Origin of the sequence: Pseudotamlana haliotis, from assembly GCF_008806375.1 — a bacterium.
Lineage (GTDB): Bacteria > Bacteroidota > Bacteroidia > Flavobacteriales > Flavobacteriaceae > Pseudotamlana > Pseudotamlana haliotis.
Genome location: NZ_WAAT01000046.1, coordinates 1 through 57,447 on the forward strand (window position 1 = coordinate 1; position 57,447 = coordinate 57,447).

Annotated in this window: 65 protein-coding genes (1 of these 65 only partly in view); 19 read left to right on the forward strand and 46 right to left on the reverse strand. The window is 34.7% G+C overall.

Annotated elements, in window-relative coordinates:
• Positions 1-40: 40 nt before the first annotated feature.
• The 5 genes from F6U93_RS10220 to F6U93_RS10240 all read left to right on the forward strand — a co-directional run bounded on the left by F6U93_RS10220 (position 41) and on the right by F6U93_RS10240 (position 5,148).
• On the forward strand, positions 41-469 hold the full coding sequence (locus tag F6U93_RS10220) for a hypothetical protein (RefSeq protein WP_150939465.1): 429 nt from the start codon (positions 41-43) through the stop codon (positions 467-469).
• Positions 470-618: 149 nt separating this feature from the next.
• Positions 619-1,077, forward strand: a complete 459-nt coding sequence (locus tag F6U93_RS10225; protein ID WP_150939467.1) for a hypothetical protein — start codon at positions 619-621, stop codon at positions 1,075-1,077.
• A gap of 316 nt (positions 1,078-1,393) precedes the next feature.
• Complete coding sequence (locus F6U93_RS10230) at positions 1,394-1,639, forward strand: hypothetical protein (RefSeq protein WP_150939468.1); 246 nt, start codon at positions 1,394-1,396, stop codon at positions 1,637-1,639.
• An 893-nt stretch (positions 1,640-2,532) separates the two neighbouring features.
• Positions 2,533-4,227, forward strand: coding sequence for a hypothetical protein (locus F6U93_RS10235; protein WP_150939470.1), 1,695 nt, complete (start codon positions 2,533-2,535; stop codon positions 4,225-4,227).
• Positions 4,228-4,620: 393 nt separating this feature from the next.
• Positions 4,621-5,148, forward strand: coding sequence for a YtxH domain-containing protein (locus F6U93_RS10240; RefSeq protein ID WP_150939472.1), 528 nt, complete (start codon positions 4,621-4,623; stop codon positions 5,146-5,148).
• A 137-nt stretch (positions 5,149-5,285) separates the two neighbouring features.
• Here the strand turns inward: F6U93_RS10240 and F6U93_RS10245 are convergent, their stop codons facing one another.
• On the reverse strand, positions 5,286-6,488 hold the full coding sequence (locus tag F6U93_RS10245) for a GAF domain-containing sensor histidine kinase (protein ID WP_150939474.1): 1,203 nt from the start codon (positions 6,486-6,488) through the stop codon (positions 5,286-5,288).
• Positions 6,489-7,428: 940 nt separating this feature from the next.
• Positions 7,429-8,025 carry a hypothetical protein gene (locus F6U93_RS10250; protein ID WP_150939476.1) on the reverse strand — a complete coding sequence of 199 codons (597 nt, stop codon included), beginning with the start codon at positions 8,023-8,025 and terminating at the stop codon, positions 7,429-7,431.
• 235 nt (positions 8,026-8,260) lie between these two features.
• Here F6U93_RS10250 and F6U93_RS10255 point away from each other — a divergent pair, with 235 nt between their 5' ends.
• Together F6U93_RS10255 and F6U93_RS10260 are read left to right on the forward strand one after the other, a co-directional pair.
• Entirely contained in the window at positions 8,261-8,797 is a 537-nt protein-coding gene (locus F6U93_RS10255; protein ID WP_150939478.1) for a DUF2911 domain-containing protein, read from the forward strand.
• Between the two features lie 85 nt (positions 8,798-8,882).
• Positions 8,883-9,557 (forward strand): inorganic diphosphatase, encoded by a 675-nt coding sequence (locus tag F6U93_RS10260; protein WP_150939480.1) that lies wholly within the window; start codon positions 8,883-8,885, stop codon positions 9,555-9,557.
• A gap of 83 nt (positions 9,558-9,640) precedes the next feature.
• Here the strand turns inward: F6U93_RS10260 and F6U93_RS10265 are convergent, their stop codons facing one another.
• Both F6U93_RS10265 and F6U93_RS10270 read right to left on the reverse strand, forming a co-directional pair.
• Positions 9,641-9,949 (reverse strand): DUF202 domain-containing protein, encoded by a 309-nt coding sequence (locus F6U93_RS10265; RefSeq protein WP_150939482.1) that lies wholly within the window; start codon positions 9,947-9,949, stop codon positions 9,641-9,643.
• A gap of 12 nt (positions 9,950-9,961) precedes the next feature.
• A complete protein-coding gene (locus F6U93_RS10270) occupies positions 9,962-10,591 on the reverse strand; it encodes a 7-carboxy-7-deazaguanine synthase QueE (RefSeq protein WP_191963499.1) in 630 nt (209 codons plus the stop codon).
• Between the two features lie 307 nt (positions 10,592-10,898).
• On the opposite strand from F6U93_RS10270, the gene F6U93_RS10275 reads away from it, so the two are divergent.
• From F6U93_RS10275 to F6U93_RS10300, 6 genes are read left to right on the forward strand one after another with little or no spacing between them, the layout of a single operon-like run.
• Positions 10,899-12,440, forward strand: coding sequence for a helicase HerA-like domain-containing protein (locus F6U93_RS10275; RefSeq protein ID WP_150939484.1), 1,542 nt, complete (start codon positions 10,899-10,901; stop codon positions 12,438-12,440).
• Positions 12,441-12,484: 44 nt separating this feature from the next.
• Positions 12,485-13,042, forward strand: coding sequence for a hypothetical protein (locus F6U93_RS10280; RefSeq protein WP_150939486.1), 558 nt, complete (start codon positions 12,485-12,487; stop codon positions 13,040-13,042).
• A 10-nt stretch (positions 13,043-13,052) separates the two neighbouring features.
• Positions 13,053-14,030: a YitT family protein gene (locus F6U93_RS10285; protein ID WP_150939488.1), complete on the forward strand. Its 978-nt coding sequence runs from the start codon at positions 13,053-13,055 to the stop codon at positions 14,028-14,030.
• Between the two features lie 23 nt (positions 14,031-14,053).
• Positions 14,054-14,422 (forward strand): cupin domain-containing protein, encoded by a 369-nt coding sequence (locus F6U93_RS10290; protein WP_150939489.1) that lies wholly within the window; start codon positions 14,054-14,056, stop codon positions 14,420-14,422.
• Positions 14,423-14,425: 3 nt separating this feature from the next.
• On the forward strand, positions 14,426-15,253 hold the full coding sequence (locus F6U93_RS10295) for an alpha/beta hydrolase (RefSeq protein WP_150939491.1): 828 nt from the start codon (positions 14,426-14,428) through the stop codon (positions 15,251-15,253).
• A 19-nt stretch (positions 15,254-15,272) separates the two neighbouring features.
• Positions 15,273-16,043, forward strand: a complete 771-nt coding sequence (locus tag F6U93_RS10300) for a pseudouridine synthase (RefSeq protein ID WP_150939493.1) — start codon at positions 15,273-15,275, stop codon at positions 16,041-16,043.
• A 98-nt stretch (positions 16,044-16,141) separates the two neighbouring features.
• On the opposite strand, the gene folD is transcribed toward F6U93_RS10300, so the two are convergent.
• Together folD and ffh are read right to left on the reverse strand one after the other, a co-directional pair.
• Positions 16,142-17,017, reverse strand: a complete 876-nt coding sequence (folD, locus tag F6U93_RS10305; RefSeq protein WP_150939495.1) for a bifunctional methylenetetrahydrofolate dehydrogenase/methenyltetrahydrofolate cyclohydrolase FolD — start codon at positions 17,015-17,017, stop codon at positions 16,142-16,144.
• A gap of 187 nt (positions 17,018-17,204) precedes the next feature.
• Positions 17,205-18,533: a signal recognition particle protein gene (gene ffh, locus F6U93_RS10310; RefSeq protein ID WP_150939498.1), complete on the reverse strand. Its 1,329-nt coding sequence runs from the start codon at positions 18,531-18,533 to the stop codon at positions 17,205-17,207.
• 311 nt (positions 18,534-18,844) lie between these two features.
• Between ffh and F6U93_RS10315 the strand changes: the two genes are divergently transcribed.
• The 3 genes from F6U93_RS10315 to F6U93_RS10325 are packed head-to-tail and all read left to right on the forward strand — an operon-like array spanning position 18,845 to position 22,899.
• The gene (locus F6U93_RS10315; protein ID WP_150939500.1) at positions 18,845-20,485 is read left to right on the forward strand and encodes a DUF1800 domain-containing protein; all 1,641 of its coding nucleotides are present in this window, start codon (positions 18,845-18,847) and stop codon (positions 20,483-20,485) included.
• A 3-nt stretch (positions 20,486-20,488) separates the two neighbouring features.
• The gene (locus tag F6U93_RS10320) at positions 20,489-22,117 is read left to right on the forward strand and encodes a DUF1501 domain-containing protein (RefSeq protein WP_150939502.1); all 1,629 of its coding nucleotides are present in this window, start codon (positions 20,489-20,491) and stop codon (positions 22,115-22,117) included.
• 23 nt (positions 22,118-22,140) lie between these two features.
• Positions 22,141-22,899: a DUF5050 domain-containing protein gene (locus F6U93_RS10325; protein WP_150939504.1), complete on the forward strand. Its 759-nt coding sequence runs from the start codon at positions 22,141-22,143 to the stop codon at positions 22,897-22,899.
• Positions 22,900-22,911: 12 nt separating this feature from the next.
• On the opposite strand, the gene argS is transcribed toward F6U93_RS10325, so the two are convergent.
• On the reverse strand, positions 22,912-24,690 hold the full coding sequence (argS, locus tag F6U93_RS10330) for an arginine--tRNA ligase (RefSeq protein ID WP_150939506.1): 1,779 nt from the start codon (positions 24,688-24,690) through the stop codon (positions 22,912-22,914).
• A 407-nt stretch (positions 24,691-25,097) separates the two neighbouring features.
• On the opposite strand from argS, the gene F6U93_RS10335 reads away from it, so the two are divergent.
• Complete coding sequence (locus F6U93_RS10335) at positions 25,098-27,161, forward strand: tetratricopeptide repeat-containing sensor histidine kinase (protein WP_191963500.1); 2,064 nt, start codon at positions 25,098-25,100, stop codon at positions 27,159-27,161.
• Between the two features lie 3 nt (positions 27,162-27,164).
• Here the strand turns inward: F6U93_RS10335 and F6U93_RS10340 are convergent, their stop codons facing one another.
• The 39 genes from F6U93_RS10340 to rpsL all read right to left on the reverse strand — a co-directional run bounded on the left by F6U93_RS10340 (position 27,165) and on the right by rpsL (position 52,521).
• On the reverse strand, positions 27,165-27,704 hold the full coding sequence (locus F6U93_RS10340; RefSeq protein WP_150939508.1) for a cupin domain-containing protein: 540 nt from the start codon (positions 27,702-27,704) through the stop codon (positions 27,165-27,167).
• A 93-nt stretch (positions 27,705-27,797) separates the two neighbouring features.
• Positions 27,798-28,601: a helix-turn-helix domain-containing protein gene (locus F6U93_RS10345; RefSeq protein ID WP_150939510.1), complete on the reverse strand. Its 804-nt coding sequence runs from the start codon at positions 28,599-28,601 to the stop codon at positions 27,798-27,800.
• Positions 28,602-28,717: 116 nt separating this feature from the next.
• Positions 28,718-29,653: a citrulline utilization hydrolase CtlX gene (ctlX, locus tag F6U93_RS10350; RefSeq protein WP_150939512.1), complete on the reverse strand. Its 936-nt coding sequence runs from the start codon at positions 29,651-29,653 to the stop codon at positions 28,718-28,720.
• Between the two features lie 15 nt (positions 29,654-29,668).
• Complete coding sequence (locus F6U93_RS10355; RefSeq protein ID WP_150939514.1) at positions 29,669-30,583, reverse strand: dimethylarginine dimethylaminohydrolase family protein; 915 nt, start codon at positions 30,581-30,583, stop codon at positions 29,669-29,671.
• 160 nt (positions 30,584-30,743) lie between these two features.
• On the reverse strand, positions 30,744-32,030 hold the full coding sequence (locus F6U93_RS10360) for a citrate synthase (RefSeq protein ID WP_150939516.1): 1,287 nt from the start codon (positions 32,028-32,030) through the stop codon (positions 30,744-30,746).
• Between the two features lie 179 nt (positions 32,031-32,209).
• Positions 32,210-33,502, reverse strand: a complete 1,293-nt coding sequence (eno, locus tag F6U93_RS10365) for a phosphopyruvate hydratase (RefSeq protein WP_150939518.1) — start codon at positions 33,500-33,502, stop codon at positions 32,210-32,212.
• Positions 33,503-33,659: 157 nt separating this feature from the next.
• A complete protein-coding gene (gene carA / locus F6U93_RS10370; RefSeq protein ID WP_150939520.1) occupies positions 33,660-34,763 on the reverse strand; it encodes a glutamine-hydrolyzing carbamoyl-phosphate synthase small subunit in 1,104 nt (367 codons plus the stop codon).
• A 111-nt stretch (positions 34,764-34,874) separates the two neighbouring features.
• Positions 34,875-35,348: a 50S ribosomal protein L17 gene (gene rplQ, locus F6U93_RS10375; protein ID WP_150939522.1), complete on the reverse strand. Its 474-nt coding sequence runs from the start codon at positions 35,346-35,348 to the stop codon at positions 34,875-34,877.
• A 124-nt stretch (positions 35,349-35,472) separates the two neighbouring features.
• Complete coding sequence (locus F6U93_RS10380; protein WP_150939524.1) at positions 35,473-36,465, reverse strand: DNA-directed RNA polymerase subunit alpha; 993 nt, start codon at positions 36,463-36,465, stop codon at positions 35,473-35,475.
• Positions 36,466-36,562: 97 nt separating this feature from the next.
• Positions 36,563-37,168, reverse strand: a complete 606-nt coding sequence (gene rpsD, locus F6U93_RS10385; protein WP_150939525.1) for a 30S ribosomal protein S4 — start codon at positions 37,166-37,168, stop codon at positions 36,563-36,565.
• A 191-nt stretch (positions 37,169-37,359) separates the two neighbouring features.
• The gene (gene rpsK / locus F6U93_RS10390; protein WP_150939526.1) at positions 37,360-37,743 is read right to left on the reverse strand and encodes a 30S ribosomal protein S11; all 384 of its coding nucleotides are present in this window, start codon (positions 37,741-37,743) and stop codon (positions 37,360-37,362) included.
• 103 nt (positions 37,744-37,846) lie between these two features.
• A complete protein-coding gene (gene rpsM / locus F6U93_RS10395; protein WP_150939528.1) occupies positions 37,847-38,221 on the reverse strand; it encodes a 30S ribosomal protein S13 in 375 nt (124 codons plus the stop codon).
• Positions 38,222-38,223: 2 nt separating this feature from the next.
• Positions 38,224-38,340, reverse strand: a complete 117-nt coding sequence (ykgO, locus tag F6U93_RS10400; RefSeq protein ID WP_013305171.1) for a type B 50S ribosomal protein L36 — start codon at positions 38,338-38,340, stop codon at positions 38,224-38,226.
• 4 nt (positions 38,341-38,344) lie between these two features.
• Positions 38,345-38,560, reverse strand: coding sequence for a translation initiation factor IF-1 (gene infA / locus F6U93_RS10405; protein WP_007094967.1), 216 nt, complete (start codon positions 38,558-38,560; stop codon positions 38,345-38,347).
• A gap of 10 nt (positions 38,561-38,570) precedes the next feature.
• On the reverse strand, positions 38,571-39,926 hold the full coding sequence (gene secY / locus F6U93_RS10410) for a preprotein translocase subunit SecY (RefSeq protein WP_150939530.1): 1,356 nt from the start codon (positions 39,924-39,926) through the stop codon (positions 38,571-38,573).
• A gap of 14 nt (positions 39,927-39,940) precedes the next feature.
• Positions 39,941-40,393, reverse strand: a complete 453-nt coding sequence (rplO, locus tag F6U93_RS10415) for a 50S ribosomal protein L15 (RefSeq protein WP_150939532.1) — start codon at positions 40,391-40,393, stop codon at positions 39,941-39,943.
• A 16-nt stretch (positions 40,394-40,409) separates the two neighbouring features.
• Entirely contained in the window at positions 40,410-40,589 is a 180-nt protein-coding gene (gene rpmD / locus F6U93_RS10420; RefSeq protein ID WP_150939535.1) for a 50S ribosomal protein L30, read from the reverse strand.
• An 11-nt stretch (positions 40,590-40,600) separates the two neighbouring features.
• Entirely contained in the window at positions 40,601-41,125 is a 525-nt protein-coding gene (gene rpsE, locus F6U93_RS10425) for a 30S ribosomal protein S5 (RefSeq protein WP_150939537.1), read from the reverse strand.
• A gap of 6 nt (positions 41,126-41,131) precedes the next feature.
• Entirely contained in the window at positions 41,132-41,488 is a 357-nt protein-coding gene (gene rplR, locus F6U93_RS10430) for a 50S ribosomal protein L18 (protein WP_150939539.1), read from the reverse strand.
• Between the two features lie 10 nt (positions 41,489-41,498).
• Positions 41,499-42,041, reverse strand: a complete 543-nt coding sequence (rplF, locus tag F6U93_RS10435) for a 50S ribosomal protein L6 (protein WP_150939541.1) — start codon at positions 42,039-42,041, stop codon at positions 41,499-41,501.
• Between the two features lie 17 nt (positions 42,042-42,058).
• On the reverse strand, positions 42,059-42,457 hold the full coding sequence (gene rpsH / locus F6U93_RS10440; protein ID WP_150939543.1) for a 30S ribosomal protein S8: 399 nt from the start codon (positions 42,455-42,457) through the stop codon (positions 42,059-42,061).
• A gap of 69 nt (positions 42,458-42,526) precedes the next feature.
• Positions 42,527-42,796 (reverse strand): 30S ribosomal protein S14, encoded by a 270-nt coding sequence (gene rpsN, locus F6U93_RS10445; RefSeq protein WP_150939545.1) that lies wholly within the window; start codon positions 42,794-42,796, stop codon positions 42,527-42,529.
• Positions 42,797-42,799: 3 nt separating this feature from the next.
• Positions 42,800-43,351, reverse strand: a complete 552-nt coding sequence (rplE, locus tag F6U93_RS10450) for a 50S ribosomal protein L5 (RefSeq protein WP_150939548.1) — start codon at positions 43,349-43,351, stop codon at positions 42,800-42,802.
• 2 nt (positions 43,352-43,353) lie between these two features.
• Positions 43,354-43,665, reverse strand: coding sequence for a 50S ribosomal protein L24 (gene rplX / locus F6U93_RS10455; protein WP_150939550.1), 312 nt, complete (start codon positions 43,663-43,665; stop codon positions 43,354-43,356).
• Positions 43,666-43,680: 15 nt separating this feature from the next.
• Complete coding sequence (gene rplN, locus F6U93_RS10460; protein ID WP_069831953.1) at positions 43,681-44,049, reverse strand: 50S ribosomal protein L14; 369 nt, start codon at positions 44,047-44,049, stop codon at positions 43,681-43,683.
• A 2-nt stretch (positions 44,050-44,051) separates the two neighbouring features.
• Positions 44,052-44,309, reverse strand: a complete 258-nt coding sequence (gene rpsQ / locus F6U93_RS10465; protein WP_072399584.1) for a 30S ribosomal protein S17 — start codon at positions 44,307-44,309, stop codon at positions 44,052-44,054.
• A gap of 13 nt (positions 44,310-44,322) precedes the next feature.
• The gene (gene rpmC, locus F6U93_RS10470; protein ID WP_150939552.1) at positions 44,323-44,514 is read right to left on the reverse strand and encodes a 50S ribosomal protein L29; all 192 of its coding nucleotides are present in this window, start codon (positions 44,512-44,514) and stop codon (positions 44,323-44,325) included.
• Between the two features lie 13 nt (positions 44,515-44,527).
• Entirely contained in the window at positions 44,528-44,947 is a 420-nt protein-coding gene (gene rplP, locus F6U93_RS10475) for a 50S ribosomal protein L16 (RefSeq protein ID WP_067147348.1), read from the reverse strand.
• 21 nt (positions 44,948-44,968) lie between these two features.
• On the reverse strand, positions 44,969-45,694 hold the full coding sequence (gene rpsC, locus F6U93_RS10480; protein WP_150939554.1) for a 30S ribosomal protein S3: 726 nt from the start codon (positions 45,692-45,694) through the stop codon (positions 44,969-44,971).
• Positions 45,695-45,703: 9 nt separating this feature from the next.
• A complete protein-coding gene (gene rplV / locus F6U93_RS10485) occupies positions 45,704-46,111 on the reverse strand; it encodes a 50S ribosomal protein L22 (RefSeq protein WP_150939556.1) in 408 nt (135 codons plus the stop codon).
• 6 nt (positions 46,112-46,117) lie between these two features.
• On the reverse strand, positions 46,118-46,396 hold the full coding sequence (gene rpsS, locus F6U93_RS10490; protein WP_150939558.1) for a 30S ribosomal protein S19: 279 nt from the start codon (positions 46,394-46,396) through the stop codon (positions 46,118-46,120).
• Between the two features lie 3 nt (positions 46,397-46,399).
• A complete protein-coding gene (rplB, locus tag F6U93_RS10495) occupies positions 46,400-47,227 on the reverse strand; it encodes a 50S ribosomal protein L2 (protein WP_150939560.1) in 828 nt (275 codons plus the stop codon).
• A gap of 10 nt (positions 47,228-47,237) precedes the next feature.
• Entirely contained in the window at positions 47,238-47,528 is a 291-nt protein-coding gene (gene rplW, locus F6U93_RS10500; protein WP_019386269.1) for a 50S ribosomal protein L23, read from the reverse strand.
• A 7-nt stretch (positions 47,529-47,535) separates the two neighbouring features.
• Complete coding sequence (rplD, locus tag F6U93_RS10505) at positions 47,536-48,165, reverse strand: 50S ribosomal protein L4 (RefSeq protein WP_150939562.1); 630 nt, start codon at positions 48,163-48,165, stop codon at positions 47,536-47,538.
• Positions 48,165-48,782 carry a 50S ribosomal protein L3 gene (gene rplC, locus F6U93_RS10510; protein WP_150939564.1) on the reverse strand — a complete coding sequence of 206 codons (618 nt, stop codon included), beginning with the start codon at positions 48,780-48,782 and terminating at the stop codon, positions 48,165-48,167. Before rplC ends, rplD begins: the two co-directional genes overlap by 1 nt.
• Positions 48,783-49,197: 415 nt before the next feature.
• A complete protein-coding gene (rpsJ, locus tag F6U93_RS10515; protein WP_007650482.1) occupies positions 49,198-49,503 on the reverse strand; it encodes a 30S ribosomal protein S10 in 306 nt (101 codons plus the stop codon).
• 18 nt (positions 49,504-49,521) lie between these two features.
• Positions 49,522-51,642 (reverse strand): elongation factor G, encoded by a 2,121-nt coding sequence (gene fusA, locus F6U93_RS10520; protein ID WP_150939567.1) that lies wholly within the window; start codon positions 51,640-51,642, stop codon positions 49,522-49,524.
• A 6-nt stretch (positions 51,643-51,648) separates the two neighbouring features.
• The gene (gene rpsG, locus F6U93_RS10525; protein WP_150939569.1) at positions 51,649-52,125 is read right to left on the reverse strand and encodes a 30S ribosomal protein S7; all 477 of its coding nucleotides are present in this window, start codon (positions 52,123-52,125) and stop codon (positions 51,649-51,651) included.
• Between the two features lie 21 nt (positions 52,126-52,146).
• Positions 52,147-52,521, reverse strand: a complete 375-nt coding sequence (gene rpsL, locus F6U93_RS10530; protein ID WP_019386263.1) for a 30S ribosomal protein S12 — start codon at positions 52,519-52,521, stop codon at positions 52,147-52,149.
• Between the two features lie 178 nt (positions 52,522-52,699).
• Between rpsL and F6U93_RS10535 the strand changes: the two genes are divergently transcribed.
• Entirely contained in the window at positions 52,700-54,391 is a 1,692-nt protein-coding gene (locus tag F6U93_RS10535) for a POTRA domain-containing protein (RefSeq protein WP_150939571.1), read from the forward strand.
• 118 nt (positions 54,392-54,509) lie between these two features.
• Positions 54,510-57,447: the 5' portion of a SusC/RagA family TonB-linked outer membrane protein gene (locus F6U93_RS10540; RefSeq protein WP_150939573.1), read on the forward strand. 224 nt of this gene lie beyond the right edge of the window; the window shows 2,938 of its 3,162 coding nt (coding positions 1-2,938); its start codon is at positions 54,510-54,512; its stop codon lies off the right edge, out of view.

Here is a 57,447-nt window from a genome sequence, read left to right on the forward strand (position 1 = left end):
TCTATTTTAACCTGTAGCCATATTTCAGGACGAGACATTTATGAAACACCTGATATACATAATTTTAATTTGTTTTTGTATTCAACTAAATGGACAAAACGGAAATGATATTAAGGATTTTACAATTAAATTAACCTTAATAGAAAAAAACAGCAATAACTTATTAGCTGGCTCAATTATCGAAATATTTTCTGGACAAACAAGAATTAAAACTGATGTTTCGGATTTTGACGGAATTAGCTTCTTTTATCTTAATCCAAAAAATATAATAGATAACAAAATACTGCTTAAAATTCACGGACTAAAATGTAAAATATTAGAAAAGGAATTTACTATAAATAATGACCTGAATACTAAAATTTATCTTGAATACGGAGAAACTGAATATACTCACCCAAAACAAATATCTGAGATGTATAAAAAACTGAACATAAAACCTGAACCATCTTATTGTGGTTATGAGAAATAAAAAACCACATACAACACCATGTAAAAAAAATTACTTATTTTAGTTAAACCGAAAGGTAATTGCTTTTTTGCCAACTCTGATTTTCCTGCGGAAAATCCTCGCATACAAAACCGCAACGTTCCATTTATTACTCAAATAACCCCAAAATTATGATTGAAAAAAATTCTCAAGAAATTGCAAATGAAATTTTATTAAAAAGAAAAATTGAAAAATCGTTAAACAAGCTGAAAATCGCGCAGCTTATTTTTATAATAATAGGAGCTATAAATATAGTAACCGCTATCGGAATATACCTATACTCGAACAAACTTGACTCACACAACCCTTTACATACAGTTTTGATAGAAAGCTTAATTATGGTAAGCATTGTTTCTTTAATAATAGGAATTATATATTTAGTAAGTAGTGCTTTCATAAAAAAATACCCTCAACCTATAATTTGGACAGGAATTACAATAATACTTGCTAAATTTATTTATAGTCTATATCGTTCTGGATATAGATTTGAAATAGGATCTGAATTTATTTTAAATATTCTTTGCTTAATTGGACTTGGTTATGCTTTATATTCATATTACCAATACAAACAATTAATTGCAGATAAATAAAACAAATAGTAACACCATGTATAATTCATTGCTAGTTCTAGCCTACTTACGAAAGTCCTCGCGGACTTTCTATCCGTGATTTATTTGCTAACTTCAGTGCTTAAACATGCAACGAAATCATACACAATCACGTAGGCAAATAATATGTTTTGTCCTGAAATATGGCTACAGGTTAAAATGGTAAAAAAGCTTCAGATAATCCTGAAGCTTTTTTTGTAGGTATTTTATCGAAAACATTAGAAAATCAACTTACAGAACTTAATGGGGAGTTATATTCGCTTGTTGTACTCAAGCCTCAAACATTATGAAAAATAAATTGACAAAACTATTAATACTGCTACTATTAGGGTTCAGCTTATCTTGTAAAAATGAACCAAAGACTATTCCTTTAGAAAATATTGATGAAATGTTAGAAATGGCAGGTGACAGAACCGTGAAAGACATATTAGATTCATTCGAAAGCCCTTTAAAGTCGAGTTATTTATTAAACAAAGGTTATACAGCTCCTTTGTTACACGGAAGAATGATAAGACAATTTTGGTTATATGATGAATCCTATTGAATGATACCTAATCTTTTAGGTAAAATATCCGACCCTAAGCTATTTAAGATAACTAACAGTGGAGTTATAAAATCACTTAGTTACAAATTAAAATCATCAAAAAAATCAATAAAAGACATTGAACTTAAAATTGACATAAATTTTAAGTACGGTTTAGCTGATTATTATTTATATGTAACATCTTCTGATGGTTTTCTAAATAGAGAGAATGTATTACCTAAAGCACTTAACAAATAAAAGCTTTCGCACATAGCGCTATTCAAAAAAATGGCTAATCTCTTCATCGAAAAATTCGCATGATTTCTCCGCAGACAAGTATTAATTTACTAATTTCTTTAAACACGCCACAAACTATATACATCAAGGTAATCAAATAATATGTTTTGCCCTGAAATATGGCTACAGGTTAAAATGGTAAAAAAGCTTCAGGTAGTTCTGAAGCTTTTTTTGTAGGCCTCTTTCAGAGGTACTGAAATAATTCACTTACAAAAACATTTAATTGCTATATTTACTTGTTGTTTACAATTTATAACTGTCTTGAGTATAATGTGAGACATATAAAAATAGTCAAGTTTAACCAAATACACATATTATGATTTTTCTAAAAAACCAATTACCAATTGTTGTTTGTACCATATCCTTAATGCTAATTAGTTGTCAAAATACAGAACAAAAAAACAATTCTAATTAAGGAAAACATCCAAAGCGGATGAAATAATTTTAAAATGCTTTCGAAATCCCGAATTCGTTTCAGGTGCACAAATAAAATAGTAAAAAAGCTTCAGATAATTCTGAAGCTTTTTTGTTTTTTATCGAAAACATCTGTAAATCAACATACAAAAACCAATAGGATATTATATTCGCTTGGTAACAAATTTTAAAAAGAATAAACTATGAAAAGAAAACTACTTTTATTTACAATTTTGAGCCTAATTTTTATTCTAGGCTGTGATAAGGGTGACGAGGAATTGACAACTAATGAAGAGCCACAAATAGAATTAAACATCGCTGTTGAAAATACTGATGTGAAACCCTTTGAAATAATCAATGTTAAAAGCACCATTTCAAATTTACAAAACACATATAATGGCACATTCGGAAATACTGAACTAGAATTAGTGAAAGTAAACGATAGTATTTTAGTCTTTGTGGTTCCGGATATAGAAACAGGAACATACGAACTAAAAACAGAACTTGGAAATATTGAGTTTAGCGTTTCTAAAACCATGATTTCAAATTCAGAAGAAACAATAACTAATGTATTTACAGCTTTTGATAATGAGGTTAATTCAATGGACAACTCACCTGAATTAGATGAAACCAAAACATTCAAAAACGAAGTGACAGAACTCTACAATTCTTTATCAACAGAGCAGAAAAGAGAAGTCGCAATGTTTTACGAAGCAAATAAAGAAATTTTCCAAGCGTTTAGAAACGACTTATCTACAACTTATGATGCTACCACTACTTTCGCAAAAAGTACAAAACAATCGAATTGCCCAAAAACAGATTTTAAATCATTTTACAGTTGCACAGGAGATAATTTAGGAAGCTCAATAAATGAGCTTGGTGTGAGTTTAAAAAATATAGCTGAACCCATAGCATACGCTGCTGCAATAGGAAAACTTGCTGCTGCAACTTGGTATTTAGGGCCTGCTGTTTGGGGTACAACAGCTGTAGGGGCATCATTATCAATTGGAACAGCAATGTATATTTTGATTACAGAAGTTAGACCTGCATGGATAAATTTCAAATCGAACCTAACACCTTTTTTAGAAGCAAATTGGATCTTGGTTGAAGCCACTTTTGATGTAGTAACAGATGAATTTAATAGTGAAACTGAAACAAATTTAAATATAGACGCTAAGTTTCGAACTATTGAAGAAACAGATAATGATATCTCTTCTGAAACAAGTTTTTTTATTTCTGCATATAGTAAACTAAGCTCCTCATGGAATAATTTCTCTAAACTTTTGGGGGAAATTCCGAGTTTTGCTTTATCTGAAGAGTCAGTTGCAATAGGAACAAATGACATCATTATTTCAAATATTTCGAATTCTAATGTTGAACTTGTCAGTCAAAATGGAACCAGTGCTAAGTTTAAATCTTTATCTGGAAATGAAGAGAATTTCTCTTTTGACATTACTTTAAATAAGGAAGGTTTTACTGAAACAAAAACTATTAATGCAACCGTAAGTGCAAATAAGGGATTTGAATTCGTTGGAGTGTGGCATATGAAACATTACGACGATGAAACAAGAACAACTTCTGAAACCACTCAAATTAGTGAAATTGATTTTCAAAACATTAGAGAGAACGTTAACATATCAGCCGGATATTCTGATTATGTTGGTCTAATTACTAAGCGTTATAATGCAGGATGGTCAACAATTGAGGACCCTTATGAATACGGTGAATTTTGGAAACAAAGTTATGTTGCCAACGGTAATTATATATCATTAACCAATACTTATTGGACTAATATTGAATATCGTTTTTACATAGACGAGAACAATCCTAACATATTAATCGGAGAGTCAATCGGACTAAGCAACAAAGGATTAGCAAAAGAAATGGTAAAACAATAATATTTACTAACATTGTATAAGTGGTATTAAAGCGACCGCTTATACTTTTCGTTATAGACAATCCCTAGTAGAAATCACAACCCCTTAGTAAAAAGGCAATCTTAGAATTTGATAAGTTTAAGTATCTGATGAACAGAATTAATAAGAAACACAAATAACTGATTTGCAAAGAAAAAATTCACATAAGTCTGAGTACTGAAATAACGAGAATTGCCCATGACATATGATTATAATAACGAAACAACCCGGCTACTCATTATGGTAATAATTTATAGTACAACACCTACATAACCATCAATTTAATTTTTAAAAAAAATTTAGTATTACTACATAATATTGTCTAAATTTATGGACATAAAACATCTCAATTTCATTAAAACCAATTAATTAAACATGAAAAACTATTTAAGATCAACCATCGTAATAATGACCATTTTAATGGCTTTTAGCTTTATCTCTTGTAAACAAGAAACTAAAGATAAAATTAAAGATGCTGGTAACGCTGTAGTAGAAGAAACCAAAGAAGGTTCGGAAAAAGTAGTAGATGGCGTAAAGGATGCAGCTGAAGAAGTAGCGGCTGAAGTAAGCGAAATGACTAAACGTATTAAATTTGACTCTGGAGAAAGCAGTACAAGAATAAAAGGTAAAATTACTGGCGAAGAGTATATTGATTATCTAGTAAACGTTGATAAAGGTCAGAATATGAACATAAGCATGGCTACAGATAATTCTGCTAATTATTTCAATATCATGGAACCAGGTGAAGAATATGTTGCCATTTTTAACGGTTCTACCGCTGAAAACCAATTTGAAGGGACTTCTGCAAAAAGTGGTGACTATACTATTCGAGTATACATGATGAGAAGTGCAGGAAGAAGAGGAGAAGTTGCAAATTATACTTTAGAAATTATTGTTGATTAAACAACAGGAACAATAACACACATAGTTAAAAACTCAGGTTAAAATATAGCCTGAGTTTTTTTATTACTAATCTCAATGACATTTAAGTGTATAGCTTTTGTAAGCTCTAAAAGAAACCATCAACTTGAGGATCTGTATTAATTTTTCAAAATAGTAAAAGTAAAAGTTGTACCTACATTTAATTTTGAAGTGACACTTATGCTTCCCCCTAAACTTTCAATAATTTTTTTCACAGTAGCTAGGCCTATACCAGTCCCAATATTCCCGTACTTATCCTTTGTTCCAACCACACTAAAAAGATCAAAAATTTTCTCAATATGAGTTTCAGGAATTCCGTTTCCATTATCTCTTACTACAAATTGATATTCAGAATTATTTTCTGAAAAGGCAATATAAATTTCATTTTTATCCTTTGGATTGTACTTGATAGCGTTGGTTACTAAATTAACTAATACCTGTAGCAACGCCGATTTGTTAGTTATCACACATTCACATGAACCCTCGACACGAAATGCAGCGCTTTGGTCTAAATTGGTAATCAATTTTAATTCATCAATAACATCCTGAACTATAAGTACTTCATTTTCGCCTTCAAGTATATCATCGGTGTCATAAAACTTAAACAACCCATCGATATAATCCTTTAAGGCATTAGAGGATGTTTTAATATATCTTAAATACTGTAGTGATTCTTCATCCAAACCCGTATTATTTTTACTTTCTAGTAACTCCGTTAAGGAGATAATATTGGCCATTGGTGATTTTAAGTCATGAGAAACAATACTTGCAAACTTTTTTAAAGCTTCATAGCGTTCTTGTAATCTACCTTGCATTTGGATCAATTTTATATTCTGAAAGCGTTCTTCAAAAAGGGATACCACTTGTTTTGCCATGACAATAAGCGCATTTTGTTGCTTTTCTGTTAATTGTCGTGGTTTGGTATCATAAACACAAAGTGTTCCTAATTTATAACCATCAGAATTTATTAAGGGCACACCCGCATAAAAAACAGCTAAATGATCGGTTACTAATGGGTTATCAAAAAAACGTTCATCTTTTCTAGAGTCCTCAATAATGGTTATAGCAGCATCAGAATTAATGGCATGACCGCAAAAAGAAAGATCGCGAGGCGATTCATTAAAAGGCACACCATGATGAGATTTTAAATAATTACGATCCCTGTCTAATAATGACACTAACGAAATAGGTACCTCGCATATATACGCCATTAAAGCAGTAATATTATCATAACTTTCCTCTGGAAGCGTATCTAAAAGTTGGTATTTATTTACGGCTAATTGCCTTTCAAATTCATTTTCTGGTAGCTCCGGTCTTATCATTCACAATCAAAATTTCTTATGAAAATAACTTATATCTTGATGATTTCCTAAAATAAGATGAAGGAGTTCCTAATCTGAATCAAATAAAATCATATTTGAATAAAATTTTTTTCTTTTTCACCATACATCGAATAACTATAAAATTTCATTAACAAAACTTTAAGAGTTATTGGATTGGTCTTTTGTAAGGCTAAAATTACATTTTAGCAAAAAAAAAAAAAAGAATTACAAAGAATTAATAATTAAAAATTTTGAGATTATGATTATATGGTCAGGCCGAGGGTTTCTCTTTGTTGTTGTTTTGCTTGCAACATTGTTTTTATGTGTTTCATTGCTCCCGAGTGAAAATGCAGATTATAGCTTTATAGTTCCAGCTTTTGTTAATGGTCTTTTCAGTTGGTATTTTGGAAAAAAAAATAGAATTTAGAAAATGAAGGCATTGTCATTGATGAAAAGACCGGACAGCGATTACGACTTAAAAACGACCACATATTGTTTTGGACACCTATGCAATATTGGGGCATCATATTTTCAACGCTTGGCATTATTATACTTCTTCAAAAGTCCTTGACCTTAGGAATCATAGCCTCTGTTTTTTTATTATTAATCACATTAGCTCCCTCAGTAAATAAAAAATCTAAAGCCGTACGGGCTAAAACAGTAAATAAAAAAAATATTGAAACAAATTCTGAACCTAAGAAGAATATAAGTAGCTCCAATACATTTATATCAGAACTAAAAAAGGAAGGCTCTAACACGAAGAATTTCGAAACTTCTGACCATAGCAGGTATATGCCAAACTAGGCGATATTAACATTTAGGCAAACAACTAATAATAGTTAAAAATTAAAGATACAGTAAAACCTGGAGCTTTTTATGTAAACAACACAGTTCGGTTTGAAGGGAAGCTTACTCTAAATTAACTTCATACAAGTTACTTTTATTTAGCTTTTTTCAACAAAAAAGAAATCCCAGAGGCTAAAGAACTATATGCCGATCCAATTCTCAATTCTCTCTTATAAGGAGCGACCGTACCCTTTATACGTGTTGGTGATTTTGACTCCCAAACTATAGTTTCTGGATGTTCAATCTCGTACAATTGAAGCAATAATTCTATTTTAGCGGGTTGGGAAGGCCCCACATTGTATCCTGGGTAAACCCATAAAGTTTGAATATGTAAATTGTATTTGGCATTAGTATTATTTACCGAAACTTTTATTTTTCTTTTTTTTGGTAGAGCTCGATTAAAATTTTCAATAAATAAAAGCTCATATACAGTTTCTCGATCTGAAAACCATGCTTTTTTGAATTTTTCACCTGAACCTGGATTATGATCCTCTCGTATTTTTACTTTATCTTTTATAAATGTTGCTTCTGACGGATAACCATGTACATTCATATTATCATACCCAAAGGACAGCGATAATTCTTTTTCACCTACTAGAATGGAAATATCCCCAGATGCAGTTTCTATTTTCTGACCTAGAACAGGCGTTATAAAAACCAAAAACAGAATAGCACAAAATAAATCTCTCATATTTTTATCAAGTTTAAGCACGCAAACATAGTCATTAATAATAAGGAAAAAACAGGTGTTATACTTGGCTAAAATATAGTCAATATAGGTCTGAAAATAACTAACAGCAGCCTTCTTTTCCAAAACCGAAAAAAATATAAACTTTAACATCTCAAAGCAACTTTTACAAAATCATTAAGAGTATTTCGGTTTAACTTTAAGGGTTAAATTTTTAACTAACTTTAAAAATCCTTTTATGAAAAAATCAACTTTTATTTCAAGCATCGCTTTTGTATGCTTATTGTTATTATCTGCAAACGTAAACGCACAAAAATTTGCTAAACTTGACAAAAGTCCGCTAGACATTGCAGCATACCCATCGAGTTACAAAGAGCCTAACAAAACGGTAAAAATCATATACAGCAGACCGCAACTTAAAGGTCGTGAACTAAGTAAATTAGCGCCTAACGGTAAAGTTTGGAGAACAGGAGCTAATGAAGCATCTACGATTACATTCTACAAAGACATTAAAGTGGGTGGTAAATCAGTTAAGGCCGGAGAATATTCATTATTCACGATTCCAGGAGAAGATACTTGGACCATCATATTAAGCACTGACGTCAATGTTTGGGGAGCTTACGCTTATAACGAAGACAACGATGTGCTTCGCGTGCAAGGAAAAGTAAGTACTAGCAAAGAATCTATAGAAGCTTTTTCCATGGCTTTTGATAAAGACGGCACACTATTCTTAGCATGGGACAAAACAAGAGTTTCAGTTCCGTTTACAGAGTAATAATTAAACAAGCATAAATTAAAAGCTTCAGAAGAGATTCTGAGGCTTTTTTATTTCCTAAATTTAGCCTTGAAAAATAAAATCCATGCATAAACCAATACGCTTTTTACTGCTCTTACTTCCTTTAATAAGCCTGTTTAACTGTAATTCCACAGAAAAAAACAAAAAGCAAGCTCCTGTAAAAACGACTTCAGAAGTAATTACTAAAAAAACAAACTTACTAACCGACATCACTCCAATTTTTAAAGACGGTGATGTGAATGCCGTTATCGAAATTCCGGCGGGCACGGTAGACAAATGGGAACTCGATAAAACAACAGGAGAAGTCAAATGGGAAATGGTAAACAATAAACCAAGAGTGGTGAATTACATAGGCTATCCCGGCAACTATGGCATGATTCCACAAACCTTACTCGACAAAAAACATGGCGGTGATGGTGACCCGTTAGACATTATTGTTCTAGGGCCGCCAGCAGAAAGAGGCACCCAATTAAAATCTAAAATTATTGGTGTACTATATTTAAGTGATGGCGGCGAGCAGGACGACAAACTGATTGCGGTTTCTAGTAATTCAACATTGTATCAAGTGAATTCCATTGAAGAACTGAATAGCGAATTTCAAGGCATTACAACCATTATCGATATCTGGTTTACGAATTACAAAGGCCCAGGAAAACTAAATTCGAATGGTTTTGGAGATAAAACTGAAGCGACTAAAATATTAAATGACGCTTTAAAACAGTATAAAGTTCAAAGGTAAGGCTGTTTGAAGAGTTTATGCGTTGAATCGTTTATTTGTTGAATCGTGTAAACGCACGTGAACTTTTCACTTCTAAACTTAACTTACTCTTTAGTTTCTTCAGACATGTAATACAGCTTTTTCAAGCTTTTCTTCAGCAGTCTAAAACGCATCACCCCAATCACTAAAAAAATGATACAAAACACTAAACACACTAAAGCAAAATACTTAAAGTTGGGGTAACCTTTCAGCTCAAAAAAGGCAAAAGCGCCAATTAGCAAGTATAAAGACGACCTAATGTAAGATAATAAGGTACGTTCATTGGCCAAACGGGTGCGTTCAATAGCTAAATAATCTCTTAGAATGACTTTTTCATCTGGTTTAAAATCGCGACCAAAACGTAAGAGTTTCATGAGTTACTTTTTTTAAGGAATGTTCAAATATTTATGGGTTTGCAAAGACACTTTCCACTTGGGGTTGGCCATTACATAATCAACAATTTCTGGAACTACTTTATCGCGTTTGCTCCATTCGGGTTGCAAATACAAGATACAATTTTTATTGACTTTAGCAGCTTGCTCTTCCGCGAAGCGAAAATCATCTTTATTATAAACAATCACTTTTAACTCATGAGCTTGATCATAAACCTCCTGAGTTGGGAGCTTCATTTTCTTAGGTGATAAGCAAATCCAGTCCCAAACACCTGTTAATTTATAAGCCCCAGATGTTTCAATATGCACCTGTAAACCTTTAGCTTTTAACTGAGTCGTTAGCGCGGTCATATCCCAAGTTAAAGGCTCCCCACCTGTTACCACAATCGTGTCGCTATACTTAGCTGCGTTTTCAACAATTTTAGTCGTTTCGGTAGGTGGGTGTAATTCGGCATTCCAGCTTTCCTTAACATCACACCAGTGGCAACCCACATCACAACCGCCAACTCTAATAAAATAAGCAGCCGTACCTTTGTGGAATCCCTCCCCTTGAATGGTATAAAACTCTTCCATTAAAGGAAGCATCTCCCCTTTGTCAACTTGTGATTGTATCTCTTCTCTCATAATTTTGCAAAGATACATATAATACCATATCTCATTTAAAATTACGCCATTAAAATGCGCTTATTGGCTTTCTATTTCAACATAAAAAGAAACCGTAGCTTTGGCTATGCTTTATTTTTCTGTTTTATATAAAACAAATAATCATCATTTTCTTCATCGTAGTTTTAAACTAGATATGGTATTACTTATCTCAATTTCTTGCTTTTAGATTTCAAATTAACAGCCCCTATACAGGTCACATTATAGGCCATTGAAACTTTTTTTCAGGTTATTCATTTTTCCTGTATTTTTATGCAAAACATAAGGAATGACCACCAAAGAAACTTTTTTCAATTATATCAACGAAAGTAACAAAACCAAAGGCGATTTCATTACCGTTGGTGCCGCCATGTTAGATGGTGAAACCATTACAAATGCTCATGTAAAAATCCCTTTAAAAACCATGAATCGCCATGGGTTGATTGCTGGTGCTACAGGAACGGGAAAAACCAAATCTCTTCAGGTCTTAGCTGAAAACTTAAGTGACAAAGGTGTGCCCGTTTTACTCATGGACCTTAAAGGAGATTTAAGCGGATTGGCACAAGCCAGTGAAGGACATCCTAAAATTACAGAACGTCACGAAAAAATAGGCTTGCCTTTTGAACCCAAAGGATTTCCAGTAGAAATTTTAACCTTATCTGAACAAGATGGCGTACGTTTAAGAGCTACTGTTAGTGAATTTGGCCCGGTACTTTTATCTCGAATTCTCGATTTATCAGAAACCCAATCAGGGATTGTTTCGGTCATATTTCAATATTGCGACAACAACAAACTACCTCTTTTAGACTTAAAAGATTTCAAGAAAATATTACAATTTGCTACCCAAGAAGGTAAGGATGAATTTAATGAAGCCTACGGCCGAATTTCAACGGCTTCAACAGGGGCTATTCTTCGTAAAATTGTAGAACTTGAACAGCAAGGTGCCGATTTATTTTTCGGAGAAACCTCTTTTGACACCCAAGATTTACTTCGTATTGATGAAAACGGGCGTGGTTACATAAACATCATCCGTTTAACCGATATTCAAGACCGTCCGAAATTATTTTCCACTTTTATGCTGAGTATCTTAGCAGAAATCTATTCGACCTTCCCAGAGCAAGGTGATAGCGACCAACCAGAACTCATTATTTTTATTGATGAAGCCCATTTAATTTTTGACGAAGCTTCAAAAGCACTATTAAATCAGATTGAAAGTATTGTAAAACTGATTCGAAGTAAAGGCGTTGGCTTGTACTTCGTTACCCAAAACCCAACCGATGTTCCTGAAGATGTTTTAGGTCAGCTTGGTTTAAAAATTCAGCATGCCTTAAGAGCCTTTACGGCAAAAGATAGAAAAGCGATTAAATTAACAGCACAAAACTACCCAGAATCAGAATACTATGACACCGAAGAAGTTTTAACTTCTTTAGGTATTGGGGAAGCCCTGGTTTCTGCCTTAGATGAAAAAGGACGCCCTACCCCACTTGCAGCAACCATGATGCGAGCACCCATGAGTAGAATGGATGTTTTAACTGATGCTGAATTAAACACCCTTTACACCAACTCAAAACTGGTGAAAAAGTACAATGAAACCATAGACCGTGAAAGCGCCTATGAACTACTTAATGATAAAATTAAGCAAGCTGAAGCCGAAGAACTCAAAGAAAAAGCAAAAAAAGAACAGGAAACTTTGAAAAAAGCGGAAGCAAAAAAACGCTCTAAAAGCACTAGGTCACGAAGCACGGCCATGAACCCTATTGTGAAGGTTCTTACAAGTGCTACATTTATTAGAAGTGTTTTTGGAATTTTAACTAAAGTCATGAAAAAATAACACGATATTTGGCCATTATTAATTACAAACCTTAACTCAAATCAATGCGTAAATTATTACTAGGCGCTTTAGCCTTAACCCTTTTATTATCAAGCTGCGGAAAAGAACAAAACCCTTTTGAAATTTCAAAACAGCACATTGGCTTATTAACAGATTCTACTCAAGTTAAAGACCTTGAAAAGGTTTTTTCTAATGATTCTATAGTTAAATTTATAGCTGGCGATGAATTTACAGGCAACATAGATAACATCGAAATCTACGAAAAAGGCGGTAAAAAACTATTAACACTAACCCCTAAATTCGCTTTAGATTCTACCTCAGTGATTACAGACGTTCGTATTATTGATGAGCGCTTTAAAACAGATAAAAACATTTCGTCAATAAGTACTTTTAAGGATATTGAGAGCCAGTATAAAATCACAAAAATTAGCAACCTTATTAATTCTGTTGTGGTTACCGTTAATGAGATTAATGCGGCATTTACCATAGACAAAAAAGAATTACCTTCAAACTTAAGATTCGATATGAATTTAAAATTTGATTCAGCACACATTCCTGACGATGCAAAAGTGAAATACTTTTTTCTAAACTGGGATAACTAAAACCGTTTAAATGAATCCATTTTTATCCAAACTCATTGTAGACATTGCTCACAAGAAATTAAAAAAAACGAGTGATGACAAACCGGTTTCTAAAAGGGACATTGTTCCTCTAGTACGGGTTTTACAAGTTGAGTTTACCCATGCCGTAAGAGAATATATTTTCATTATTATTGGCGTGTTTTCAGCGGGGTTTGGTTTAAAAGGTTTCTTACTACCTAATAAATTTATTGATGGTGGGGCCACAGGGATTTCACTACTACTAGAGCATGTAACGCGGTTAGAACTGGGCTATTTACTAGTTATTATCAACCTGCCTTTTATCATACTGGCCGCACGAACCATAGGTACTAAATTTGCCGTAAAAAGTATTGTTGCTATTGCTATGCTAGCCCTAGTAGTACACTTTGTAGAATACCCTACAGTTACTGATGACAAGCTTTTAATTGCCGTTTTTGGAGGTTTCTTTTTAGGCCTTGGTATTGGAATGTCCATGCGTGGTGGCAGCGTTATTGACGGCACTGAAGTGCTTGCTATTTTCCTCGGAAGAAAATTATCACTAACTATTGGAGATGTGCTGCTGCTTATAAACATCATTATTTTCTCAGTAGGTGCTTATTTACTTTCTATTGAAACGGCTCTTTATGCGATTTTAACTTATATGGCAGCTGCCAAAACTGTTGATTTTGTTGTTGATGGGGTTGAAGAATATGTTGGGGTGACCATCATTTCTAATAAGCACGAAGAACTCCGTATCATGCTCACCAAAAACCTAGAACGCGCTTGTACTATTTATGCCGGAAAAGGAGGTTTTGGCAAATCGGGTGAAAGTTACGACAAAGACATTATTTACACCGTGGTAACACGTTTGGAACTGGCCAAGCTGCAAACTGAAATCGATAAAATAGACAAAAAAGCCTTCATCATTATGGGGATTGTTAAAGACCTAAAAGGCGGCATGATTAAGAAGAAACCAATGAAAGACCATTAATCTTTCATTGAAAACACAGTACAATGTCACAAAAGAAATATACCGTTCAAGATAGTCCGTTCATCGTACCGACCACCGATGGAAAAATCATCAAAGAGCACTTTGGAAACACCACCGATGGTAATTCTGAAATAAGCATTGCCCACATGGTAGCGCCTGCAGGCTGGAGCGAACCTTTTCAAACGCCAGAATTTGATGAATACACCTTTATCATCAAAGGCAAAAAACAGTTTATTATTGAAGAGGACACCGTGATTTTAGAAGCGGGACAATCTATTAAAATTGAAAAAAATACACGTGTTCAATATTCAAATCCGTTTACAGAAGCATGCGAATACATTGCCATTTGCACGCCTGCTTTTTCTATAGATTTAGTGAACCGAGAAGCATAATACATGAGTAAATTATTACCTCAACTCCTTGGAAAAACTATAAATGCCATAAGTTATTTCCAACCGAAACTAGCAGCAAAATACGCTGTGAAATTATTTTCAACCCCTCAAAAAGGAGAAATCACAGCAGGTCAAAAAGACTTTTTAAGCACTGCCGTTCAAGATAGCATCATTTTTGAAGGTATTTCCATAAAAACTTACCTTTGGGGAGGCTCAAAAGAAACCATATTGCTCGTTCATGGGTGGGAAAGCAATGCCTTTAGATGGAAAGATCTCATTGAATTACTTCAAAAAGAAGACTACAATATCGTTGCCATTGACGCCCCTGCTCATGGGAGTTCTAGCAACAAAATATTTAATGCCATTTTGTATTCTGAATGTATCAATGTAGCCGTAAAAACCTATAAACCGAGTGTCGTTATCGGGCATTCTATTGGTGCAACAGCAAGTATAATTGCACAAGAAAACCACAACCTTCCTTTAATTGAAAAGAATGTTTTACTAGGCGCGCCTTCAAATTTGGCGATTTCAGTAAAAAACTACGCTACTTTTATGGGCTTCAACAAAATAGTAACCAAGGCCGTTGATGCTTATTATTTAAAACATTTTAAGCAATTACCAGGTTTTTACTGCGCTGAAAACTTCTATAAAAACAATGAAACACGAGGTATTATTATTCATGATAAAAAGGATAAAATTATTTCCTATCGTGAAGCCTTAGATATCAAACGTCATTATAAAAATGCTGAATTAATAAAAACCGTAGGTTTAGGACACCGACTTAAATCGGAAGACGTTTATCAGCACATTTTAGAGTTTCTAAAGACCTAATTTATTGTATTTTTACACCATGGAAGAGCCACAATTAAAACGCATCAATAAATTTTTAAGTGAAGTTGGATATTGCTCACGTCGAGAAGCAGATCGACTCATTGAAGCAGACCGTGTCACTATAAACGGTATTGTACCTGAGAAAGGAACAAAAATAGGGCATGACGATGTGGTCGCCGTAGATGGAGAAGAAATTAAAAACACCAAAGAAAGCTTTGTTTACCTGGCTTTTAACAAACCGGTTGGTATTGTTTGTACTACAGACACTTCGGTTGAAAAAGACAACATCATTGATTTTATTAATTACAAGAAGCGTATTTTCCCTATCGGAAGGCTTGACAAACCCAGTGAAGGTTTAATCCTTCTTACTGATGATGGCGATATTGTAAACAAAATTCTTCGCGCTAGTAATAACCATGAAAAAGAATATATAGTTACGGTTGATAAGCCAATTTCTCAAACCTTTATTGAACGTATGGCCGGAGGAATCCACCTGGCCGATTTAAATAAAACCACCAAAAAGTGTGTGGTTGAGAAAATAAGCACTTATAAATTCAAAATCATTCTAACCCAAGGTTTAAACCGTCAAATTAGGCGCATGTGCGACTATTTAAACTACGAGGTACAAACCCTAAAAAGGGTAAGAATCATGAACGTTAAGCTCGATATGCCTATTGGTGAATACCGCGAGCTAACCCAAGAAGAATTCAAGGAGCTGAATGATTTAATCAGTACCTCAACAAAAGAATTTATTCGTTCAAAATCCAATACACGAAGAAGTAAAAAATAATTTTGACATCCATTGAACCATATCAATAGTTCACACATGTAAAAAGCCTTATAAATCAAGATTTATAAGGCTTTTATAATATCTAAATACTACAATTACTAACTACGAATATCTCGAGCTTGTAAGGTGTTTTTAAGTAACATGGCAATCGTCATAGGGCCTACGCCTCCTGGAACCGGTGTAATATAACTTGCTTTCGGGCTAACGCTTTCAAAATCTACGTCACCAGCCAATCTGTAGCCTCTAGCTTTAGTTTCATCTGGCACACGGGTAATCCCAACATCAATAATTACAACACCATCTTTAACCATATCGCCTTTTAAGAACTCTGAAATTCCAATAGCAGCAACAATAATATCGGCTTGTTTTGTAATCTCGGCAAGGTCTTTAGTACGGCTATGAACAACCGTTACCGTGGCATCTCCAGCTTTACGTTTCTGACTCATTAAAATACTCATTGGACGACCAACAATATGACTACGCCCCATAACCACAACGTTCTTACCTGAAGTTTCAACCTCATAACGCTCTAATAATTCTAAGATACCGTATGGTGTTGCAGGTAAAAAGCTAGGTAAATCTAAAGCCATTTTACCCACGTTTGTAGGATGAAATCCGTCTACATCTTTATCGGCATCAACAGCCATTAAAACTTTTTGTTCATCGATGTGTTTTGGTAAAGGCAACTGCACGATAAACCCATCAATAGCATCGTTGGTATTTAATTCATGTATTTTCTGTAACAAAACTGCTTCCGAAGTGTCTTCAGGCAAATCAATTAAAGTCGATTCAAAACCAATTTTTTCACAAGCTTTAACTTTAGCATTCACATAAGTCATACTCGCCCCATCAGTTCCTACTAAAATCGCAGCTAAATGTGGTACGCGCTCACCCTTAGCCTTAATTTGCTTTACTTCTTCAGCAATTTCTTCCTTGATATCGTTACTTGTTTTCTTTCCGTCTAAAATAATCATGGTTCTATTTGTTGTTGGTTCTTAGTTATTGGTTATTAGCAGTTTGTAAAATATAATTCAACAGAAAAACTCCCAACCAGCTATACAACTTAACTACTTTTACCCTACTTAACTACTACTTAACTCCTTAACTCCTTAACTCCTTCTACTACTTAACTCCTCAACTACTCTACTTCTCACTCCCCACTTAACGCATATTCTTCATCATCTGCATCATCTTTTTACCGCCACCACCTTGCATCATCTTCATCATTTTGCTCATTTGGTTGAATTGCTTTAAAAGTTGATTAACCTCTTGTACTGAAGTTCCTGAACCTGAACCAATACGTTTTTTTCTACTTGCATTAATAATTGACGGATTGGCACGTTCTTTTGGTGTCATAGAATGAATAATGGCCTCAATACCTTTAAACGCATCATCATCAATATCGATATCTTTCATCATTTTTCCAGCACCAGGAATCATTCCCATAAGGTCTTTCATGTTCCCCATTTTCTTGATCTGCTGAATCTGACTTAAGAAATCGTCAAAACCAAATTGGTTCTTTGCAATTTTCTTCTGAAGTTTTCTCGCTTCTACCTCGTCAAATTGTTCTTGAGCACGTTCCACTAAGGAAACAACATCACCCATACCAAGAATACGGTCAGCCATACGTGACGGATAGAAAACATCAATGGCTTCCATTTTTTCACCCGTACCAATAAACTTAATTGGTTTATCGACTACAGATTTAATAGAAATGGCAGCACCACCACGTGTATCACCATCTAATTTCGTAAGGATTACCCCGTCAAAATTCAAGACATCATTAAAGGCTTTTGCAGTATTCACAGCATCTTGCCCTGTCATAGAATCTACAACAAATAAAGTTTCTTGTGGCTGAATGGCTTTATGGATGTTTGATATTTCGGTCATCATCGCCGCATCAACGGCTAAACGACCAGCGGTATCAATAATCACCACATTGTGCCCGTTAGCTTTAGCATGTGCAATAGCCGCTTGAGAAATTGCTACTGGGTCATTATTCCCTTTATCACTAAAAACCTCAACACCTATTTGCTCACCTACGACATGCAATTGGTCAATCGCCGCAGGACGGTAAACATCACAAGCTACTAATAAAGGTTTCTTTGTTTTTTTATTTTTAAGATAATTAGCAAGCTTACCAGAAAAAGTTGTTTTACCAGACCCTTGTAAACCAGACATTAAAATTATGCTTGGTGTTCCAGAAAGATTAAGTCCTTCGGCATCGCCACCCATAAGTTGGGTTAACTCATCTTTTACAATTTTCACCATTAATTGCCCAGGCTGAAGCGTAGTTAATACGTCTTGACCTAAGGCTTTTTCTTTAACAGTCTTGGTAAATTGTTTGGCAATCTTGAAGTTAACATCGGCATCTAAAAGCGCACGTCTTACCTCTTTTAGAGTTTCAGCAACGTTTACTTCTGTAATGCTTCCGTGCCCTTTAAGAACGTGTAAGGCTTTATCTAATTTATCACTTAAATTATTAAACATAGTACTCTTGAAATTTTAAGAACTGCAAATTTAGTAATTTGATGTGTAATTATTGAAGTTTGGAAGGCTAAAGTGCGTAATAAAACGTATTTAGAAAAACACCAACCAACAAACCTATACTTATGATTATTTCTACCCTTTTTCTACCTCTAAAAAATAAAACCACAGTAATATCGTTAATTACGGTATTGTAAAAGCAACTTTTTATAGATGAAATACCAAAAAATTAGCTAAAAGTTATTGTTTAGTAAATAAAAAGCTACCTTTCACAAAACAAACCAACAACCAATATTTTATAAAAATAAACAACTATGGCGTCCCTAAATCCGCTAAATAGTTCTTTAGACCTAAGAAAAACTAAACATTTACTTAGGCGAACTACGTTTAATTACTCCAAAAATCAGTTAGACCATTTTATTGGCATGACACCGGCCAATATGCTTGACACACTAACAATGCCTACAACAGACACTTTAACCGAGCCTTACGACCCACTTCCAACGGAAAGTCCTGATGGCTTTTGGACCTCTTCAACAGCCGCCCCAGATTCTTTTGATAACGACAGAAGAAAGCGCGGACTCGTAGCGGGTTGGTGGTGGCACAACGCGATGAGTGAAACTAGTTTGAAGCATAAATTATCTTTTTTCCTTCATACCTGCTTTAACGTAGCCAAAGATGACGGTGCCGGACCTTCAGCTTGCTATTATGACTATTTAAGGTTACTTGATTTTTATGCCTACGGAAATCTTAAAACAGTGGCTAAAAAAATCACGATGGACAATGCCATGTTGGTTTATCTTGATAACACGAGAAACAATAAAAGTAACCCAAATGAAAATTACGCCCGTGAGTTTTTTGAGCTGTTTACCATTTTAGAAGGCGAACAAATAGGCGAAGGAAATTATACCAATTATACTGAGGAAGATATCCAGCAAGCGACTCGCGTATTTTCAGGCTATAAATTTGATGAAACACGTCGTTATATAGACCCAGACACGGGCATTCCTACGGGATATATCAATTTTGAATTGCATGATACCGAAAGTAAAACCTTTACTGAAGCTTTCAACAACACAACCATTATAGGAAAAGCTACGCCTACAGAAATCTTAGATGAATTAGGTGAATTTGTTGACATGCTATTTGCTCAACCTGAAACCGCCAAAGCTTATTGCCGCAAATTATACCGCTATTTTGTAAAAAGCACATGGAATGAAGAAGTTGAAAACGACATCATCACCCCATTAGCTGAACAATTAATAGCCGCGGACTACGAAATTTTACCTGTGGTAAAAACACTGTTGAGCAGTCAGCATTTTTTTGATAGTGATGATAGTAACAGTAATGACGAAATTATAGGAAGCATTATAAAAAGTCCGTTGCAGTTGCTTTCAGAAACATGTAGCATGTTTCAAGTCGAATACCCCGATCCTACTACAAATTCGTTAACCTATTACAACGAGTTTTTCTATAAATTTTTACACAATACGTATTTTATTTTTTCAGGAACTACCTTGTTTAGCCCTGAAGAAGTTGCTGGTTACCCCGCTTATTATCAAGAACCGCATTACGATAGAAACTGGTTTTCATCCAACACCATTATTGGCCGCTACCGTCTTATAGAAAGTTTAATCTCTGGGGACAACATGATTAGTAATGGTGCTATTTACGCATCGCTAGACACGGTGTTGTTTGTGAAAAATAATATACCCAATGCCAGTGACCCCAATTTACTCATTACTGAAATGGCCGATTTACTCTACCCAGAATCTATAGACACTGATCGAACAAATTATTTTAAAAGCTATTTGGTTGATGAAGAATTCCCCGATTATTACTGGAGTGGCGCTTGGAACAAATATTTAAGTTCTAACGACAGTACCACAGTAAAAACACGATTAGACGCTTTAGTAACTGCGATGGTGAATGCAGCCGAATTTCAACTCATGTAAACTATGAACAGACGTAATTTTATAAAACTTTCGGCTTCAGCTTCTGTTATTGGACTAACCCCTTTACAATTACAAGCAGCCTTAAAAACATTCACACCTTACTTTGAGTGTCCAGATATTTCAAATAGAAAACTCGTACTCATCAATTTAGCTGGTGGTAACGATGGCTTAAATACGGTTATTCCCTTAGACCAGTATGATGCTTACAGTAATTTACGCCCCACTATAAAAGTACCTATTTCAGGAGCCAACAAATACATTTCCTTAGACAGTACTTTACCTGAAAATCAACAAGTAGGTTTACATCCTGCACTTAAGGGCATGAAATCTTTATACGACAAGGGCTGGATGCGCGTTTTACAATCGGTTGGGTATCCACGACAAAATAAAAGTCATTTTTCTTCTACCGATTTATATTTTACAGGTAATGACGGAAATAGCTTATTGAATGGCAGTGACACAGGATGGATGGGCCGTTTTATGGAACGCTATTATTCCAGTTTGGTCGTTGAACCCTTCCCTTTAGGCATACAAATTGGAGCGAATAAAACCTCTTTAGGATTTCACGGCGAAGAAGCTCACGGTATTTCTATAAACCTGACCAGGCAAGATCCTGCTGGATTTTACTCCATTTTAAATGGTTTAGGTGGTGCGCCGCCATTAAACATTCCAGATTCAGATTATGGTGACCAATTAAGATATTTAACCAACACCGATTCATTAACAAACACTTATGCGAAATCCATTTCGGCAGCATTCGCAAAAGGAAAAAACAGGGTGAGTTATCCTGATACCGATTTATCCAATCAGTTAAAAACTGTAGCGCGGTTGATGAGTGGCGACTTAGAAACCAAAATCTACTTGGTGCGAATTTCTGGTTTTGACACCCACGATTCACAAGTGCAAGATTTAGGTAATATTATTGGTAAACATCACGAACTACTATCAAGCTTATCAGATAGTATTGAAGCTTTTATCACCGATTTAGAATCTCAAAACCTTGCTGAAGATGTAGTAGGACTGACCTTTTCGGAATTTGGAAGAAAAGCAAAAGAAAACGGTAATTTAGGAACCGACCACGGAGAAATCGCTCCTATGTTTGTCTTCGGAAAACCAGTAAAAGGTGGTGTTTCAGGTACGAATCCTGATTTAAGCGAAGCCACAAGTCGAAATAATTACCAAATTAAGACCGTTCAATTCGATTACCGACAAACCTTTGCGACGCTACTCCAAGATTTTATAGGTGCTGATAACGCCATTATTGATGCGACGTTTTTTAACAATACTTTACACCAGAGTTTTAACGAACAAAAAATAGATGATTTGGTGAAAAATGTCTACAACGTTTCTAAGGGCTGTGTACCCCTTACAAGTAATCCGTTGGGAGAAGACAAAAAATGGTTGGTTTACCCCAACCCTTTTAAAGACCAGGTTAACATTACCGGAGTACAGCGTGTTGAAAGTATTTCATACCGTATTTATAATGCTTCTGGAGTGCTTTTATTAGAAAAAACAGACCTTGTAGACGAAGGTAAAGTGACTCTAAATTTAGGTCATTTTAGCAGTGGCGTTTACCTGTTTGTCATTCTTTCTGGCAGTGAAAAAGAAGTTCATAAAGTCGTTAAAATATAATTCATAAAATTGAAAAAATCCATATGAAGCAGCTTAAAACCTTATTCTTTGTCTCTTTGGTATGCTTTTTACTAGCAGCTTGTAACAGAAATGAACCAGAATATTTCGGAACACCTCAAGAGGACATTGATGTTACCACGGAATACAAATGGTGGATTTTAACGCATAAAAATTATCAAAAACCTGGTATTTATCTTTTTAATGAAAATACCGGCATGCTAGAAGTTGAACTGAAACTACCAAAAGCATTACAGTCACCGCATGCACTTGCCTATGACGGCGAGTCCCTTTGGGTTGGTGGTATAGGCGAAAATGAATCGCTTTACCAGCTTAACCCGGAAACTGGTGATATCATTTCTGAAATCCCAAATATCATTACTGAAGGTATTGCTATACAAGATGATTTCATTTTTTACTCGAGTGAAAATGCTATTCATAAAATGAATAAAAACGGCAGCTTGATTGAAACCATTGAAACAGAAAATACCGCATTAACCATTTCAGATATTGCTATTGATGAAAGTAGTTTGTATTACCTACGCTATTCTGAAACGGCACCTATTGTGAAATTGAATTTAGACACAAAAACTGAAGCACCAATTCAGACTATAGAAACTTCAGGAACCTATTGCTTATCTTTTATAGACAATAAACTTGTCACAGTTTCTAATCTCAATGAAATTAACCAAAATGCCACAAGAAGCGGTGAGCTCGTTGTAAGCACACCAACCGATATAGAAGGCTGGATAACCGCCATAGCACTTCATGAGATTATAGAATAATACAAATTAAAACTACATACGCTCTGGCACTTGAATACCCAGTAAAATAAAACCGTTTTTAATGGTATTGGCTACGGTATGAGAAAGCTGTACTCTAAACGCTTTGTCGTTTTCATTATCGGCTCCTAGAATAGATACATTTTGGTAAAATGAGTTGAATTCTTTAACCAAATCATAAGTATAATTGGCGATTAGCGCCGGGCTATGATTTTCGGCAGCATTTTGAACCACTTCTGGGAATAGCTGAATTTGCTTAATCAATTCCTTCTCCTTAGGATGTAAACTCAGGTTTTCATAATCAGCTTCAGCATTTAAATCGGCTTTACGTAAAATGGACTGAATACGTGCATAAGTATATTGAATAAAAGGCCCTGTATTTCCTTGAAAATCGATGGATTCTTTAGGGTCGAATAAAATGCGTTTTTTAGGATCTACTTTTAAGATGTAATATTTAAGTGCTCCTAATCCAATGGTTTTATAAAGTGCTTTTTTCTCTTCTTCAGAATAGCCATCTAACTTTCCTAATTCTTCCGAGATTTCTTCAGCAGTTCCGGCCATATCATCAATTAAGTCATCGGCATCAACCACTGTTCCTTCTCTACTTTTCATTTTTCCGCTAGGCAAATCTACCATACCATAGCTTAAATGGTATAAGTTTTTAGCCCATTCAAAACCTAATTTCTTCAGAATTAAAAATAATACTTGAAAATGGTAATCCTGCTCATTTCCTACGGTATAAACCATACCACCCACATCGGGATAGTCTTTAATACGTTGAATAGCAGTACCAATATCTTGCGTCATATAAACTGCTGTACCATCAGCACGTTGAACAATTTTTTTATCGAGTCCTTCTTCGGTTAAATCACACCATACCGAGCCATCGTCTTCTTTATGAAACACACCAGATTGTAGGCCTTGTTCCACAAATTCTTTACCTAGTAAATAAGTATTACTCTCATAATATAAGTTGTCAAAATCGACACCTAAATTGTTATATGTGATATCAAAACCATCATACACCCATGTGTTCATTTTAGTCCAAAGCGCAACAACAGTTTCATCTCCGGCTTCCCATTTAAGGAGCATGTCTTGAGCAGCTAATAAAAGGGGTGCATTTTTTTTAGCTTCCTCTTCAGTTTGTCCTTCAGCAACTAAAGCTTGAATCTCTTTTTTATATTCTTGGTCGAATTTCACATAGTAATTCCCGACCAACTTATCGCCTTTTAAGTCTGTACTCTCAGGAGTTTCTCCGTTTCCAAAACGTTCCCAAGCGAGCATACTTTTACAAATATGAATACCACGGTCGTTTATAATTTGTGTTTTGTATACTTTTTTCCCTGAAGCTTTTAAAATTTCAGCAACACTATACCCTAATAAGTTGTTTCTAATGTGACCTAAATGCAGCGGTTTATTGGTGTTTGGCGAAGAATACTCGACCATTATGGCTTTTTCTTCTGGATTTGGTGTTACAAATCCGAATTGCGCATCGGCCTTAATACTTTTGAAAAAGTTGGTATAATAAGACTCACTGATTTCAATATTTAGAAAACCTTTAACCACGTTAAACGCTTTCACATCTTCCACTTCTTTAACTAAATACTGACCAATAGTTTCACCTATTTGCACAGGGTTGCCTTTTATAAAACGTAACATTGGAAAAATCACCACGGTGATATCGCCAGCAAACTCTTTTCTTGTCGCTTGAAATTCTACAGTTTCTAATTCAATATTAAAATCTGCTTTTACCGCTTGTTTTACGTAATTTGATAAAGTATCCTGAAGGCTCATTGATATAGTATTTTAAGCCTGCAAAGATAGCAAGATTTTCTACTAAAAACGAAAAAGCTTTAACAGTAAAATATGCGCTTCTATTTTATCTATCTTGATTTTACTGGTCACATTTATGAAAACCATTTCAAATTTTTGTAGTGCTTTTTTTATAAAAATAAACCGTTCATCGAATCATTCATCTACAACTTATAAATAAATATCCTTTCGTCTAATTAATTGGTATTAAAACCTAAAAATTAGAATTTTACATCCCTTTTTACAACTTTTGTTATGTAAAGCTATTATCTCCAACTTGTTGGAAAACAATTAAAAAACAATACCTTTCAGCTAAATAAAGCTGTCTTATTTTCCTCAAATCTAAGACCTTATTTTATAGCATTATTCTAGTTGTATGTGATATATATATGAGGCGATTAATTACATTAAAAATGATGTTGCTATCTATTACTATTGGACATGCTCAGTCTGATAACATAGACCAACTCGCCTTACAATTAGCTTTTCAAAAACAAGATTCCTTAAAAATCAATTTATCCTTAAAACTTATAAAATCACTTTATAACAATAATGAGTATGAGCGTGCCTTTAAATACATTATAGAAAGTGAAAAGTTATCCCAGCAGTTAAACCACAAACCGGGTATTGCTATAACCACCTATTACAAAGCCTTGGTATATGATAAAAAGAATGATTACCTCAATGCTTTAAGTGACTATGAGAAATCAAGAGCTTTATTTGAAACTCTAGAAGACACCTTAGGCATTGCCCAAGTCAATAACAGTATTGGCTTATTAGAAATTAAACGTGGTAACTTTGCCAAAGGGGTGCCCCTATCGCTTTCGGCCATTCAAGAGTTGGAAAAACGACATCTTAAGCATGAACTTAATTTAGCTTATAGCAATTTAGCTAAGACCTATAAAAATATAGAAGATCCTGATAAAGCTATTGCATATTACTTAAAAGCCCTAGAAGTTCAAGAACAATTAAATAATAGCGCCGAAGTTTATAATTCCAAAAATATACTAGCCGAGTTATATTCCAGCCGAAAGGAGCACCGAAAAGCTATAGAGATTTATGAAAACATTGAGGAGAACCCTCAAACCACAAATGATTCTATCTTAGGTCATATCTATCCTAAATTAGCCGCTGAATATTTAGAATTCAATGCATTTGACAAAGCCTCAAAATATTTAGATAAAGCCTATACGATTAATGTATTAAAAACCGATAAAACAGATTTATTAGTCACACTAAATAATCTTGCCGATTTGAATTTACGAAATAAAGCCCTGTATCGTGCAGAAAAACAACTTCTTGAGGCTGGAGAAATTGCTATAAACACCGGAAACAGAAACGAGCTATTAAAGCAGTATAGACTCATGATCACACTCGATTCTACTAGAAATCGATTCAAAGATGCTTTTAAATGGCAACGTGCTTATTATGAGTTAAACAATCAAATAACTCGTGAAAAAGCAGAGCAAAAAGAAAAATTTCTAATTCCTTTTGAAAATTATGAGACGCCTGATTCTGAATTAGCAATGACCAATGACTTCTTGCCTGAGGTGAGTATGCTCTCTGAAACTTCTGAAGACACCAACAAGCTTAAATTGTCGTTATACGGGCTATCTGGTGCTTTAATGTTAGTATCAGCTTTTTTAGTTTTAACTTTTGTGAAGCGAAACAGCACGATTAAATACACTCATGAATTAGAAGAAAAGAACCAAAATATCGTCTTAAAAAATCAGGCTTTTGCAGAACAAACCAAACATTTAAAAAATGTTAATCATGTCAAGGATAAATTGTTCTCTATCGTATCTCACGATTTACGAGATTCCTTATCTTCAATAAATGGCTTTATTGACTTACTTAGAGAAGGCACTTTAACTCGCGAAGAATTTGATACCTTAATCCCTGAACTTAGTGAAAATGCCAATAATGCATCACTACTGTTATACAACTTACTCAACTGGTCCAAATCTCAAATGCAATCTTTGGACCCCAAACCAAGTTTATTTGATATTCAAGAGGTTTTTGAAAGTAAAGTGAAACTTATTGAACAACGCCTTGAAAACAAAGGCATTGCCTTAATAGATAATTCCTTAAAAGATTTTGCATATGCTGATAAGAGTATGTTTGAAATCGTCATTCAAAACCTATTAGCTAACGCGCTTAAATTTTGTAAAAGTGGTGACACCATAACCATTACCAACCGCATAAGTAATGGAAACTGCATAGTAAGTGTATCAGATTCTGGCATTGGTATTTCTAAAGACAATTTAGATAAACTATTCAAAGAAAGTTCGTTTTCAACCTTGGGCACTGATAATGAGAAAGGTACAGGATTAGGTCTTACGATTTGTAAAGAACTTATTGACTTGAATCATGGCAAAATTTGGGTAGAAAGCACACCAAATGTTGGCAGTACGTTTTATGTTCAGTTGCCAAAATCTAAAGCAGAAGCTTAATTCTTAAACAAAATGCACCCCGTGCTCGGCGCAAATTTGAGATACTTTTTGAAAATCTGGTGGTCCTTCAGGAAGTTGAGCTAATTTCTGAAACATCACTTCAATACCTGCCGGAAAGGCTGAAGTAATCATTTTCACTTTTTGTATACCTACAACCTTCCAGGAATGTGCTATTCCTTTTGGTGCAAAAGCGATATCTCCAGGCTCAAGTACCGTAACCTGACCATCAACCATAATTTCAACGGTTCCCTCAATCACTCTAAATATTTCATCTTCATGACTATGAACGTGTGGTGGAATCCCCACACCTGGTTCAACATTATCTACCCATTCTACAATTTGATTTCCTGTATCGCTACCTATTAATTTATGTGTTTGAATATCGCCTATCACATTTAAAACATCACCTTCAGCATCTTTTATAATTTTAGAAATCGTTTTGTTTTCATCTTTAAGCGTACTACTTTGGCACTGTACAAGACCTGGAAATAAGGTCATACCAAGGCCTGCTCCTGATGTTAATATAAATTGTTTTCTATCCATGACTTTGTTTTTACTGCAATTTATTATGAATAAATTAACCAAGGCCTATGAAAAATACGGTAAACACCTATGTTTTAAAACATTAAACATTTTTCACCCCCTTCTAAGCGCAGAAGGTGTCATTTCGGTATGAGATTTAAAAAATGAACTGAAGTAGTCTGGAGACGAAAAACCCAACTCAAAACTAATCTCTTTTATGGTTTTATTAGAAAATTTAAGGGCGTGTCGAGAACGCATTAACAATTGTTCAATGATGATGTGTTTAGCACTTACATAAAGCACTTCATTGACACATTCATTCAAATATTTAGAAGAAATATGAAGTAAATTGGCATAATAGGAAACCTCATGACAACTACACACGTGCTCATCTACAAGTTTCTTAAAACTATAAACGACATGAGTTTTAGCGTTATTGTTTGAGGCTACCGACTTGATATTACACTGCCCATCACAGTAAACAAAAAAAGTATTAAGCAGCGATAATATGGCTTCATCTTTGTGATTGAGCTGAGAACCTAAGAGCTCATCAATCATTTCAAGAATGGCTTGTGTGCGCTTTTCTATGCCAGGACTTAGTTTAAATAAAGGAATGGCTCCAGAGCTGAATAATCTCACTTTATTAATATGAAGGTGGCTTAAAAGTGGGTTGTCTAAAACAGTATTAGACAAATACAAGATATAACCTGACGGGGAGCTCTGCTCTTTTTTATGAATTTTCCATTTGTGTATGGGGTTTAAAAAATAAATGGCATTGGACACATTCTTAAACAGCGTTTGGTCTATTTCAAGGGCCGAAATTTCATCTTTAATCCAACACACCGTATATCGCGCCTGACTTTCATCTGAAGCAATCTCTTTTACAATTTTCGATATGTTTATGGCCTCTGAAATCACAACAAACTCAAAATACTAATTACCAGACAATTAACAAGTTCAAGTTAAGAAAAAACCATGAAGTATTTTATTTTGTAGACTTCAAAAGAAATAATTTATAGCAAAAGCTCAAAAAACTAAGATTCTTTAGGTAAAAATACTTCGGCCATCATGCAACGTGCGCTTCCACCGCCACAAGCTTCGATGGTATCTAACGGACTTGATAAGATTTTACAATGTTTTTCAATAGCTGTCACTTGGGCATCGGTCAACACATTAAAAGCAGCTTGACTCATCACTAAATAGTTAGCATCTGAACCTTTAACTTGCAGCATATTACCTGCAAAATGAATAAGTTGGCCTTCGGTGATATCTATAACGGCTTTACCATCTTCCTTGAGCTGCTTAACTAAAGCTTTACGTTCTTTTTTATCGTCAATACTACTCAAACAAACCACTGCGAAAGTATCTCCAATACTCATCAAGACATTGGTGTGATAAATCGGTTTACGTTGATTATTCACTGTTTGAAAAGCAGTAAAAATAACCGGGGTATATTCAAAATCTTCGCAAAATTCAATAAACAAATCTTCATCGGCACGCGGTGACAATCCGCAATAGGCTTTACGATTAACGCGATCTAATACCACGCTTCCTGTACCTTCAAGAAAGATTTCTTCATCTTCAGCACTCGTATAATCAATAACGTGATTAATCACGAAACCTTCCTGTTCAAGAGTTTCAAAAATATCCTCTCGACGTTCTAAGCGTCTATTTTCAGCATACATGGGATACAAGCCTACATCTCCATTTTCATGAAAAGATATCCAGTTATTAGGAAATACAGCATCTGGCGTATCAGTCTCAGAAGTATCATTTACAACAATCACTTGCACACCAACGCCGCTTAGTTTTTCAACAAAGGCATCAAATTCTTGTTGAGCCTTGAGACTAACCGTTTCAGGTAAAGTATCTTCTAAAACCTGCTGGTAATAGTTGTTTACCGCGGTCTCTTCATTCATCCTAAAGTTTACCGGACGAATCATCAATATCGTATTTGTAGTTTGTGACATACTGAAATTATTAAATTAATCTCTAATTAAAGGTAAGGTAGAACAACGTAATAAACCTTCTTGCTTACCTATTTCATTGTAAGACACCTCTTCTACAGTAAACCCGTTGTTACGTAACCAAGTATTTAATCTTGTAAAGCTTTTTTCTGAAATTATAACATCTTCAGAAATTGAAAAAACGTTACTATTCATCTCATACATTTCATCTTTGGTGATTTCAAATATATTTTCTTTTCCGAAGAAATCAACCAACCACTCATATTCACTTTCAATTAGGAATCCGTTTTTATGAATAATGGCTTTGTCGTTTCCAATAGGTTGAAAACAGCAATCTAAATGCAGTGCGTTTTCCTTAGCATTGGTATTAGACTTTCTTAATTCGAAGGCCTTAACGGTTTTTTCAGGAAATAATTCTTGAATGGCAATAACAGCATCTAAATTTGTTCTAGCGGTAATCAAATCGGGATAATCTTCTCCTGAATAGGTTCCTATGAAGATATAATCCTCCCATAGAATGACATCACCACCTTCGGCATGACATTCATCTGGAAGAATAATTCGGTTTTCGGGATCCACTTGATTCCACAGGTATTGAATTGCTTCCACCTCTTCTTCCCTATTAGGAAGAATATTTGATTTTATAATTTTATCTTCTATGACAAAAGCAATGTCTCTCGAGAAAATCTGATTGCAATTATTTATAAGTTCTGGTCTATATACGATAACATCGTACTTTTTAAAAATAGCTGCAACTTCTTCCATTTCTTGAATCATATCTTCTTCAAGAGGATAAGTTCCAGCCTTGACATGTTCAATACTTTTAGGATCATAACAATCCTTAATTGCAGGTATAGTACCATTACTTTGGGCAGTACCTAATACTACCGCTCGTAATCTTGATGTTTCGTTTTGGATGTTTAATTTCAACATAGCTTAAACCTAAAATGGAGCATTTCGTTTTAATAGTTCAAAACTAGTATAATTATGCCAATTATAGAGTTATGAAGGCATTTTTATAGGAAAGACTATAAAAAAGAAAAGTTCCACAGAACCCTGTGAAACTTAATCTTTTATAAACTAATTGTACTTATTATCTTTCATCTTCTGGAACAAATTTTCTTTCTGTAGCTCCAGTATAAATTTGTCTAGGTCTTCCAATAGGTTCTTTTTTCATGCGCATTTCTCTCCATTGTGCAATCCAACCTGGTAAACGTCCGATAGCGAACATTACGGTAAACATATCTGTTGGAATCCCCATAGCTCTGTAAATAATACCTGAGTAGAAATCTACATTAGGATATAATTTTCTATCAACAAAATATTGATCAGCTAAGGCTTCTTTTTCCAATCCTTCAGCAATGCTTAAGATAGGATCTTCAATACCTAACTGACTTAATACGTCATCAGCTGCTTTTTTAATGATTCTTGCACGAGGATCAAAGTTTTTATAAACACGGTGTCCGAATCCCATTAAACGGAAAGGATCGTTTTTATCTTTAGCTTTCGCCATGTATTTTTTAGTGTCTCCACCATCAACTTGAATGGCTTCTAGCATTTCTAATACAGCTTGGTTTGCTCCACCATGAAGTGGCCCCCATAATGCAGAGATACCAGCAGAGATAGAAGCAAATAATCCTGCGTGAGATGATCCTACGATTCTTACTGTAGATGTAGAACAGTTTTGCTCATGATCGGCGTGAAGCGTTAATAACTTATCTAAAGCATCAACTAAAACTTGATTTTGTTTATATTCTCCATTAGGTTTTTTAAACATCATTTTAAGGATGTTTTCTGTATAACCTAAGGAATTATCACCGTAATCTAGAGGTAAACCAGCCTTTTTTCTGTAAGTCCAAGCAACAAGAACTGGCATTTTACCTAAAAGTCTTACTACAGACTTATACATATCTTCTTCAGAATCAACATTTACTGAAGACGGGTTAAAAGCGGTTAAAGCACTCGTTAAAGAAGAAATAATTCCCATCGGGTGTGCCGACTTAGGGAAAGCTTCAATAATTTTCTTAACATCCTCATCTACATAAGATTCAGCCTTAATATCGTCATGAAACTTTTTGTTTTGCTCTTTTGTTGGTAGCTCACCAAAGATTAATAAATAAGCTACTTCTAAAAAATCTGCATTTTCAGCTACTTCATCAATAGAATAACCACGGTATCTTAGAATTCCTTTTTCACCATCTAAAAACGTAATTGCACTTTCACAAGCCCCTGTGTTTTTATACCCAGGATCTATTGTAATTACACCTTCAGTTGCGGCTCTAAGTTTTGTAATATCTATTGCTACTTCATTTTCGGTTCCTTTTACTAAAGGAAAATCATATTTTTTACCATCAATATCAATGGTAGCTTTATCTGCCATACTATAACGTGAGTTTAATTTATTTTTGCGGAACGCTAATTTAAGAAATATATCTCCTTATTTAGAAGGATTATTTAGAATGTTTTTAGTAATTCGCAAATTGATAGTTTTTTTGTTAAATAAAAAAGCGATTATTAAAATAATAATCGCTTTTTTATTTATACTTCAATTAAATATTACTATTTAATTTTGAATGCTTTTTCTTGTGGAAAATAAGCTACCTCTCCTAATTCTTCTTCAATTCTAAGAAGTTGGTTATATTTCGCCATACGGTCACTACGAGATGCAGAACCTGTTTTAATTTGACCACAGTTTAAAGCTACTGCTAAATCAGCAATCGTGTTATCTTCTGTTTCTCCAGAACGGTGAGACATTACGGTTGTGTAACCAGCATTTTTCGCCATGTTTACAGCTGCAATTGTTTCAGTTAAAGAACCAATTTGGTTTACTTTAATAAGAATTGAGTTTGCAATACCTTCTTCAATACCTCTTGATAAACGCTCTACATTAGTAACGAATAAATCATCACCAACTAATTGTACTTTATCACCAATTAATTCAGTAAGATATTTAGTTCCGTCCCAGTCATTTTCATCCATACCATCTTCAATAGAGATGATTGGGTATTTAGACGCTAATTCAGCTAAGTATTCAGCTTGTTCTTTAGATGTTCTAACAACACCAGAATCACCTTCGAATTTAGTGTAATCATATTTACCGTTTACAAAGAATTCAGCTGAAGCACAATCTAAAGCGATCATAACTTCATCGCCAAATTTATAACCTGCATTTCCAACAGCTTTTGCAATGGTATCTAAGGCATCTTCAGTTCCTCCTGGTAAGTTTGGAGCAAACCCTCCTTCATCACCTACAGCAGTACTTAAATCTCTGTCGTGTAATACTTTTTTAAGGTGGTGGAAGATTTCAGTTCCCATCTGCATAGCATGTGTAAACGTTTTAGCTTTCACAGGCATAATCATAAACTCTTGAAATGCGATAGGCGCATCACTATGTGAACCACCGTTGATGATGTTCATCATTGGTACAGGAAGCGTATTTGCAGAAACCCCACCTACGTATCTGTATAATGGCATGTTTAATTCATTAGCTGCAGCCTTAGCAACAGCTAAAGATACTCCTAAGATCGCATTAGCTCCTAATTTAGATTTGTTTTTAGTTCCATCTAAATCAATCATGATTTTATCGATAAGATTTTGCTCAAAAACAGAAACTCCTAATAATTCTTCAGCAATTAACGAGTTTACATTATCTACAGCTTTTAAAACACCTTTTCCCATGTAAGTGTCACCACCGTCACGTAATTCAACGGCTTCATGCTCTCCTGTTGATGCTCCTGATGGTACAGCAGCTCTACCTAAAATATTGTTTTCTGTAACTACATCAACTTCAACAGTTGGATTACCTCTTGAATCTAAAATTTGTCTTGCGTGGACATTGATTATTATACTCATAATTGCTTTATTTTAAAACTTTATATTACATCAAATTTACGGCTAAATCTTCTTTTTCCTCATAAAATGTTGAATAAATTAACATAAAAATTTCTACAACGTTTTAGTAAAAGAAAATCCCAATAACAGTAAACTATTATTGGGATTAATTAAATCTTTATTTTTTAAGACTTTCTATAAACTGATCAAAAAGATAATCAGAATCATGAGGTCCTGGACTCGCTTCGGGATGGTATTGCACTGAGAAGCAATTTTTGCTCTTCATAGCTAAACCAGCAACGGTGTTATCGTTTAAGTGCACGTGTGTCACTTCAAGATCTGGGTGTGCTTCCGCTTCTTCTCTATTTACAGCAAAACCGTGGTTTTGAGAAGTGATTTCACCTTTACCTGTGTTCATGTTCTTCACAGGGTGATTAATCCCTCTATGGCCATTATGCATTTTATAAGTAGAGATCCCGTTAGCTAATGCTATAATTTGGTGCCCTAAACAGATACCAAATAAAGGTAAATCTCTTTTTATAATTTCTTTAGCCACTGCTTGAGCTTCTACTAAAGGTTCTGGATCTCCAGGGCCGTTAGATAAGAAATACCCATCAGGGTTAAACGCTTCTAGATCTTCAAAAGAAGCATTATAAGGAAACACTTTAATGTATGCATCTCTTTTGGCTATGTTTCTTAAGATATTCTTTTTAATTCCAATATCTAAAGCTGCTACCTTATAAGTGGCATTTTCATCACCATAATAATAAGGTTCTTTAGTTGACACTTGTGAAGCTAATTCTAAACCTTCCATATTTGGAACTTCAGCTAATTGCTTCTTTAAACCTTCAATATTATCAACTTCAGTAGAAATAACGGCATTCATTGCACCATTATCTCTAATGTAACTTACTAAAGCTCTAGTATCAACATCTGAAATGGCTAACAAATTATTTTTATCTAAAAATTCTTCTAAAGAAGCATCAGCACGATCTCTTGAGTATTCGTAGCTAAAATTCTTAACAATTAACCCAGCGATTTTAACAGAATCAGATTCTACTTCATCAACATTAGTTCCGTAGTTACCAATATGAGCATTAGTAGCAACCATGATTTGTCCGAAATAAGAAGGGTCTGTAAAAATTTCTTGGTAACCAGTCATACCTGTATTGAAACAAACTTCTCCAAATGAAGTTCCTTGTTTGTTACCGACAGCTTTACCGTGAAAAATAGTACCATCTGCTAAAAGAACGATGGCTTTTTGTCTTTTTTGATATTTCATATAATTCAAATGAGCTTCCTGAGTGCTCAGGAAAAAAGTTTTACAAAATTGCGCAAAAAAAAGGATAAACTAAAATAGTTTATCCTTTATATTTTAAATGATTATCAACATTTATTCCTCTTCGTTTGAAGCTTTAGTTTCAACAGGAGCTGCAGCAGCTGGTTTAGAACCACCTCTTCTACTTCTTCTTGTCGTTTTCTTCTTAGCTTTATCAGCATTGTAGATTTCGTTGTAATCAACTAATTCTATCATTGCCATATCAGCGTTATCACCTAAACGATTTCCTAATTTGATAATTCTAGTATAACCTCCTGGTCTGTCTGCTATTTTAGTAGCAACCTCTCTGAACAACTCAGTTACCGCATCTTTTTGTCTAAGGTTAGCCATCACAATACGTCTGTTATGTGTAGTATCTTCTTTAGACTTAGTAATCATTGGCTCTACAAATTGTTTTAAAGCTTTAGCTTTAGCAACCGTTGTGTTGATACGCTTGTGTTCAATTAAAGAACAAGCCATATTAGCTAACATTGCTTTTCTGTGAGCTGTTTTTCTACCTAAGTGGTTTACTTTTTTTCCGTGTCTCATGACATTTTAATTTTGACATCATCTTGCTACCAGATCCTTTTTGGAGAGCAAATTATGAGTCGTTAATAACTAATTGTTTGATAAATTAGAAATCGCCAATTGTTTTGCAACAATTTTAAATCCCTTAGTCTTTATCTAATTTATATTTGCTTAAGTCCATTCCGAAATTAAGGCCTTTAACATTAACAAGCTCTTCAAGCTCAGTTAATGATTTTTTACCAAAGTTTCTGAATTTCATTAAATCATTTTTATTGAATGATACTAAGTCTCCTAAAGTATCAACTTCAGCAGCTTTTAAACAGTTCAGTGCACGAACAGATAAGTCCATATCAATTAACTTTGTTTTAAGCAACTGTCTCATGTGAAGTGATTCTTCATCATAAGTTTCAGTTTGTGCAATTTCATCAGCCTCTAAAGTGATACGCTCATCAGAGAATAACATGAAGTGATGAATTAATGTTTTTGCACCTTCTGTTAAAGCGTCTTGTGGAGAAATTGATCCATCAGTAATGATTTCAAAAACTAATTTTTCATAATCAGTTTTTTGTTCAACACGATAGTTTTCAATACTATACTTAACGTTTTTTATTGGTGTATAAATTGAATCAGTAAAGATAGTACCTATTGGTGCTGAAGCTTTTTTATTTTCTTCTGCAGGAACATATCCTCTACCTTTTTCAATAGTGATTTCCATGTTAAAGTTAACTTTAGGATCTAAGTTACAAATAACTAATTCTGTATTTAATACTTGGAAACCTGAGATAAACTTTTGAAAATCGCCAGCTGTAATTCTATCTTGACCTGAGATTGAAATTGAAATTGATTCGTTATCAATATCTTCAATTTGTCTTTTAAAACGTACTTGTTTTAAGTTTAAGATGATTTCTGTAACATCTTCTACAACTCCAGCAATTGCTGAAAACTCATGATCAACACCCTCAATTCTAACAGATGTAATTGCAAATCCTTCAAGAGAAGATAATAAAACTCTTCTCAAAGCATTTCCTACTGTTAATCCGTAACCTGGTTCTAATGGTCTGAATTCGAATTTACCTTCGAAATCAGTAGAATCAATCATGATTACTTTGTCGGGTTTTTGAAAATTAAATACTGCCATAATTTTTCTTCGTTTTAATTGTTATTTGGTTGCGCGGTTTATAAGTTTGAAGAGCACGAATAAACCCTTTGGCCAAATACCAATATGGTTAAATTTATTATTTAGAATATAATTCGACGATAAACTGTTCGTTTATGTTTTCTGGAATTTGAACTCTTTGAGGAACAGATACGTAAGTTCCTTGTTTAGTATCATCGTTCCAAGTGATCCACTCATAAACTGTACTAGAGTTTGCTAATGAATTAGCGATAGCTTCAAGAGATTTAGATTTTTCTCTAACAGCAACAACATCACCAGCTAATAATTGGTAAGAAGGAATGTTTACCAATTCACCATTTACTGTAATGTGTCTGTGAGATACTAATTGTCTTGCAGCGCTTCTTGTAGGAGCAACTCCCATTCTGAATACTACATTATCTAAACGAGACTCACATAATTGCAGTAAAACTTCACCAGTAATACCTTGTGCAGCTCTAGCTTTTTTAAACAATCCTCTAAATTGACGCTCTAAAATACCATAAGTATATTTAGCTTTTTGTTTCGCCTCTAATTGGATTGCGTATTCAGATTTCTTACCACGTCTTCTGTTGTTTCCGTGTTGCCCAGGAGGGTAATTTCTTTTTTCGAAAGACTTGTCATCTCCGAAGATAGCTTCGCCAAATTTACGAGCTATTTTAGTTTTAGGACCAGTATATCTTGCCATAATGAATTTAATTAAGAGAGTGATTATGAATTAAGGTCTTAATCTTATCCTTCGATAATCTTTTGATCTCTCGGTTGATACTTGTTAATTTTTCAGTTTGCAAATTTACACAAAAAAATAATACCACCTAAACATAGGTGATATTAATTTTTCTAACTTGCTGTATTTAAATCGCGTTAGTTAAAACGTGATTAAACTCTTCTTCTTTTTGGAGGACGACATCCATTGTGTGGTAATGGAGTAACATCGATAATTTCTGTTACTTCAATTCCAGCATTGTGGATAGAGCGAATAGCAGATTCTCTACCATTTCCAGGTCCTTTAACATAAACTTTTACTTTTTTCAATCCAGCTTCTGATGCTACTCCTGCAGCATCTTCAGCAGCTAATTGAGCAGCGTAAGGTGTGTTTTTCTTAGAACCTCTAAATCCCATCTTACCAGCAGAAGACCATGAAATCACGTCTCCTTTTTTGTTAGTAAGTGAAATAATAATGTTATTAAAAGATGCTGTTACGTGAGCTTCACCAACAGACTCAACAATAACTTTACGTTTTTTTGTGCTTGTCTTTGCCATATTTTCTAGTGCTTAGTTTTAGTGATAGTCGCTAGAATCCTAAACCGTAATTTCAAACAGATTCCTTCCAACGTCTAAATACTAAAGACTAAATTTCTAATTATTACTTAGTTGCTTTCTTTTTGTTAGCAACAGTCTTTCTTCTACCTTTTCTGGTTCTTGAGTTGTTCTTAGTACGTTGTCCTCTTAATGGAAGACCAGATCTGTGACGAATACCTCTGTAACATCCAATATCCATTAATCGCTTAATGTTTAATTGTGTTTCAGAACGTAATTCACCTTCGATAGTGAAAGTTCCAACAGCTTCACGAATACCAGCAATTTGGTCATCGCTCCAATCTTGAACTTTTGTACTTTCTTCTACTTTAGCCGCAGCTAAAATCTCTTTCGCTCTACTTCTTCCTATTCCGTAGATATAGGTTAAAGAGATAACGCCTCTCTTGTTTTTTGGTATGTCTACACCTGCAATTCTTGCCATAATTACCCTTGTCTTTGTTTAAATCTAGGATTCTTTTTGTTTATCACGTAAAGTCTACCTTTTCTACGCACGATTTTACAATCTGCACTTCTTTTTTTAACTGAAGCTCTTACTTTCATCGTATTAGTATCTATAAGTTATTCGAGCCTTAGTTAAATCATAAGGACTCATTTCTAATTTTACTTTATCTCCAGGTAACAATTTAATGTAGTGCATACGCATCTTACCAGAGATATGAGCAGTCACAATGTGACCGTTTTCTAATTCAACTCGGAACATCGCATTAGATAATGCTTCAATGATTGTTCCGTCTTGTTCTATTGCTGCTTGTTTTGCCATAGTATAATAATTAAGCTACTGCTTTTCTATTTTTACCTGTCTTCATCAAACCGTCATAGTGTCTATTCAACAAATAAGAATTTATTTGTTGCATCGTATCAATTGCAACTCCTACCATAATTAATAATGAGGTACCTCCGAAAAATAAAGCCCAACCTTGTTGCACTCCCATTAGCTTAACAATAAGCGCTGGGAAAATCGCGATAAGGGCTAAAAAGATAGATCCTGGTAAAGTAATTTGAGACATAATTTTGTCTAAATACTCTGAAGTCTCACTTCCTGGACGAATACCTGGAATAAAACCACCACTACGTTTTAAATCGTCGGCCATTTTATTTGTAGGAACTGTTATTGCTGTATAAAAGTATGTGAATACAATAATTAATAAAGCAAATGTCACGTTGTACCAAAACCCGAACATATCAGAAAAATTAGTTTGTAACCAAGTTCCAGTAGCCGTTTCTTTCAAGAAAGAAGAACCACCAATTAAACCAGGAACAAACATAATTGCCTGAGCAAAAATAATTGGCATTACTCCTGAAGCATTAAGCTTTAAAGGAATGTATTGTCTTGAACCAGCCTCTGCACTTTTTTCATAACCACCAGAAGCTGTTCTTCTAGCGTATTGTACAGCAATCTTTCTCACACCCATAACTAGCATAATTGCAGCTAATATGATTACGAACCAGATAACAAATTCAATTAATACCATCATTAAACCACCGTTACCACCACCTTCTAATCGGGTAGCTGCATTTTGTAAAAATGCTTGAGGTAAGGTAGCAATGATACCAACCATAATTAATAAAGAGATACCATTTCCAATACCTTTATCGGTAATTTTCTCTCCCAACCACATAGCGAAAATACATCCCGTTACTAAGATTGATACTGAAGAGAAATAGAATAATGGTCCTGTCCCTAATAAAAATGCACTTTGAGGAATACCTAAAGCAGGTAAACTAGCTAAGTATCCAGGAGCTTGCAATAAACAGATTGCGATGGTTAACCAACGTGTAATCTGATTAATTTTCTTCTGTCCACTAGCACCCTCTTTTTGCAATTTTTGCAAGTAAGGAATGGCAATACCCATCAGCTGAACAACAATAGAAGCAGAAATGTAAGGCATGATACCTAGTGCAAAAACCGAAGCATTAGCAAATGCACCTCCTGTAAAGGCATTTAACAAACCTAACAAACCACCGTCTGTTTTATCTGCCAAACCACCTAACTGAGAAGCATCAATACCTGGTAATACAACTTGAGCACCGAAACGGTAAACTAATAACAGACCCAAGGTTACCATGATTCTGTTTCTTAATTCTTCTATTTTCCAAACATTCTTAATTGATTCTATAAATTTCATACTTATAATGAGTATTATAAAGTTACAGCTTCTCCGCCAGCAGCTTCAATAGCAGCCTTTGCTGAAGCAGTAAACTTATGAGCAGATACTTTTAATTTTGCTTTCAATTCACCACGACCTAATATTTTAACTAGATCATTTTTCCCGATTAAACGGTTTGTGAATAATGTTTCAAAATCAACAGTATCTCCAATTTTCTTATCATCAGCCAATTGTTGTAATGTATCTAGGTTGATCCCTTGATACTCAACGCGGTTGATGTTAGTAAAACCAAACTTAGGAACACGTCTTTGAAGTGGCATTTGACCACCTTCAAATCCTAGTTTCTTAGAGTAACCAGAACGAGACTTAGCACCTTTGTGACCACGAGTTGCCGTGCCACCTTTACCAGTACCTTGACCTCTACCAATTCTCTTACCTTGGTTTTTTACTGAACCTTCTGCAGGTTTTAAATTACTTAAATCCATTTTTCAGTTTATATTTTTAAGCTTCTTCAACAGAAACTAAATGTGAAACTTTAGCAACCATACCAAGAATATTTGGTGTAGCTTCATGCTCTTTTACTTGACCAATCTTATTAAGACCTAAAGCTACTAATGTTCTCTTTTGTCTTTGTGGGCGATTGATTGCGCTTTTAACTTTTGTTACTTTAATCTTTGCCATCTCTGTCTATATTAAGCGTTAAAAACCTTCTCAAGTGAAATACCTCTATCCTTAGCGATCACATTTGCATCTCTTAATTGTAATAAAGCATCAAAAGTTGCTTTTACTACGTTATGAGGGTTTGATGATCCTTGAGATTTAGATAATACATCGTGTACACCAACGGCTTCTAATACTGTTCTCACAGCACCACCAGCAATTACACCTGTACCAGGAGCAGCAGGAATAATATTTACTCTAGCTCCACCAAATTTACCTTTTTGCTCATGTGGTAAAGTTCCTTTAATAATAGGAATTCTAACTAGGTTTTTCTTAGCATCTTCTACTGCTTTTGCAATTGCACTAGCAACATCTTTAGATTTACCTAAACCTTGTCCTACAACACCAGCTTCATCACCAACTACTACAATTGCTGAGAAACCAAATGCTCTACCACCTTTAGTTACTTTTGTAACTCTCTGTACACCAACTAAACGATCTTTAAGATCTAATCCACCTGGTTTTACTAACTCTGCACTTTTATATTTTTGAAACATAATTTCTTAGAATTTAAGTCCTGCTTCTCTAGCTCCTTCAGCTAATGATTTAACTCTACCGTGATATAAATAACCACCTCTATCGAAAGAGATTGTTTCTACACCAGCTTTTAAAGCTTTTTCAGCAAGTGCTTTACCTACTAATTTAGCTACTTCAGATTTAGTTACCTTTGCAGAACTAATGTCTTTATCTCTTGAAGATGCTGAACTGATAGTGTTACCAGTTACATCGTCAATTACTTGAGCATAAATTTCTTTATTACTTCTATAAACAGCTAATCGTGGTTTTGTTTCTGTACCAGAAACAACCTTACGGATTCTGTTTTTTATTCTTAGTCTTCTATCGTTCTTTGTCAATGCCATAACTTAATTATTAAGCTGATTTACCTGCTTTTCTTCTTAGCTCTTCACCTACGAACTTCACACCTTTACCTTTGTAAGGCTCTGGTCTTCTGAAGCCACGAATTTTAGCAGCTACTTGACCAACAAGTTGTTTGTCGAATGATGTTAGTTTTATAATCGGGTTTTTCCCTTTTTCAGAAATTGTTTCAACTTTAACTTCTGGAGCTATGTTTAAAACAATGTTATGAGAGAAACCTAAAGCTAAGTCTAATTTCTGACCTTGATTAGATGCTCTATAACCTACACCAACCAACTCTAATTGTTTAGTCCAACCATTAGAAACACCTTCAATCATGTTGTTTACTAAAGATCTGTATAAACCGTGTTTGGCTTTTTCCTCTTTCTTGTCTGAAGCACGTGTTACTAGAACGTTTCCTTCTTCCACCTTAATTTCAACAGTGTCGAAATTTTGTGATAATTCTCCTAATTTTCCTTTTACAGTTAAAACGTTGTCTTTAACATCAACTGTTACACCTTCTGGAATGGCTACTGGATTATTTCCTATTCTTGACATTTCTTTCTGGCTTTAAATTAGTATACGTAACATAAAACTTCTCCACCTACGTTATCTCTTTTGGCTTGTTTACCTGTCATAACTCCGTGAGAAGTTGAAACGATGGCAATACCAAGACCGTTAAGGATTCTAGGTAAATCTTTAGATCCAGAATACTGACGTAAACCTGGAGTACTAATTCTTTGAAGTTTCTTGATTACTGGTTCCTTTGTTTCTTTGTTGTACTTAAGAGCTATTTTAATAGTTCCTTGTACTGAAGAGTCATCAAATTTATAACTTAAAATATATCCTTGTTCGAATAAAATTTTAGTTATGTCTTTTTTTAAATTAGATGCTGGAATCTCTACCACTCTGTGGTTAGCACGCACCGCATTTCTAATTCTTGTCAAATAATCCGCAATTGGATCTGAGTACATAATGAATTGATTTTGTGATTTTGGTTTTCGATTTGGTATCGAACCTTAAATCTGATTATTTAAATAATATTACCAACTTGCTTTTCTTACTCCAGGAATAAGACCTTGGTTAGCCATTTCTCTAAAAGTTACACGAGAGATCCCGAAAGTTCTCATGTATCCTTTAGGTCTTCCTGTTAATTTACATCTATTATGCTGACGTATAGGAGATGCATTTTTAGGTAACTTTTGTAGTGCATCGTAATCACCAGCTGCTTTTAAAGCTTTACGTTTTGCAGCATACTTAGCTACTGTTTTTGCTCTTTTTACCTCACGGGCTTTCATTGATTCTTTAGCCATATCTTAGTTCTTTTGAAAAGGTAATCCTAATTCAGTTAATAATGATTTTGCTTCCTTATCAGTTTCTGCTGTAGTTACAAAGGTAATATCCATTCCTGAAATTTTGTTGACTTTGTCAATGTTTATTTCTGGGAAGATAATTTGTTCAGTAATTCCTAAGTTGTAATTACCTCTACCATCAAAACCTGTAGCTTTAATTCCGCTGAAATCTCTAACACGTGGAAGTGCTGAAGTTACTAAACGGTCTAAAAACTCATACATGTTATCGCCACGTAAAGTTACTTTTGCCCCAATTGGCATCCCTTTACGTAATTTAAAAGATGCAACATCTTTCTTAGATAAAGTATGGATTGCTTTTTGTCCAGATATTGTAGTTAATTCCTCTACTGCGTGATCAATCAACTTTTTGTCTGCTACTGCTGCTCCAACACCTTTAGATATTACTATCTTGGTAAGTTTAGGAACTTGCATAACATTTTTATATCCAAATTCGTCTGTAAGAGCTGCAATTACTTTGCCTTTATACTCTTCTTTAAGTCTAGGTGAATATGCCATAACTATATTACTTCATTAGATTTTGTTGAAAATCTTACTTTTTTATCGCCTTCTACTCTATATCCAACTCTTGTTGTTTCTCCTTTTGAAGTTAACAATGATAAGTTAGAAATATGAATAGCTGCTTCCTTCTCAACGATTCCTCCTTGTGGGTTTTGTGCACTTGGTTTAGTATGTTTCTTCACCATGTTTACACCCTCAACGATCGCTTTGTTCTTTTCTATTAATACTTTTTGTACAACACCTTCAGATCCTTTGTGATCTCCAGCGATTACTTTTACAGTATCTCCAGTTTTTATTTTAAGCTTTGTCATCTTACTTATTATGTATTAAAGCACCTCTGGTGCTAATGATACAATCTTCATGAATTGTTTATCACGAAGCTCTCTAGCAACAGGACCAAATACACGTGTTCCTCTCATTTCACCCGTTGGGTTCAATAAAACACAAGCATTATCATCGAATCTAATATAAGATCCGTCTGGTCTTCTTACTTCTTTCTTGGTACGTACAACAACTGCTGTAGAAACTGCTTTTTTCTTAATGTTTCCATTAGGAGTTGCATCTTTTACAGAAACAACTATTTTGTCTCCAACAGAAGCGTATCTTCTTTTAGTACCGCCCAATACACGGATAACCAAAACTTCTTTTGCTCCTGTATTGTCTGCTACTTTTATTCTTGATTCTTGCTGTAACATAATTATTTAGCTCTTTCTATGATTTCTACTAATCTCCAACATTTAGATTTACTTAAAGGTCTTGTTTCCATGATCTTTACAGTATCTCCAATATTACAATCGTTCGTTTCGTCGTGTGCAACGTATTTTTTCGTTTTTAACACGAACTTACCATACATAGGGTGTTTTACTTTTTTAACCTCTGCAACAACAATTGATTTTTGCATTTTGTTACTAGTAACAACTCCTATACGTTCTTTTCTTAAATTTCTTGTTTCCATCTTTTCGGCAGAATTATTGTAATTCTCTTTTAGTTAATTCGGTCGCAATTCTAGCTACTGATCTTCTTACTGAACGTAATTGAATTGGATTCTCTAAAGGAGATATTGCATGAGCCAATTTTAGGTCAGAATAACTCTTTTTTGTTTCACTAAGTTTCTCTTGTAACTCAGCTACAGATAATTCTTTAATTTCTGATTGTTTCATAATATCAAATAAATTATGCTTCGTAATCTCTAGCGATTAAAAACTTAGTTTTTACAGGTAGCTTTTGTGCTGCTAAACGTAATGCTTCTTTTGCAACGTCTAATGGCACACCACCTATTTCAAATAAAACACGACCTGGTCTACATACGGCTACCCAATACTCAACGGCACCTTTACCTTTACCCATACGTACTTCAAGAGGTTTCTTTGTGATAGGCTTGTCTGGAAATATTTTAATCCAAAGTTGACCTTCTCTTTTCATGTAACGTGTAGCGGCAATACGTGCTGCTTCAATTTGACGAGACGTTATAAAAGTTGCGTCTAATGCTTTTATTCCAAAAGTACCGTTTGAAAGTTGGTGTCCTCTTCCAGAGAGACCTTTCATACGTCCTTTTTGCTGTTTACGAAATTTTGTTCTTTTAGGCTGTAACATTTTTCTTTACTTTATAAAAAATTACTTTCTACGACGTGGGTTAGATTTGTTTCCGCCACGTCCTCCGGCTCCACCTTTTCCTTGCTTCTTAGATAAACCAACAAGCGGAGAAAGTTCTCTTTTACCATATACTTCACCTTTCATGATCCATACTTTAACACCCAATCTACCATAAGTAGTGTGTGCCTCAACTAAAGCATAATCGATATCGGCTCTGAAGGTAGATAAAGGAATACGTCCTTCTTTGTAGTGCTCAGAACGTGCCATTTCAGCACCATTTAAACGTCCACTAATTTGGATTTTAATTCCTTCAGCATTCATACGCATTGTAGCAGCAATAGCCATCTTGATTGCACGTCTGTATGAAATTCTATTTTCAATTTGACGAGCGATACTTGATCCTACTAAAAATGCATCTAGTTCAGGTCTCTTAATTTCAAAGATGTTAATCTGAACTTCTTTTCCAGTAATGTTCTTAAGCTCTTCTTTTAACTTGTCTACCTCTTGACCACCTTTCCCGATAATGATACCAGGTCTTGCAGTAGTGATAGTAACGGTTACAAGTTTTAAAGTTCTTTCGATAATTACTCTACTAACACTAGCTTTAGATAAACGCGCGTGAACGTATTTTCTAATTTTATCGTCTTCGGCAAGCTTATCTCCATAATCATTACCTCCGTACCAGTTAGATTCCCATCCTCTGATAATACCTAAGCGATTTCCGATTGGATTTGTTTTTTGTCCCATACTTCTATCTTAGCTTTCTGTGTTATTTTTAGCTCCAACAACGATTGTTACGTGGTTTGAACGTTTTCTAATTCTGTGTGCACGACCTTGAGGTGCTGGACGTAATCTCTTTAACATTGATCCGCCATCAACTCTAATCTCTTTTACTATTAATCCAGCCTCTTCGATGTTTCCTTCTTCGTTTTTAGCTTGCCAGTTTGCTAATGCAGACAATAACAATTTCTCTAAACGTCCAGAAGCTTCCTTTTGGTTGAATTTTAAGATATTAAGTGCATGTTCTACTTTTTCACCTCTTACTAAATCGGCTACTAAACGCATTTTTCTCGGTGATGTAGGACAGTTATTAAGTTTAGCAAAAGCAACTTGCTTTTTTCCTTCCTTAATAGCGTCTGCCATTTGTTTTTTACGACTTCCCATAGCTTACTACTTTTTACCTTTATTTTTAGCACCTGCATGTCCACGGAATGAACGTGTTGGTGAAAATTCTCCTAATTTATGACCTACCATGTTTTCAGTAACATATACTGGTACGAATTGACGGCCATTGTGTACTGCGATTGTTTGTCCAACAAAATCTGGAGTAATCATACTTGCTCTTGACCAAGTTTTGATTACTGTTTTCTTGTTACCTTCAACATTAACAGCAACTTTTCTCTCTAATTTATAATGAACGTAAGGTCCTTTTTTTAATGATCTTGCCATGTCTTATTTCTTTCTACGTTCTACAATATATTTATTACTTGCTTTCGTCTTAGAACGGGTTCTGTAACCTTTAGCTGGAACACCGTTTCTAGAACGTGGATGTCCACCTGAAGATTTACCTTCACCACCACCCATTGGGTGATCAACTGGATTCATTACTACTGGTCTAGTACGTGGTCTTCTACCTAACCATCTTGTTCTACCAGCTTTACCTCCAACTAATAATTGGTGATCTGAGTTAGAAACAACACCTACAGTAGCTAAACATTCAGCAAGAATTAATCTTGTTTCACCTGAAGGTAATTTAACTGTTGCGAACTTACCTTCTCTTGCCATTAACTGTGCAAAAGCACCAGCACTACGAGCCATAACAGCTCCTTGACCTGGACGTAACTCTACACAAGAGATAATGGTACCTAATGGAATTTCACTTAATGGCATTGCATTTCCAATTTCTGGAGCTACACCTGATTTACCAGATACTACATTTTGCCCTACTTTTAAACCGTTTTGAGCAATAATGTAACGCTTCTCACCATCTTGATAATTCAATAATGCGATAAACGCTGTTCTGTTTGGATCGTATTGGATTGAAGCAACTTCAGCAGGAATCCCCGCTTTGTCTCTTTTAAAATCGATAATACGATACTTTCTTTTATGACCACCACCAATATAGCGCATGGTCATTTTTCCTTGACTGTTTCTACCTCCAGATCTTTTGTTCGGAACGAGTAAACTCTTTTCCGGCTTATCAGTAGTAATAGCGTCATAACCATTTACTACTCTAAATCGCTGTCCTGGGGTGATTGGTTTTAATTTTCTTACTGACATTTGTCTTTAATTACATGTTACTGTATAAATCAATCATTTCACCTTCCGCCAGTTGTACAATTGCCTTTTTAACAGCATTTGTTTTACCATGTTGAATACCAGTTTTAGTAAACTTGGTACTACGATCTGGACGGACATTTATAGTACGAACTTTTTCAACAGAAACACCATAAGCAGCTTCAACCGCTTTTTTGATTTCTACCTTGTTCGCCTTAGTGTTCACTGCGAAAGTATAGCAATTTCTTAACTCGCTATCTGCAGTCGCTTTTTCTGTGATTATAGGTTTAATTAAGATACTCATCTGTTTCTTATTTACTTAAGTTTGTTTCAATTCCTGCTAATGCTCCTTCTAATAAAACAACTTGTCCTGCATTTAGGATTTTGTAAGTGCTCAATTCTGAAGCAGTAATAACCTCTGTACGTTGTACGTTACGAGATGCTAAATAAACATTGTTATTTGCAGCACCTAATACGAACAAAGTTTTTTTGTTTTCAAGCTCTAAAGCTTTTAAAACAGCTGTAAAGTTTTTAGTCTTTACACTATCAAAATTAAAGTCTTCTAAAACTGTAATTGATTTTTCTCCTGCTTTGATACTTAAGGCAGACTTACGCGCTAAACGCTTTAAGTTTTTATTAAGTTTGAAGCTGTAGTTTCTAGGTCTCGGACCGAACATACGACCACCACCTTTAAATACACCAGACTTAATACTACCTGCTCTCGCTGTACCAGTTCCTTTTTGCTTCTTAATCTTACGTGTAGATCCAGAAATCTCAGCTCTCTCTTTAGATTTGTGAGTTCCTTGTCTTTGGTTTGCTAAATATTGTTTAACATCCAAATATACAGCGTGATTATTAGGCTCAATAGCAAACACATCTTTAGAAAGGTCTGCCTTTCTACCTGTGTCTTTTCCGTTTATATCTAAAACTGCTACTTTCATTACTTTCTAATAATTACATAAGCGTTTTTGTGTCCAGGTACACACCCTTTCACTACTAGTAAGTTCTTTTCAGAAACTACTTTTAAAACTCTTAAATTTTGAACTTTAACTGTGTCTCCACCCATTCTACCTGCCATCTTCATTCCTTTGAAAACTCTTGCAGGGTAAGATGCAGCTCCAATTGATCCTGGCGCTCTTAAACGGTTATGTTGACCGTGAGTAGCTTGACCTACACCACCGAAACCATGACGTTTTACAACACCTTGAAATCCTTTACCTTTAGATGTTCCAGCTACGTCAACAAATTCACCTTCAGCGAAGTGTTCAACAGTAATGGCATCTCCTAATTTGTACTCCTCATCAAAACCTTTGAATTCAACGATTTTACGCTTAACAGAAGTACCCGCTTTTTTAGCATGACCTAAGTCAGCTTTAGTAGCGCTTTTTTCTGTCGCGTCATCGAAACCAAGTTGTACGGCACTATAACCGTCAACTTCCTCAGTTCTGACTTGGGTAACGATACATGGTCCAGCTTCGATTACTGTACAAGGAATGTTCTTCCCGTTTTCATCGAAGATGCTGGTCATACCGATTTTCTTTCCAATTAACCCAGACATATTTAATTATTTATTAATGATTTACTTATTTATTAAAAACACTCAAGGCTGAAAAATACCTTCAGCCTTGAATTGTATTTTTTGCCGTTTTTCCCGCAACCGCATTGGTGGGACATGTAAACATGAGGCCAAACCCCATATTTTTGGAGTGCAAATGTAGTGTTTTATTTTAATTTAAAAAAATGATTATCAAATAATTCTGTATAAATTCTTTATAACCACATATTTAGTGTCTGTTGACGAACTTTACCACTATTAAACTGGGCAAAAAAAACAGAACCACAAACTAAAAAAAACGGTGCTAACCCGCGAAAAACCGCAGAAATCTTTGCTAAAAACGAGAAAAGCACCAGAATAATAATTTATTCTGATGCTTAATTTTATAAAGTGTTAAAAGTTAAAACTTTTAATCTACTTATACTTTAATTTCTACTTCTACACCACTTGGTAACTCTAATTTCATTAGAGCATCAATCGTTTTTGAAGATGAAGAGTAAATATCAAGTAAACGCTTGTAAGAGCTTAATTGAAATTGTTCTCTAGATTTCTTGTTAACGTGTGGAGAACGTAATACAGTGAAAATTTTCTTGTGCGTTGGTAATGGAATTGGTCCCGTTACTACAGCTCCAGTACTTTTTACTGTTTTTACAATCTTATCAGCAGACTTGTCTACTAAGTTATGATCGTAAGACTTTAATTTTATTCTGATTTTTTGACTCATTTTCTTAACTTTTTAAGATTATTCTCCTTTTGCTGCTTTAATAACCTCTTCAGAAATATTTGAAGGTGTTTCAGCATAGTGTGAAAATTCCATTGTTGATGTTGCACGACCTGAAGATAATGTTCTTAATGTAGTTACATATCCAAACATTTCAGATAATGGCACAGTAGCTTTCACAGTTTTTGCACCTGCTCTATCTCCCATGTCACTAACTTGACCACGTCTTCTATTTAAATCTCCAACAATGTCACCCATGTTTTCTTCAGGAGTAATTACCTCAAGTTTCATGATAGGTTCCATGATTACAGCTTTAGCCGCTTTAGCACAAGCTTTAAATCCTAACTTAGCAGCTAATTCGAATGATAGTTGATCAGAATCCACATCGTGGTAAGATCCATCTTTCAATGTTACTTTCATAGCATCGATTTCGTAACCTGCTAAAGGACCATTAACCATAGCTAATTTAAATCCTTTTTCAATTGAAGGGATAAATTCTTTAGGAACGTTACCACCTTTAATGATAGACTCAAATTGTAAACCTACTTTTCCTTCTTCTGCTGGTTCCACTGTAAATACAATATCAGCAAACTTACCACGACCACCAGATTGTTTCTTATAAACCTCTCTATGATCTGCAGCTTGTGTAATAGCTTCTTTGTACTCTACTTGTGGTTGTCCTTGGTTAACCTCTACTTTAAACTCACGTTTAAGACGGTCAACAATAATATCTAAGTGAAGCTCACCCATTCCAGAGATAATAGTCTGTCCTGAAGCTTCATCAGTTCTAGCTGTAAATGTTGGATCTTCTTCAGCTAATTTTGCTAAAGCCATACCCATTTTATCAACATCGGCCTTAGTTTTAGGCTCAACTGCGATACCAATTACTGGATCTGGGAAATCCATACTTTCTAATACAATTGGGTGTTTTTCATCACTCATTGTATCTCCAGTCTTGATATCTTTAAATCCTACTGCTGCTCCAATATCACCTGCTTCGATAAAATCGATAGCATTTTGTTTATTTGAGTGCATTTGGTAGATACGAGAAATACGTTCTTTTTTACCTGAACGGTTATTTAAGATATAAGACCCTGCATCTAAACGTCCTGAATAAGCACGGAAGAAAGCTAAACGTCCTACGAATGGATCGGTAGCAATTTTAAATGCTAATGCAGAAAACGGTTCTTTTACAGAAGGCTTACGTTTTTCTTCTGCATCTGTATCAGGGTTAGTTCCTACAACACTATCTCTATCTAATGGAGAAGGTAAGTAACGACATACAGCATCTAATAAAAACTGTACCCCTTTATTTTTAAATGAAGAACCACAAATCATAGGAATGATAGCCATATCCATTACAGCAGCTCTAAGTGCAGCGTGCACTTCATCTTCTGTAATTGAATCTTCATCTTCCATGAATTTTTCTAGTAAGTTCTCATCGTAACCTGCTACTTCTTCAATTAATAACGCTCTATACTTACGCGCTTCTTCTTTTAAATCATCTGGAATTTCAATAACATCAAAAGTAGATCCGTAGTTATCTTCGTGCCATACAATAGCTCTGTTTTTTACTAAATCTACAATCCCTTTGAAATCACCTTCATCACCAATGTTTAAAACGATTGGCACTGCGTTAGATTTCAACATGTCTTTAACTTGTTGACAAACCCCTAAGAAGTTAGATCCTTGACGGTCCATTTTATTAACGAAACCAATTCTAGGCACTTTATAGTTATCTGCAAGTCTCCAGTTAGTTTCAGATTGTGGTTCAACACCATCAACTGCACTAAATAAGAATACTAACCCATCAAGTACACGTAAAGAACGATTTACCTCTACAGTAAAATCTACGTGACCCGGAGTATCAATAATGTTAAAGTGATAATCTTGTGCATCAGCAGTTGGCTGTGCATTTTCTTTAGGGAAAGTCCAATCACAAGTTGTTGCTGCAGAAGTAATTGTAATACCTCTTTCAGCTTCTTGCTCCATCCAGTCCATTGTAGAAGCACCATCGTGTACTTCTCCAATTTTATGTGAAACTCCTGTATAAAAAAGGATACGCTCTGTTGTTGTTGTTTTACCAGCATCAATGTGAGCCGCGATCCCAATATTTCTAGTTAATTTTAAATCTCTTGCCATGTCGTATTAAAATCTAAAGTGAGAGAATGCTTTGTTTGCTTCTGCCATTTTGTGAGTATCAACTCTTTTCTTAACGGCTGCTCCTTCTTCTTTTGCTGCTGCTAAAATCTCAGTAGCTAAACGTAATGCCATAGACTTTTCGTTTCTCTTACGCGCATAGCTAATTAGCCATTTCATCGCTGTTGAAACTTTACGGTCTGGACGAATTTGCATTGGAATTTGGAATGTTGCACCTCCAACACGACGGCTACGTACTTCTACGTGAGGCATCACATTAGACAAAGCATCTTTCCAGATCTCTAAAGCTGTTTTCTCTTCGTCAGTTTTTTTCGAATCTACAATATCAATTGCATCGTAGAATACTTTAAAAGCTACCGATTTCTTTCCATCCCACATCATCATGTTAACGAAACGAGTTACTAACTGGTCGTTAAAACGTGGATCTGGTAAAAGCGGTCTCTTTTTTGCTGCTCTTTTTCTCATGTCTTCTTCTTAAAGTTTTAATTACTTCTTAGGGCGTTTTGCACCATACTTAGATCTACGTTGCGTTCTACCTGAAACACCTGCTGTGTCTAAAGCACCACGTACAATGTGATATCTAACTCCCGGTAAATCTTTTACCCTTCCACCTCTAACCAATACTATCGAGTGCTCTTGTAGGTTATGTCCTTCACCACCGATGTATGCATTAACCTCGTTACCGTTTGTTAAACGAACCCTTGCTACTTTTCTCATTGCTGAGTTAGGTTTTTTAGGAGTCGTTGTGTAAACACGAGTACACACACCACGTCTTTGCGGACAAGAATCTAAAGCAGCCGATTTACTCTTCTTGGTTATTTTGGCTCTTCCTTTTCTTACTAATTGCGAAATTGTTGGCATATATATTATATATAAATTTTATTATCCTCTTCTAAGAGGGCTGCAAAGGTAGAAATTAAAATTTAGATTTCAAATCCTAATGCATTAATTTTCAATAGAAAGTAAAAATATTTTATACCATTATATTATAAGCCTTTATTTTCCGTTAGCTTTACATCAAAATTTAGCCATTACAAAAGTGCAAAAACCAACCTACTTCCTAATCCTTATATATATACTTTTTTCCACGGAAGGGTTTTGCCAAAATATTCAACTTAAAATTATTGGGGCATCAGAAAAGGAAAACGCCGTTATTGATTCTATAAATTACAACAAACAGCATCCCGACTACCAATCGATTCAATCTGAAGTACAAAACATTCAAAACAAACTTCTAAAACAAGGCTATATTGAAAACCAACACATCGGTATTAAAAAAATGAACGATTCAACTTTTGAATCTGAAATTTATTTAAAAGCAAAATTCAACACCATATATATATACTACAACAAAAACCTTATTGAAAAATCAATTTTAGAGCGCATCTCTAAAAAAGTCAAAGACGATTATTTTATTTTGAATATTACCGAAGTCGAACAAAAACTGAATTATATCAATTCGGAAATCTCAAAAGAAGGCCTCCCATTTTCTAAACTGAAATTATCACAGATTCAAAAAACATCTGAACACAGCTTACAAGCAAAACTTGAATTAGAGACATCAGCCCAAAAAAGAATCATTAATGACATTGTAGTAAAAGGCTATAAAAAATTTCCAAAATCATACCTCAAGCATTATTTAAAAATTAAACCTGGTCAAGTTTTTGACTTAAATAGTATACAAGAAAAAACAGATCAGCTACACAACCTACGTTTTGCACGAGAAACCAAAGCCCCTGAAGTATTATTCACTAAAGATTCTACTACTTTATATTTATATCTAGAAAAAACACCAAGTAACACTTTTGACGGTTTTCTAGGTTTTGGCACCAATGAAGACACCAATCAGATAGAATTCGATGGTTATCTTAATTTGAACCTTACAAACAACTTAAACTTTGGAGAATCATTTACCGTACTTTATAAAAGTGATGAAAATGACCAACAAACCTTTGAAGCCGACTTATCGCTTCCTTATTTATTTAAATCCCCAATTGGTATAGACCTTAGTTTACGCTTATTCAAAAAGGACTCTTCGTTTACAACCGCAGATCAGGCCGCAAAATTACATTATCAAATTAACGCCAAACACAAAATCTACACCGGCATTAGCGCAACCGAGTCTAACGACTTACTTTCCAACAGCAGCAACACGTTATCTGATTACAAAACATTTAATTACAACTTCGCCTATGAATTTGTAAGCGCACAAAGTTTTAACAGGCTTTTTCCTTTAAACTCTAAAATATATGCCGAAACAGGCTTTGGAGAACGTACCACCAACGATACAGAACAAAAGCAATCGAACTTCAACCTAGACGCTTTTAAAATATTCAACCTGAATAACAAAAACAGTATATTTATAAGAACCGAAGGTGCTACGCTAATTTCAGACAACTACTTTGAAAATGAACTATTACGTTTTGGTGGCATCAATTCTATTAGAGGTTTTGAAGAAAACAGCATTTACGCCACCCTTTATGGCGTAATTAACACCGAATACCGTTATCAAATCAATAATAACATCTACATACACTCCATAATAGATGCCGCTTATTATGAAAACAAAATAAGCGATACCCACGAGAAACTCTTCGGTTATGGGTTTGGATTTGGACTTCTAACTAAAGCCGGTTTGTTTAAATTAAATTATGCAAACGGTAAAAACGAAGACTCAAATTTCAAATTCTCAAATTCAAAGCTACATTTAAGTTTATTAGCTAATTTTTAATATTCGATTACATTTTTATTGCAATTTTCGACCTAATTAGTAAATTTTAACCATTATTTGTTGTTTTATTAACTTATTATTATGACTTTTGACGCTGACTAATTCAAATAATTATAAAATGAAAACAAAGTTTAGTGGAATTCTAACGCTATTACTAGCGTTAGTTGTGCAACTCTCGTTTGCACAAGACAAGACAATTTCAGGTACGGTTACAGATGATACTGGCTTACCGCTTCCTGGAACTACGGTCTTAGTGAAAGGTACAACAAATGGTACCTCAACAGATTTCGATGGTAATTATTCGATTGAAACTAGAACTGGTCAAGTGCTAGTTTTTAGTTTTGTAGGATACACAACTAAAGAAGTTACCGTTTCTGATGCAACTCTCAATGTCGTTCTCGCTGAGGACGCCGAATCATTAGATGAAGTTGTTGTAACTGCAATGGGAATTTCGAAAGAAAGAAAAGCAGTTGGTACTTCGGTTCAGTCGTTTGACAACACTGAGTTAACAAGTGCTAAAGTGGTAAACACGATGGATGCCTTACAAGGTAAAACATCTGGTGTTGACATTATCGCTGCTCCTGCTCCTGGTTCTACTCAAAATGTTATCATTCGTGGAGCTTCTTCTTTCGGAAACAATCAGCCATTATATATCGTTGATGGTGTTCCGTTAACTAATGATCAAAACAGATCTGGTGACAATTTAAACTCTCAAGTAGATTTTGGTTCTGGTATTAATGCGATTAACCCAAATGACATTGAAACACTTACCGTTCTTAAAGGTGCTTCTGCAACAGCTATTTACGGTTCTCGTGCTGCTAACGGTGTAATCATGATTACAACAAAAAGTGGTAAAGAAGGTGTGTTACAAGTAAACTACAACAACTCTTTCGGACTTTCAAGAGTAGGTGTTCTACCTGAAAGACAAACTCAGTTTGGTCAAGGATGGAGTGGCGACAGAGCTCTTGATGAGAACGGAAACTGGGGTGCTGCATATGATGGTCAAGACCGTGTATGGGGTAACATTGTTGATAACAGTCAAAAAATCAAGCCTTACGTTTATTTAGAAGATAACGTAAGAGATTTTTATGACTATGGTAAAAACATAGCAAACTCATTATCTTTATCAGGTGGTTCTGATATTACTAAATACTACTTCTCAGTATCTCAAAACTCTGTTGATGGTGTTGTTCCTGAAGATAATGATACTTATGACAGGTTAACATTATCTACAAGAGGTTCTCACAAGTACAAAAAATTACTTATTAGTTCTTCTATTAACTATAGTAACGAGATTACTAATGCAGTACCTACAGGTCAAGGAACTTCTTTATTAAGATCTTTATATGAAATTCCTAATGATGTTTCTATCGTAGATCATAAAGACTACAACGATAAGTTTAACAACTTAGACAACTACTTTACGCCTTACGGTGTAAACCCGTACTTTATTTTAGATAATGACGGTGCTGAACAAGTTAAAAATAAATTTTTCGGTAAATTACAATTAGATTACGATCTATTAGATAACCTTAAATTAACTTACCGTTTTGGTGGTGATATTGAAAATGCTATCGAACAAACACACACTGGTATTATTAGCTTTAGTGATGGTGCGATCAACTCAGGATCTAGTACAGCAAACCCTGGATCTTACAGAGAAGAGCGTATTCAAAGAGTTCAAATGAACCATGACTTCATCGCTAGCTACAACACTACAATTGGTGAAGACACTTCAATTCAAGCTTTAGCAGGTTTGAATGCCAACGAAAGAAAATGGTCTTCATTATGGGGAGAGATCACTTCAATTGATGTCCCTGGTTTTTACAATCTATCTAACAGTTTAACACCGGCAACTTCTGGACAAGACCATTCTCAAAGAAGACTAATAGGTGCTTATGTTAGTGCAGATATCAGTTATAAAGATTATTTCTTCTTAAACATGACTGCTAGAAATGACTGGTCTTCTACTTTATCTTTAGAAAACAACTCATTCATGTATGGTGGTATTAACGCCTCTTTTATCCTTACGGATTACTTAAAATCAAAAGATAAAAACACAGGTGTATTTGACTTTACAAAATTAAGAATTGCATACGGTAGTACCGGTAATGATGCCGATGTATATAATATCTACAACAGATTTGTTCCTGGTTATTCTACAAACCCTGGATTCCCTAATGTAGACGATTTAACATTCCCATTAGGTGGTGTAAACTCATACAGTAACTCTAATGTATTAGGTAACTCAAATTTAAAACCTGAATTAACAGGTGAATTTGAAGTTGGTATTGAGAACAGAATGTTCAATAACCGTTTCGGATTTGAAGTTTCTTACTATAACAGATTAACTAAAGGTCTAATTGCTACTTTACCTATAGACCCTTCAAGTGGTTACAGACAAATGGAATCTAACTTAGGTGATGTTAGAAATGCAGGTGTAGAAATTATGGTAAATGTAAAACCTATTAGAACTAATGATTTCGAATGGAACATCAACTGGAACTATACTCAAAACAAAAATACTGTTGAAAGCTTAGACGTTCCAGAAGTATTTATCTCAGGATTTGGTACTGGTGGTGTATACGCTATAGAAGGTATGCCTTTAGGTCAATTCAAATTTGCTAAAGCTAGTACTGTTATGGTTAACGGCGTTGAATCAACTATTGTTGATGGTAGCGGTAACCCACAACAAACAACAGATCAAGAATTACTTGGTAAAGATATTAACGAAAAATACAGAATGGGTTTAACAAACACATTTACTTACAAAAACTTATCGTTAGCTGCTACCTTTGATTTTAGATATGGTGGATATATGTTCTCAGGTACTAAAGATTACATGCACTGGACGGGAAGCTCTCCTGAAAGTGTATTAAATGATAGAAACGCATTTATTATCCCTAACTCTGTAGTGGATAATGGTGACGGAACTTATTCTGAAAACAATATACCTGTAGACCCAACAGCATTACACACATTCTATAGTAACGGTGGTTTTGAAGGTGAAGGTTTTGCCGTAATTGACAAGTCTTTCTTAAAACTAAGAAACGTAA

What these genes read in the sequence shown, in the direction of transcription:
- F6U93_RS10220 (WP_150939465.1), top strand. Translation starts at nt 41, where the DNA reads ATGAAACACCTGATATACATAATTTTAATTTGTTTTTGTATTCAACTA.
- F6U93_RS10225 (WP_150939467.1), top strand. Translation starts at nt 619, where the DNA reads ATGATTGAAAAAAATTCTCAAGAAATTGCAAATGAAATTTTATTAAAA.
- F6U93_RS10235 (WP_150939470.1), top strand. Translation starts at nt 2,533, where the DNA reads ATGAAAAGAAAACTACTTTTATTTACAATTTTGAGCCTAATTTTTATT.
- F6U93_RS10240 (WP_150939472.1), top strand. Translation starts at nt 4,621, where the DNA reads ATGAAAAACTATTTAAGATCAACCATCGTAATAATGACCATTTTAATG.
- F6U93_RS10245 (WP_150939474.1), bottom strand. Translation starts at nt 6,488, where the DNA reads ATGATAAGACCGGAGCTACCAGAAAATGAATTTGAAAGGCAATTAGCC.
- F6U93_RS10250 (WP_150939476.1), bottom strand. Translation starts at nt 8,025, where the DNA reads ATGAGAGATTTATTTTGTGCTATTCTGTTTTTGGTTTTTATAACGCCT.
- F6U93_RS10255 (WP_150939478.1), top strand. Translation starts at nt 8,261, where the DNA reads ATGAAAAAATCAACTTTTATTTCAAGCATCGCTTTTGTATGCTTATTG.
- F6U93_RS10260 (WP_150939480.1), top strand. Translation starts at nt 8,883, where the DNA reads ATGCATAAACCAATACGCTTTTTACTGCTCTTACTTCCTTTAATAAGC.
- F6U93_RS10265 (WP_150939482.1), bottom strand. Translation starts at nt 9,949, where the DNA reads ATGAAACTCTTACGTTTTGGTCGCGATTTTAAACCAGATGAAAAAGTC.
- F6U93_RS10270 (WP_191963499.1), bottom strand. Translation starts at nt 10,591, where the DNA reads ATGAGAGAAGAGATACAATCACAAGTTGACAAAGGGGAGATGCTTCCT.
- F6U93_RS10275 (WP_150939484.1), top strand. Translation starts at nt 10,899, where the DNA reads ATGACCACCAAAGAAACTTTTTTCAATTATATCAACGAAAGTAACAAA.
- F6U93_RS10280 (WP_150939486.1), top strand. Translation starts at nt 12,485, where the DNA reads ATGCGTAAATTATTACTAGGCGCTTTAGCCTTAACCCTTTTATTATCA.
- F6U93_RS10285 (WP_150939488.1), top strand. Translation starts at nt 13,053, where the DNA reads ATGAATCCATTTTTATCCAAACTCATTGTAGACATTGCTCACAAGAAA.
- F6U93_RS10290 (WP_150939489.1), top strand. Translation starts at nt 14,054, where the DNA reads ATGTCACAAAAGAAATATACCGTTCAAGATAGTCCGTTCATCGTACCG.
- F6U93_RS10295 (WP_150939491.1), top strand. Translation starts at nt 14,426, where the DNA reads ATGAGTAAATTATTACCTCAACTCCTTGGAAAAACTATAAATGCCATA.
- F6U93_RS10300 (WP_150939493.1), top strand. Translation starts at nt 15,273, where the DNA reads ATGGAAGAGCCACAATTAAAACGCATCAATAAATTTTTAAGTGAAGTT.
- folD (WP_150939495.1), bottom strand. Translation starts at nt 17,017, where the DNA reads ATGATTATTTTAGACGGAAAGAAAACAAGTAACGATATCAAGGAAGAA.
- ffh (WP_150939498.1), bottom strand. Translation starts at nt 18,533, where the DNA reads ATGTTTAATAATTTAAGTGATAAATTAGATAAAGCCTTACACGTTCTT.
- F6U93_RS10315 (WP_150939500.1), top strand. Translation starts at nt 18,845, where the DNA reads ATGGCGTCCCTAAATCCGCTAAATAGTTCTTTAGACCTAAGAAAAACT.
- F6U93_RS10320 (WP_150939502.1), top strand. Translation starts at nt 20,489, where the DNA reads ATGAACAGACGTAATTTTATAAAACTTTCGGCTTCAGCTTCTGTTATT.
- F6U93_RS10325 (WP_150939504.1), top strand. Translation starts at nt 22,141, where the DNA reads ATGAAGCAGCTTAAAACCTTATTCTTTGTCTCTTTGGTATGCTTTTTA.
- argS (WP_150939506.1), bottom strand. Translation starts at nt 24,690, where the DNA reads ATGAGCCTTCAGGATACTTTATCAAATTACGTAAAACAAGCGGTAAAA.
- F6U93_RS10335 (WP_191963500.1), top strand. Translation starts at nt 25,098, where the DNA reads ATGAGGCGATTAATTACATTAAAAATGATGTTGCTATCTATTACTATT.
- F6U93_RS10340 (WP_150939508.1), bottom strand. Translation starts at nt 27,704, where the DNA reads ATGGATAGAAAACAATTTATATTAACATCAGGAGCAGGCCTTGGTATG.
- ctlX (WP_150939512.1), bottom strand. Translation starts at nt 29,653, where the DNA reads ATGTCACAAACTACAAATACGATATTGATGATTCGTCCGGTAAACTTT.
- F6U93_RS10355 (WP_150939514.1), bottom strand. Translation starts at nt 30,583, where the DNA reads ATGTTGAAATTAAACATCCAAAACGAAACATCAAGATTACGAGCGGTA.
- F6U93_RS10360 (WP_150939516.1), bottom strand. Translation starts at nt 32,030, where the DNA reads ATGGCAGATAAAGCTACCATTGATATTGATGGTAAAAAATATGATTTT.
- eno (WP_150939518.1), bottom strand. Translation starts at nt 33,502, where the DNA reads ATGAGTATAATAATCAATGTCCACGCAAGACAAATTTTAGATTCAAGA.
- carA (WP_150939520.1), bottom strand. Translation starts at nt 34,763, where the DNA reads ATGAAATATCAAAAAAGACAAAAAGCCATCGTTCTTTTAGCAGATGGT.
- rplQ (WP_150939522.1), bottom strand. Translation starts at nt 35,348, where the DNA reads ATGAGACACGGAAAAAAAGTAAACCACTTAGGTAGAAAAACAGCTCAC.
- F6U93_RS10380 (WP_150939524.1), bottom strand. Translation starts at nt 36,465, where the DNA reads ATGGCAGTATTTAATTTTCAAAAACCCGACAAAGTAATCATGATTGAT.
- rpsD (WP_150939525.1), bottom strand. Translation starts at nt 37,168, where the DNA reads ATGGCAAGATATACTGGTCCTAAAACTAAAATAGCTCGTAAATTTGGC.
- rpsK (WP_150939526.1), bottom strand. Translation starts at nt 37,743, where the DNA reads ATGGCAAAGACAAGCACAAAAAAACGTAAAGTTATTGTTGAGTCTGTT.
- rpsM (WP_150939528.1), bottom strand. Translation starts at nt 38,221, where the DNA reads ATGGCAAGAATTGCAGGTGTAGACATACCAAAAAACAAGAGAGGCGTT.
- ykgO (WP_013305171.1), bottom strand. Translation starts at nt 38,340, where the DNA reads ATGAAAGTAAGAGCTTCAGTTAAAAAAAGAAGTGCAGATTGTAAAATC.
- infA (WP_007094967.1), bottom strand. Translation starts at nt 38,560, where the DNA reads ATGGCAAAACAAGCAGCAATAGAACAAGACGGAACAATCATTGAAGCA.
- secY (WP_150939530.1), bottom strand. Translation starts at nt 39,926, where the DNA reads ATGAAATTTATAGAATCAATTAAGAATGTTTGGAAAATAGAAGAATTA.
- rplO (WP_150939532.1), bottom strand. Translation starts at nt 40,393, where the DNA reads ATGGATTTAAGTAATTTAAAACCTGCAGAAGGTTCAGTAAAAAACCAA.
- rpmD (WP_150939535.1), bottom strand. Translation starts at nt 40,589, where the DNA reads ATGGCAAAGATTAAAGTAACAAAAGTTAAAAGCGCAATCAATCGCCCA.
- rpsE (WP_150939537.1), bottom strand. Translation starts at nt 41,125, where the DNA reads ATGTTTCAAAAATATAAAAGTGCAGAGTTAGTAAAACCAGGTGGATTA.
- rplR (WP_150939539.1), bottom strand. Translation starts at nt 41,488, where the DNA reads ATGGCATTGACAAAGAACGATAGAAGACTAAGAATAAAAAACAGAATC.
- rplF (WP_150939541.1), bottom strand. Translation starts at nt 42,041, where the DNA reads ATGTCAAGAATAGGAAATAATCCAGTAGCCATTCCAGAAGGTGTAACA.
- rpsH (WP_150939543.1), bottom strand. Translation starts at nt 42,457, where the DNA reads ATGTACTCAGATCCAATTGCGGATTATTTGACAAGAATTAGAAATGCG.
- rpsN (WP_150939545.1), bottom strand. Translation starts at nt 42,796, where the DNA reads ATGGCTAAAGAATCAATGAAAGCCCGTGAGGTAAAAAGAGCAAAAACA.
- rplE (WP_150939548.1), bottom strand. Translation starts at nt 43,351, where the DNA reads ATGGCATATTCACCTAGACTTAAAGAAGAGTATAAAGGCAAAGTAATT.
- rplX (WP_150939550.1), bottom strand. Translation starts at nt 43,665, where the DNA reads ATGACAAAGCTTAAAATAAAAACTGGAGATACTGTAAAAGTAATCGCT.
- rplN (WP_069831953.1), bottom strand. Translation starts at nt 44,049, where the DNA reads ATGTTACAGCAAGAATCAAGAATAAAAGTAGCAGACAATACAGGAGCA.
- rpsQ (WP_072399584.1), bottom strand. Translation starts at nt 44,309, where the DNA reads ATGGAAACAAGAAATTTAAGAAAAGAACGTATAGGAGTTGTTACTAGT.
- rpmC (WP_150939552.1), bottom strand. Translation starts at nt 44,514, where the DNA reads ATGAAACAATCAGAAATTAAAGAATTATCTGTAGCTGAGTTACAAGAG.
- rplP (WP_067147348.1), bottom strand. Translation starts at nt 44,947, where the DNA reads ATGTTACAGCCTAAAAGAACAAAATTTCGTAAACAGCAAAAAGGACGT.
- rpsC (WP_150939554.1), bottom strand. Translation starts at nt 45,694, where the DNA reads ATGGGACAAAAAACAAATCCAATCGGAAATCGCTTAGGTATTATCAGA.
- rplV (WP_150939556.1), bottom strand. Translation starts at nt 46,111, where the DNA reads ATGGGAAGTCGTAAAAAACAAATGGCAGACGCTATTAAGGAAGGAAAA.
- rpsS (WP_150939558.1), bottom strand. Translation starts at nt 46,396, where the DNA reads ATGGCAAGATCATTAAAAAAAGGACCTTACGTTCATTATAAATTAGAG.
- rplB (WP_150939560.1), bottom strand. Translation starts at nt 47,227, where the DNA reads ATGTCAGTAAGAAAATTAAAACCAATCACCCCAGGACAGCGATTTAGA.
- rplW (WP_019386269.1), bottom strand. Translation starts at nt 47,528, where the DNA reads ATGAGTATCTTAATTAAACCTATAATCACAGAAAAAGCGACTGCAGAT.
- rplD (WP_150939562.1), bottom strand. Translation starts at nt 48,165, where the DNA reads ATGAAAGTAGCAGTTTTAGATATAAACGGAAAAGACACAGGTAGAAAG.
- rplC (WP_150939564.1), bottom strand. Translation starts at nt 48,782, where the DNA reads ATGTCTGGGTTAATTGGAAAGAAAATCGGTATGACCAGCATCTTCGAT.
- rpsJ (WP_007650482.1), bottom strand. Translation starts at nt 49,503, where the DNA reads ATGAGTCAAAAAATCAGAATAAAATTAAAGTCTTACGATCATAACTTA.
- fusA (WP_150939567.1), bottom strand. Translation starts at nt 51,642, where the DNA reads ATGGCAAGAGATTTAAAATTAACTAGAAATATTGGGATCGCGGCTCAC.
- rpsG (WP_150939569.1), bottom strand. Translation starts at nt 52,125, where the DNA reads ATGAGAAAAAGAGCAGCAAAAAAGAGACCGCTTTTACCAGATCCACGT.
- rpsL (WP_019386263.1), bottom strand. Translation starts at nt 52,521, where the DNA reads ATGCCAACAATTTCGCAATTAGTAAGAAAAGGAAGAGCCAAAATAACC.